Consider the following 57,671-nt stretch of genomic DNA (forward strand, 5'->3'; position numbering starts at 1 on the left):
TAGCCTGGTTGGCGCCTCGCGACAACCGGGTTTTGTAACTTGAGCAGCATGAAAACCCGGTTGTCGCGAGGCGCCAACCAGGCTACTCACTTTGATTCAATAGCAGTGAGGGAGAAGTTGGCTATTAATCCAGGCCCAGCTTTTTCAGGCGGTAACGTAATGTTCTGAAACTAATTCCCAGCAGTTTCGCAGCAGCGGTGCGGTTCCATTTGGTTTTTTCCAGTGCCTTCAATATCATTTCTTTTTGTTGTTCATGCAATGTATTGTCCAAATCCTGATAGCTGGCCGGCGTTTCCTTTTTAACAGGAGGAAGTTCTGCCTGCGGCAAATTTAAATCGCCTACATGAATGGTATCACCTTCGCACAAAGCCATCGCTCTCTCAAGAATGTTCTCAAGCTCTCTGACATTTCCCGGGAATTGATAGGTTTGTAATGCCGTAATTGCCGGTTTGCTTATCTCAATAGGTCGTTGCTTATGGCCAAGGGCAATTTTCTTTAAAATATGGCTGGCTAACAAAGGAATATCATCGAGTCGCTCTCTTAAAGGCGGCACTCTTAATTCGATAACATTCACCCGGTAATAAAGATCCTGGCGAAAGCGACCTGCGTGAATTTCTTCATGGAGACTTTTATGGCTTGCGCTTAAAATACGGACATCAACTGGCACTTCATTGTAATCACCAATAGGTTTAATGGCTTTTTCCTGGATAGCGCGTAATAACTTCACCTGCATTGGCAAAGGCAACTCGGCGATTTCATCCAAAAAGAGAGTTCCTCCATTGGCGGCAACAAACAAGCCGGTTTTATCAGCAATCGCACCCGTAAAGCTTCCTTTTCTGTGCCCAAAAAATTCTGACTCCATCAATTCAGCAGGAATAGCCCCACAATTCACTGCGATAAACGGTTTTTCAGCTCTCGGTCCCTGATGATGAATCAGCTGAGCGACTAATTCCTTCCCGACTCCCGACTCGCCCAAAATAAACACGGGAGCCTGACTGCGAGCCAATTTGTTGATATTTTGCCGTAATTCTTCAATGGCGTCACTTTCACCGATAATCTGATCCCGAGGGAAAATGGCGTTCTCTTTCTGAATACTAAGGGCAGTTTTCACCAGATCCTTTAACATCTGCAGATTAATTGGCTTGGAAATATAATCAAACGCGCCGGCTTTCAATGTGTTGACAGCCCCCTCCACATTTCCGTAAGCCGTAATGACGGCAATAGGAGTATGCGGTTTGTGTTGCTGAACAAAATGAACAATATCAATACCCTCTCCGTCTGGAAGACGCATATCGGAAAGAATCAGTGAATAATCATGCTGTTTGATGCGTGTGATTGCCTCCTCATAACTTCCAGCTGTATCGCAGGATAATTGCATTCGACTCAGAGTGAGGCTCAACAGTTCGCGAATATCGGGTTCATCATCAATTATCAGAATGGTTGTTTTATTCATCATGAAAACCTGCTGTTTGATTCATTGTTATTATAAATATTGCCCCTTTCTCAGCCTGTGAAAGTGTTAATCGGGCATTGTTCATTTCGCAAAGATCCCTGGCCAGATAAAGCCCCATCCCCAGGCCGGTTCTTGTGGTACTAAAAAAGGGTTCAAACACCTCATGCTTTAATGACAGTGGAATACCTACTCCTGTATCGGAAATAATCATCTCTGTGTGACCTGCGTTGATAATGACCTGGATTACAATGTTCACCTGACCTGATTTTTCTTTCCCATGTTTAATTGAGTTATCACAAAGAATAATAAGAATTTGTTCCAATTGGCTTTTGTCAAAATAGATTAAAGCGCCTGGCGTTAAAATTAATGTGATTGAACAAGGATGAGACGCCATAAAATCGTTACGAAACTCTTCTAAAAACTTCTTTAAATCAAATGACTGCGGTTTTGAGGGTTCCCCTCTCGACATTTGCAGCACATTTTTTATTGCCTGATTCATACGATTGCAATTGTTAATAATTAATTGTTTTAACCGACTGTCGTCTTCATTAAGACTGTTCCCTTCCCCCATTAACTGAACCGCATGAGAAATTGCCCCAAGCGGGTTTCGCAGCTCGTGGGCAATACTGGCAGAGAGCCTTCCAAGGGAAGCGAGCTTTAATTGCTGTGCCTGTTGAGTAATCAGGGAGAGATCTTCCAAAAAAATTAAAATGGCTGTTTTAGGATTACAATTCACCGCTAGAAAATTGGCTTTTAACGGCGGTTCTTCCAGCATCGTTTCCCAGGATTTTTTTCCAGCCCCCATCTGCTCTGAAAAAAACATCATCTTGTCATACAACTCGGTAGAAATTTCTGGCAAAAGCAACAAATGGTCCTGTTTATTTTTATTAAAGAACATTCTCGCTGCCGTATTGATTAATTCTATCTCGGAGTTTTCATTAATGTAAATGATTCCTGAATGCAGGCGTTCGACAATGTATTCATTAATTTGCTGAATACTTTCAAGTTTTCTGCCCCGACTCTGGGCAATGGTTTCGGTTAACTGCACGCGATGGGCAAGATACCAGGCCGTTAGTGCGGTGGCAAATAACCCAGCTCCATGTACACCGCTATTGAAGATATCAGTGGTACTGCTATCGAGAAAGATATACTCAAGAATGTGAATACCAAGTAATGTTGTGCTTGCAATTGCCGCGAAAAATATCGCCAGACGTCCTGGAACCATCATGCTTAACATAGCAACATTGACATTGAGCAGGATTCCCAGGCTACTGCCAATCTTGCTAAATGCGTTGATGAGCAGTGATAGCATCACAATATCAATAACGCCGCCGATCAGAACCTGGGTTTTGAATGCAACTCTTTTCTGATGGTGTAGATGAAAAAAACAAATGGCAAAGATAAGATATAGCGCCAGTGTGCTCAAATACAACAACAAGCTGTATTCAAGCCTGGACTTCAGATAAACAGCCAATAATATGAACAGCAGGATGCACACAATCCGAAGACAATTGTAAACTCCAAGTACCTGCCACTGGCGAAAATCCGCTTTGTTTTGCACTCCATTGCCCTCTTATTATGCAGGCTAACTACCCATGATCTCCCCTCCCACCGCCTCTGGGTCCAGGTAGGTTTGAAGGCTCCTCCGGTTGTGCGCTGGAGGGATTTCTACCCCCTCTGGTGAAAAATCCCCCCAAACGCGCCATTACCCCTGTTCGCGCGGGAGCGGCAGCTGCTACAGGTTGCGGAACTTGCCTGTTGGGATTTAAAGCCTGAAATCGTTGAATCCCCAATTCAGCCGCTTTAGCAAATAATTCTTCAACGCCATGATTATCCCGGGCACTGGTTTCGATAAAAGTACAGCCTTTCTCGACAGCAAATTCTGTAATAGGAGTCGAGTTTGCGTTTGGCATGTCACCCATGGTACCGGCAAAAATAACAGGAATGGCAGGATCAAACCACCGCCTTAGGGATGCATATTCATCCTTTGCTTCTTGCAAACTGTTAGGGTCGGTCAGATTTGCCGTTATGATAAAGACTTTGGCATACCTGCCCCATCCAGTATTCGCGTAAAGGCGGCTTCGCATATCCCCCATGTCCTTGAATGTGCTCAAAGCTCTTACGCCTGCATCATTTTGATAAGCCTGGGTATATATGAAAGTCTGATCTTCTACGTGTGCGTCTGAATAACTATTGTTAAAATAACGTTGCAGCAAACTTGTTTTCCCACTATTTCGTGAACCGATTATTATAACAGGTATACGCTCATCGTTATTAGTAATCAGAGAACGATCGATACGGCCAACAGTAATTATATTTTGATTGTTGTTCCGAATTTGATTGTATATTGCTTTTAATTCATCATCAAAACTGGCTTCCGTATTATTTGGAAGCTGATGTATATTTCCTTTCGCCAAATTAATCAGCGCTTCTATCGCGCCACGCTTTGAACTCCATGAGGAACTCGCTGCACTTAATAATTCGAGCCTTGCAATGACTTTCTGATTCTCTATAAGAGAACGCATTTGATCAGCCATTTGCTGAGGAAGCTGCTCTAATTTGTCTTCAAAAGTATCTATAACGTGCTCGGGTGATCTTTCAAGCATTTTTTTGAGACAGTCATTACCCAGATTACCAAGAAAAGCGCCTAGCTTGGTTTTATCAATTAAAGGCCACAATGCTTCCAGAGCACTAAAGTCTGCATCTTCACAGTTCTCAAGTACTGGGCCAATTTTAATAGTATCCCGTTCTCTTCGATCAATATTAATATTACGTATTAATGGGATTAATGGGGCATAGGACTTCTTAATCGTTTCTTTAAAATACGGCTTAGCGAGAAAACTGTTAACGATCGCGACTTTGGCCTTAGTGCTTAAATGATGAGTATCTTCATCCTCCCCACTCAGTAAATTAATTAAAGCGGCAGTGTTGGGAACCAGTTGTGAAAGTTTGGTATCGCCTAATTGCTGCAAATAGACGATTTTATCCGCATCCGCCAATTGCCAAAGTGCAATTCTTAATGCTTTGGCATCCTGAATACTGTCCAATGGCGGGCAAACACTGTCTACAGTTTGATGGAACTCAGGAAATATATTGGCAGGCAGCAAACGATTTTCATTGGCGGCTCTATCTGCGATTCGTAAAGTAATGCCAAGACCTGGATATTTTTCTATCAGGCCACTTATGATTTCGGCTCGGGATTTTGGATTACCATCCAGTTGCGCAAATAGTCGGGCATTCCCTGCAATTCCTGTAGTACTATCCGGTTGATAGAATATTTTTTCCTCCAGGAGCTTTGTAAAACCATCTTCTTTTTCTTTAAGTTTGTCTTCCAGTCTGGTTTTTTGATCATCTGTCGCGCCCTGTTGAATTCGCCTTACAAACTCTGGAGTCCATTCCTTTAACTCCGCTTCCCTCTCCCTTTTAATAGTGCTTAACTCAGTAGCATTCACCTCGACACAATACTCAGTACTCTGAACCTCTCCGTTGGCTCTCACCCCCGGATTTTTCATACGATTCCAGATTGTTCCGACAGTATCCCGATACTGAGGTACCGTCATAGCAAACAATCGGGTTTGCTCGTCATTTGTCAATTTATCCAGAAACTCTGCAAACTCAATAATTCCTTCATTCGCATCAGCCCCGGCAATGTATTCCTGTCCGCCACGGCCCCCATGAGCTCCACCGTAACGCAACTTTTCGATGAAGCGGTTAATGTAGCCATACATTGTCTGATCGGATTTAATATAATCTCGCAGTTCCTGAGCCGCCTCATGAAACGCTGTAGCCGCGGGAGAATGCTTAATAACTCTTTCGCGCTCACTTTCAGTCAGCGGTTTTGATTGTCCCTCTTCCAAAGTAGTATGCTTAAGCACACCGTCCTCTTTTGCAAAAGAGAGACAATCGGCCACCATAATGATACGCGGATTGTTTACATCATCGCTAAGTACAAATTGCCAGGGCTTCAAGTCATATAAATCCTGGCCAGACATTTGCTCTGAAAGGTCAAGATTAGACATCAATAGTTTAACCGCGGGTTGCTTAACAATGGGGGATAGCCTTTCTGCAAGCAGCCAGCATATCTGTTTCATCGGCGAGTGAGGGTTTAAACAATAAGCCAGATCAGTTTGCTGAACACGTTTCCAGCGATTTTCCAGGAAATTGATAAAGGGTTGGCATTCTTCTGTCGTTAACTCTTTATCCGATTTGACCGCCATTTCTATTAATGCATTCAATTCTTCGTAAGATTGCAGTAGCTCAATTCGCTCGAGCTCATTTTTCCAGCCCAGGCGTTCTCGGCTGATCATTTTTTGTAATGCCTGTAGCTCTTGCCCTATCGTTTTCATACCCGCCATAATGAATCCCACGAAATCATTTTATATAAATTATAAACATAAATAATAACTTTACTACTTTTTGTTTTTAAATTGGGAACTTTCTCTATACTCATAGGTATTTACCCCCCCTGGGCCCACTGCCATTAAGTTAAGGAATTATGTCATTCCCGCGAAAGGCGGGAATCCATTCATCAGTCGGCATTGTAGCTAGCTCAGAGATGGAATCCCCGCCTTTCGCGGGGATGACAGTTTTATGAGGATTAGCGGTACGGAGGAAGAATGTTTTTGGCTAGTAGCCAGTATATTATTCTGCGGGTTTGGTTTCTCTGATTGCGGCATAGTCTTTGGCTGCAAGCGCCTGTCGTTGATTGAGCTGTTCTTCGACTTTGGCAGTCCATTCCTTATGGCTGTCATCTGCGTTATTAACACATTCAATCAGCTCGGAACCCATTCCGGAACCATAGGAAAAAAGGAGTAAGCGGCTGTTAGGGGGGGTATGAGCCAAGGCATAGGCAAACATAATCCACAGGCTGGCAGTATAGGCATTGCCACAGCGCTGATTCCAGGCCATGAACGGATTTACACGCTGTTCATAGAGATCGTTGGTTTGCGCAGAATCCAGACCTAAACTCTCTCCTACCGCATTAAATGCCTTATAGACCATTTTTGGAAAAGGAACATGGAAACATAAGGCACTGTATCGATTTAAAAAATCCACGGGACTCTCGTCTTTAACCATTTTTTTATAGCAGGAAACAGCCGCCTGTTTATAACATTCCCTTAGTATATTTTTCTGCTTCAACACCGCGTAACCTGGCTAATTCATTCAGATGCATATAAAAGGGGGGAAAGCTTATTCCCAGACTGGTTATTCCTACACTTGAACTCATTTTGTTATGACCTGCGCATAAACAACGTTGTACAAATATAGCCCATGTTCTTATAAAAAACCTTCCCGGAGCTGGTATTTAATTACAATTTATTCAGAGGCCTTATCCTTCATGACGTCTGCAAGCGAACAATTTTTACTTATCGCTTCTGCCACCCAGCTTCCTACCTGATGATGCGCTTCACGGAAAGGTGTCCCCTGCATCACTAGTGTTTCTAAAACCGCTGTGGCGTTCAGATAACCTGAATGTGCTTTTTCCTGCATTAATTGAATATTGAATTGCAGGCTTTCCAAAAATGGGGTGATGACATCCAGACATGCTATAGCTGTGTTACAGGTATCAAATAGTGCCTCCTTATCCTCCTGCATATCCTTGTTATAACTAAGGGGCAAAGCCTTCATTAGTGTCAGCATTCCCATAAGATGGCCAAAGACACGTCCGGATTTACCGCGAATTAACTCAGGTATGTCCGGATTTTTCTTGTTAGGCATGAGTGATGAACCTGTAGCAAAGGCATCGTCAAGGATTACAAAATTAAATTCCTGGGTTGCCCAAAGAATCAAATCTTCACTCATTCGAGATAAATGCATCATCAAAATACTGACCAGACTACATAACTCAATCACAAAATCACGATCGCTTACTGCATCCAGAGTATTGGCAATCACCCCATCAAAACCCAGCTGGTTCGCCGTCCAGGCTCGATCAAGCGGTAAACTGCTTCCGGCAAGCGCCCCCGCTCCCAGCGGGGAATAGTTCATTCTTGAGCGCCAATCGGATAACCGGGTCAGATCGCGTTCAAACATTCCCTTATAGGCTGCAAAATACTGGCCGAGCTTTACCGGCTGCGCTTGCTGCAAATGGGTATAACCTGGCATCCAGTCGCCATCGTGCTTATCTGCCAACCCCTGCAAACGAGCTATCAGCTTCTCAAGCAGTAATTTGATATGCTGTCCGGCATCCCGTGCGTACAATCTTAAATCCAGGGCTACCTGATCATTACGGCTCCTGCCGGTATGAAGCTTTTTACCCGTTTCCCCAATTTTCTCAATCAGCAAATGCTCTATTAACATATGAATATCTTCATGGTTTTCAGTCAGGGAATGAATTCCCTGCCTGATTTCCTGTCGGATAGTCTGCAGTGCATTGCAAATCGTCTGTGCCTCTTCTTCAGTCAGCAGCCCTTGCCGGGCTAACATGCGCGCATGCACCTGACTGCCGGCGATATCCTGTTCATACAGAATATGGTCAAAATTCAGGGACGCGTTGAATTGGGCAGCCCGCGGATCCAGACTTTTTTTAAAGCGCCCGCCCCAGACCTTACTGGTCATTTTCAGCCTCCTTATGCACCAGGCCGTATACTTTGGCAGATAAAGAAAAGAGATTAATAAAACCTTCGGCATCTTTTTGGTTATAGACACTATCTGCCTCAAATGTCGCCAAAGCCGGGTTATGTAAACTAAAAGGAGACTCCATGCCAGAGGGGATAATATTGCCCTTGTAGAGCTTCAGATTCACTGTGCCGGTGATATGCTTTTGTGTGACCTCAATCAATGCGTCTAACGCTTCGCGGGCTTGTGAGAACCATCGTCCTTCATAGACCAGATTGGCATAGTGTTGTTGCAGGGATTGTTTAAGGTGCAAACAGCTTCGGTCCATACACAAACTTTCAAGCATTTTATGCGCTTTGTATAATACAGCGGCAGCTGGTGATTCATAAATCCCGCGGATTTTCATTCCAACCAGCCTGTTTTCAACCAGATCAGCAACTCCAATCCCATGTTCACCCGCTTTTTCGTTTAACTGCTGAAGCAGCTCCACAGGCTTTAACCGTTCGCCATTTAACCTAACCGGAATTCCATTTTCAAAATTGAGGCTAATCCATTCGGCCTGGTCAGGGGTATGCTCTATCGGAGCGGTCATCAGTAAGACATCATCTGGCATACTCGCAGCAGGATCTTCAAGTACTCCGCCCTCGTGAGAGATATACCAGGCATTATGATCACGGGAATAAGGCGCTTTTGGTGTGACCGGTACTTCAATTCCATGTTTCTGTGCGTATTCAATAGCCTGCTGTCGGGATTTTATTTCCCAATGCCTCCAAGGAGCGATAATTTCAAGATGGGGGGCTAATGCCTTGAAAGTAAACTCGAAGCGCACCTGATCATTTCCTTTACCAGTCGCTCCATGAGCCACTGCATCAGCCTGCTCCTGCAGAGCAACCTCCACCAGCTTTTGAGCGATCAGAGGGCGTGAAATGGTACCAAGAATGTATTGGTCTTCATAAAGCGCTCCGCATTGAACCAGTTTCCAAAGGAATTGAGTGACAAACTCCTCTTTCACATCCATCAGATAGGCTTTGCTCGCACCACTGGACAAGGCTTTTTCTTTTATTGCGCTTAAATTTTCCTGTTGCCCCAGGTCACAAATCACTGCGATGACCTCTGAATCGCGGTAATTTTCTTTTAACCAGGGAATCATAACCGAGGTGTCGAGCCCGCCTGAATAGGCCAGGATGATTTTTTTAATACGCTTTTCCATTTATTCTCCCTGGTAAAATTGCTTTAAAAACAATATTGGATTATCAATTGTGGCAGGCTGAATGTCGGCTTTCAACTCCCCTTCTTTCAGAAGAATAATCCGATCAGCGATGCCGGTTAAAAACTCTAAATCGTGTGAGGCGATTAGCATGCTTCCCTGCAATTGTTTAACGCTGCGTAACAATTGCGATACCTCACCGGTTTTTGCGGTGTCCAGACCCGAGGTCGGTTCATCGCATAATAAAAGATCAGGCTTCATCATCAGACTTCGAGCCAAAGCCACTCGCTGCTGTTGCCCACCTGACAGCTGTCGTGGATACGCATCCATTTTGTCAATAAGGCCTAATGCATTTAATAAATGTTCAGCTTTCGCATAATGATTTATCTTCGGCTGCTTTAAACAAGGGGCATAGACCATATTATTCAACACAGTCATATGCGGGAATAATTGAAAATCCTGAAACATAAACCCGGTTTTTCCACTCAGAGTAATAACGCCGGAATTGACAGGTTCGAGACCCTGAATACAGCGAAGCAAGGTAGATTTACCACTGCCGGATGGCCCGGCTAAACCGACTATCGTATTGGGCTCAATCTTAAAACTAAGCTGATTCAACACCGGCATCGATCCGAATTTTTTGGTGAGATTATGGATGTACAGCATAATGACCTCTTTTTTCCAGAATGCTCCCGGCCAGTTCAATCAACAACACCAATCCATAGTAATAGGCACCGGCAATACAAAGGGGCAGGAAATAAGTGAACTGTTCGGCAGCCACTGTTTGGGAACTCCTCATAAGATCCATTCCGCCAATCGTGGATATCAATGCAGTTTCTTTTAATAAAGCAATCACTTCATTGATCATTGCAGGCAGCGAATTGCGTAGAACCTGCGGTAAAATAATATCCTTCCACAAATAAAAGCCTTTTATCTCCAGGGTACTGGCAGCCTCAAACTGCCCTTTAGGCAAGCTTTCTATGCCAGCACGGAATAATTCGGCGAAATAGGCAGAACTATTTAATCCAAAAGCAATAATCCCTGCGATTAAAATATCAGGATGCAATCCAGTCAGAGCCGGCGTTGCAAAATAAATCAGGCTTAACTGCAAAATTAAAGGAGTTCCCCGCAATATCGAAATCATCCCTTTTACAGGGAAAGAGACAATTGATTGATAACGACAGATGGCCCAGAAAATCCCCAAAGCAAAACCTGTAATCACACCGCCAGCCAATAATTCCAGTGTCAGTGTGAAGCCATGCGCGATGAAAAAAAGCGCCTGATTAATATCTTGCATTATCGCTTCTCCAGCCACTTGGTCTGCAGCCTTGCAATCTCGCCTTTTGCCTCTAATTTACTTAATGCTTTATTGATATCAGCTGTTAATGGAGATCCCTTAGGCAGAGCCACTCCGTACCCCTGCCTGGACTGTCCCAGGGTGTGATAAGCAAGACCGGGATTTTTATTACTGAACACCAGGGCTTGTGCCGCATCCATGACGACCACATCCATGTAACCGCCCTTTAATGCTTCAATCGCCTGATTATTATTATCAAAGGCAGTGATCTCCTGCGATGGAAATTGCTTATGAACCCAGAGATCCATCACACTTCCCAGTTGCACCGCGATTTTCTTATTTTGCAGTTGCTCCGCTTTAATTACCGGCGTATCCACTTTATAAACAGCGGCCATTTCCTGAAAATAATAAGGTGTACTGAAATCAAAATTTTTCTGGCGAACTTTACTGATTGTCAACGTAGATATGGCAGCCTCATCCTTTCCAGAGGTTAAGGCAGGCAAGACCGAGCTAAACTGCATATTATGAATAACCGCTTTTTTTCCTAATTCAGCGGCAATTAAATGGGCCAGATCAATATCAAAGCCCTTAAGTTCGGACTGCTCTGCAAACTCAAAAGGTGGATAGTCAGCAGAGGTTGCAAAATGAATGCTGGAATTATCTTGTGGCTGACAACCTGATAACAGAAGCGCGACAGCAATTAGTTTTACAGGGAGTGTATATTTCATATTGACTACATATTCAAATATTATCCATTTTCGTAATTTATCTTCTTCACTGTTTATTTGTCAAGCAAAAATGGATATGATTTCACAAAATGTGGTTTTAAATTCAAGAGAGGGATTATGACTCATGACAACCAGCTGGATCATTTGATTTTAAGTATTGTTCAAATTCAGCCAATTGCAGAGCAGGCTGACCTGCAGAGCAGTTTGAAAGAGAAAGGATATAATATTCCACAAGCCACTCTATCGAGACGCCTGAAGAAGCTTAAAATTGCAAAAGTGGGTGGTTTTTATCAGCTCATTGAACCGCAGCAAGCATCTGGCTTGCCCATAGTCACGAACATTCAATACTCGGAGTACGGGCTTGTAGTTCTTCAGACGCACCCAGGAAATGCCAGCAGCCTTGCCTATTATCTGGATAGAAAATATGTGGCGTTTAATTCGCTTGAAAAGCCTTCGTCTGGTATTTTGGGAACGATTGCCGGGGATGACACCATTTTGCTGATTATTCGAGGTCCAGCTGATTTGGATGAAGTGAAACACCTGCTCAAAAAAGAATTCCCTTACATCTAGAAACGGCACCTTGTGTGATGGATTACCAGACCTCTGTCATTTTCGCGCGGCATTGTTGTGTCTTTGCGAGCGCCAGCGAAGCAAGCTCGTAACCCTGCTCAAGGTTTGATCTGGATTGCTTCACTTCGTTCGCAAAGACGACAGTTTAGTTGCATGGTTCTATTTCGTAACAATGCCTTTTGCGCTCAGGCTCTAAATCCATCAATCTGTGACGCTGTCCTGTTGAAACAAATCCGCCTATAGGGAATGATACAGTTCATGGGCTACATCAGTTAAAAAACTCACCCCATACGAGGACTGGCATTTTCCTTTGCATCCGCTTTTTGTTCGCTTTTCTCCTCAGCCATTTTACTAATCTCATCAATTAACCTGGCGGTGGTTGTTTTAACGCCAGCCCAGGCAAACATTCGAGTAAAAATACCCTGCCCTTTATTCAACAGTTCATAACGACTGATCATCCCTCCATTTTTATTCAGAGTATTCGTGGTTAAATCCTGATGCGACTTTAGATCGCGCAGAAGAGTCTGAAACGATGCCAGATCCTTGGATTTAGCCAGATTAACCACCAATTCATAGACAGCATCACTTTTATCAACTCTAAATGCGTGTATACGATCATCCTTAAACAGTGTTTCTGCATGCTTAACCAGATCTTTAAAGGCTTGACTATTTTTTATATCGTTCAGTCTGGTGTCAGTATATGAATAGAGAGTGGGCTGTCTGATAGCATTTTTCCAACGAACCGCATCATATTTAACTTGTTTCTCCTCTTTCATAAGAGGCTCTTTTTCAGAAGCCCCGCGCTCTTTCATTTCATTATCTTTCTTATCTTGAACAGCGGGGGTTTTCTCTTCAACTTTACCTTTTTTCTTTTCCTGTTCAGGTGAAGACTCAGGTGAACGATTAGCCGCTTGCTGTCTTAATTCCTGGATTGCTGCTTTCTGATCGGCCTGATGAACAAGACTGGGTTTATATCGCTGCTCAAGCTCTTTACGAGAAGTTAATTCATAAGCAAGAAGGTCTGCATGCGACTGCTTCAAACAAAGCTTGATAAAAACAGCGCCCTGTTTTAGCCCTTTCTCATTATTGGGAAAACTATATTCCCGCTTTCCATAATTTGAATCATAGTACTGCAATTTGATCTGCTTATCTTCATGAGTGATCCGTAAACCCATGGTATGCCCAGTGTGTTCCTTCGGGTGTATCGTAGTGAATTGCAAGCGATCTTTAGCGGGATTGGCCGCAATTTCCTGAATAATTTTTTCAGAAACTGATTTTTCATTCCCTTTAAACGCTTGTCTTTCTCGGCTCATTGCCTGATTTTGCAGCGCCGCATTTCTTTGTAAAGAGGTAATTTGTCCTATTATAGGTTTATCGGCATATTCTGATTTCTGGCCTCGGACTTCATTACGCAAAGTATTGTGAAATTTGTCCGTTGTTAACCACAATCCAGTGATTCCAAAGCACTCTCCTCCCTCATTCAAGGTTTCGCCCGGATCTCTGAAAATAAGTGCTTCTCCCTGATTGAACCATGCAGGGTTGATGATGAGAAAATCGGCAAATTTAGTCAGCATATTTCGTTTATCAGGCGGTTTTTTCAGCAGTGCATATCCCTCTTTGAATTCTATTTTATTATAAATTTCCTGGGCTCTATCCTTATCACGATTCGCTAAAATAGCCATCGATTTTGCCTGAAAGTTATCATTTAAATTACAGAGCATCGCGTAGTTTTTCAGACTGAGGTGGGAAACAAAGTAATAAAGCTCATCATCCGTCAGGTGAATTTGTGGATCGTTCAGATCACCTAGTGACTCAGCAATATCGAGGTAATCATTATCAGTAAAATCGAGCCAATATTTTTTATCAGCAAGGCGAACAAGATTAATGTAACGCCCTACACTAGTGGGCCCAAGCTCTTTCAATTTTTCCAATTCAGCTTCGCGAACCCTTCCATCCCCATCAGAGAAAATTTTGAGGAGCTGGTCTCCCTTTATTCTGTCCAGTGCTGCGACTATGACATGTGGCTTATCTTTATACTGTTGGCACGCAGCGAGGAACGCCGTTGTTGATGAGGCCTTATAAAGTTTCTTAGCTAAATCAGTAACATCGCCTTTATCTTTTTTGAGAGCTCCAGCATGCTTACTTAGCAATAACGAGGTCGAAACATTAGGTTTTTTGGATTTAGGCATCTTCGCTCACAATACAACCATTTAAGATAACTATAGGGCATAAAGATTAATAAATTATTATCTCCTTAGAGTTGTTAGCGCATTATTTAATCACAATGAAACTTTCATTGTGATGCAATCCTAAAGCGTATAATTCCTACTTATCAGGACCGTTTTTTTTGATTAGTATTAGATCGTATTTTTAAAGTTATCGAGCAAACTATGAATACCCTGTTTCATCTGGCATTTCCGGTCCATGATTTTGAATTAGCTAAATGGTTCTATCATCAGATGTTAGAGTTTGAACCCGGCCGCGAATCAGACCATGCGCTGATTTTCAATTTTGCATCGCATCAGATTGTGGCCCATAAAATGGAAGAGATTCAGCCTGAACAGGAAGGCATTTATCCAAGGCACTTCGGTTTGATTTTTCTGGAACTCGAAGAATTCAATCAATTTAAAGACAAGCTTTTGCAAAAAAAACTTCCATTTGCTATTCCAGTTAAAACGAGATTTGCAGGAACCAAAATTGAACATCTTTCATTTTTTCTGAAGGATCCCAGCAATAACCTGCTTGAGTTTAAACATTATATTCATCCATCTGCCATTTTTGCTGAACGTGATTTTCATGAAGTTGGAGAAAAAAATGATGCAATATAATCAAACTTATTGTACAATATGCAATCAGTTTAATTCGTAACGAGTGATAGATGACATTATCCAGAGAAGATAAAGTATGTTTTGAAAGCAAATTAGCTGCTGCCATTCAGGCGAATCCGCAATATTTTCCAGCCGTTAACAAGATGTCGGATAATATTTTACAATTACTAGATAGTCCTGAAAATCGTGCTTATATCCTTGAAAACAAGCTTTTCACAGATGATGTGATGGGTGAGCTGTTTAGCGATACTTATTATGGGACGCTCGATCAGTCTCTCGATTTTTGCCCAAGTCAGGAAGACATGCTGATGGCATTTTCACAGAGGCTATCCGAACGCCCTGTCAGGGATCTTCCAGCAGTGATGCATCTACACCAATTATTTTCCCAGAAATTCTATGACCAACTGCCTGAAAAAGTAGTCAGGCATAATGATGTAATCCGAAATATAGACCGGAGCAAATTGAGTATGTCTCAACGGGTTGCAATTATACTCGACTCCTATCCTCACGAAGTGACCCGTTTAAAGAATAAAGTTGCAAACCGAATTTTTAATAATGACTATTTTAAAATTCCCGCTCGTCAAAAAACGGGAAACACAGGTCAAATGACAGATAGTATTGGTGTTGCAAATCCTGAAAAATGCAGAATTCAGCAAAAAACCAAACCTCACCAGAATATTTTAGGTGTCTTTTTACCCACTAATTCAAAATGGCTTGAAGAAATAAACACACTTGAACAGCCTTTTTTAGCAGGCCCCTCAGGCCATACCGGCTCCTCGCTGTTAATGTCAGTCATGATTGGTAATTTAAGTGCAGATGAACTCAAGGAATATGTAACAGCAGTAATGGGATTACTGGTTGGTGGTGGATACCACCATGTTCATGAAGTCGGGGTTATTGCCAAGCGTATTGGAATCCCTTATCAAGCCAATCAACATTATTCCTATCTGCCTGAACACTTTCTTGAGACCGATGCTATGCGAGAATTAGCAGCCGAATTTCCACAGCTCCTGATTGATCAAAATCCACAGCCTGTCAGCAGCGACCCCTGGTATGAACCTTTAAAAAGCCGCTTGCTGGCCCTGGCAGATAATGTTGCAGATAAATTAGTGTATGGAGCGGCTGCTATTAATGAATTAGGAGGTTCTAAATTAATAGATCCAGGAACAAATCGATATTTTATGTTTAATAGCACTCAAACGGTTGCACTGGCTACAAATAGCACCGCTCAGATAAGTGGACACTCAGTGCCTGCTTTAGGTAAGTAAAATCGAACCTCATACCAGTTATCCGCGCATCGCGGGTAACTAAATTATCACTCTCAAGCGATTCTCTCTGCGATCGTCTAAGCTTATAGCGAAAAGGGATAGACTGCCTAATGGAGCGAATCATGAAATCGTCTGGTCTGCGTAAATTACTAATTATTCTGTTTTTCTGCTGTAGCCTTCCTGCTCATGCAGTAATTAAGGTGGGTACCGTATTTTTTTATCCCCCTTTTGTATTATCACTGAATGAAGGGTTTGATATCGAATTGATGCAATCACTGTGTCAGGGATTGAAAGAACAGTGCCAAATGATTCCAATGGATTTTAATAAATTATATACCTCACTGGATAAGGGCCAGATAGATCTTGCCATCGGCGGGATTGCCATTTCGCCATTAAGAAAAAATGATTATATTTTCAGCCTTCCCTATATGCTCAGCAAGGGACAGTTTCTAGTCATCCAGGGTTCTGGTATTAATAGCATGGAAGATTTAAAGGGTGCCGCCGTGGGAGTAATTAAGGGAGATCCCAAAGGGGGTGTTTTTTATAATTATCTTGAAAGTAATTTTGGAGACTTTTTTCAAATACAAACCTTTGATGACATCGAGGATATCATTACAGCGTTGGGCAATAAAACAATTAAAGCAGCATTTTTACATCATTCTACGGCAGTTTACTGGGAACAAAATGGGGGAAACCAGTTTCAGACATTTGGCAATATCATTCCCATTGGTGAAGGCTATGCCATCATGGCGCTCCCTGCAAATGCCGCTCTCATCCAGAGAATTAATGTGTTATTACAAGGTATGGAAAAAGATAATGCCTATTTAAATCTTTACAAAACTTATTTTGGAAATAATTGAGACAAAAGCAATGCCTGAGTAGAACGTTCGCAAATTACACCCGTTGGTCATTTCCGCTAAGGCGGAAATCTATTCATGATTTGGCACAGTGGCCTGTTTGAAATGGATTTCCGCCTGCGCGGAAATGACAGCTTCAATTCATGAGCAATTTATTTTGTGAAATATTCAATCTCAAAGGTTTAATTCTGAAAAACCAGCTCACACCCCTTCCAGCCAATCCAGAATAATTTGCTGCTCTCTTAAATTCATCAACGCAGGCGCATGCCCCGCATTTTCAACAGTCACCAATTGAATTTCCTGATGATAGCGTTTCATTTTTCTAATATGCTCTGGTAGCAGTAAATCGGAATGGTGCCCTCTGATGACCATCACCGGGCAGCGTACTTTCTCCCACACGCACCACATATCCACATCGAACAGGATCCCCTCAAGTGCTCTATGAGGGTGGTGAAAAAACTCTTTAATAAAATCAGTAAAATGCTTGGCATTTTTTATTTCAGGGTCATTTTTCATAATGTACTGATTATCAGCACGTTGTTTGATGCTACTGGCAGTCAGGCTATCCCAATCCTCTTCGCGATCAATACCAAAATCAGCGTAAATGGTTTTAAAATACGCTTTTGCCTCCCCATGATCTTTGAATACCGGACATTTACCAATGTACTTTGAAAGACGCCATAAAGCTTTTACAGGAACTTGTGGGCCTACATCATTCATAACCAGGCGATTAATTGGGCTGCGTGGCAATGCTGCCATCATCATACCGATAAGTCCTCCCATTGAGGTTCCAATGAGATCCACTTTCTCACAATCAATACGTGCAATCAGTGTATTAACATCACTCATATACTGGTTGAAATTATAATGTTTGGGATTTTTAAACCAGGTGCTGTCTCCTCTTCCTGCAATGTCAATTGAAAATACATGACGCTCATGCTCACTTAAAAAATTGGCCAGGGCTGTAAAATCACGACGGTTTCTGGCAAGACCGTGTATGCAGATAATGGGTGGAAAAGGCGAGCTGGCATTCCCCCACTCAGTATAATGTACTTCGTGAAAGCCTTCCCCAGTAAAGCCTGAAAAATAATGCTCTTTACTGATTGTCATTGCATTTCTCCTTCATTGGATACAGACTATTCACGGACACACCTGACCTTAATATAGCCAATTTTCATAAAAATTAACTAAAATTAAATATAAAGAATATAAAATTCTCAAAAGACCGTGCAATTTAAACTTATTGAGATGGAGTAATTATGGATATAAACAACATTCAGGGATGGCTGCGGCAAATCTTTCTTATTGGTTCACTCTTAGTCACCCAGGCCGTAATAGCTGATAATGAAGAGAAGCTAAATGAATGGGTGCTTACACCTCAAAGTCTTGGACCCGTTAAAATAGGAATGACTTTACAGGAAGCTGAAAAAGCGACTCAGAAAACATTTCTTAATTCAAAGCCCGAGGAAGATATGGGGGAAGACGAGACCTGTTTTAATACCAGTTTAAAAGGACTCGATGATATTTCTTTTATGATTTCAAAACAGAAAATTGTTCGCATTAACATCAATGGCGGCAGTATTAAAACAAATAAGGGAGCCGGTATTGGCGATACAGAAAGTGATGTGATGTCATTATATAAAAACAAAATACTTACTGAGCCGCATCGCTATGATGATAAAGGACATTATCTGACGTTTATTAAACACTCACAGCCTTATGCAATTCGTTTTGAAACTGATGGGCAGAAAGTGGTACGCATGTATGCCGGACAAACTCGTGAAGTGCATTATGTTGAAGATTGTTTGTAGTAATCATTTCATTTATTTATAATCCGCCAGCAAATAATTTGGGAAAGAAGAATGCGATGCATCCAGTTTTAAAGATAATTCAACAAGCAAAAGACGAGCAATGGCCTTTTCCTCAAACACTGAGCAGGCTTCGTGATGCAGGAGTGCTTTATTATCGCGTCACCTGGGAAGACGATTACAAAGCCGTCTTTCAATTAACTGATGATACCCGGATTGAAGAAAATCATCCTGAATTCAATACCGAAGTCGCTTCACATTATTCCGAGCAGGCTGCAAAAATAGCGCTGCATGAGCATCAGCAGGGGAAAACCACGTATCCGGAATGGCTTAATGATATGGCGAAAGCCGGAGTATGCGCTTATCGGGTTGATGCAAACGAGCGAACGGTTACCTATTTCGGCATTAATTCAGAAAACTATTTTGTTGAAGAAGTTCCTGGAGAATAAACCGATGCGCGCTGCGTTTGAAATGCTCAAAAAAGACATTCACCAAAACGCCAATCCTGAAGCAGCCCAAAAAATGGCGGCCTACATGCTGAACCAGTTTTCATTTATTGGATTGGCAGCGCCTTTACGCCGCCAATTGGCTCAGACATTTTTTAGAACCAGCATCAGCCAGCCATTAGATGAGCTCTTCAAGACTGTTGATGAGTTATGGAATTTGCCTCAGCGGGAGTTTCAGTATATTGCCATTGATTTAATGCAAAAAAATATAAAAAGACTTGGCCTTGATTATCTTCCGGTTTTGCTCAATTTAGCTGTCCAGAAATCTTGGTGGGACAGTGTGGATGGCTTGGCCTCTGTCTGTAATAAGATTTTAAGGCAAACAGAACAATCCGCTTACATTGACTGGCTTAAATCAGCAATTTGTTCCGACAATCATTGGATCCGGCGAATTGCTCTGCTCCATCAATTAGGCTGGAAAGAAAAAACGGATACTCATCTGCTTTTTTCATTTGCTTTACAAAATGGAAATGATGATAACTTTTTCATTCAAAAGGCAATTGGCTGGTCTCTTCGCGATTACGCAAAATACAATCCCGAAGCGGTTTATCAGTTTATTGATGATAATAAATTGCGTCTTGCCAAACTCTCCTGCCGAGAAGCATCCAAGCACCGAAAATAGCTGCGATTCTGTCTTTATTAATGTTATTTTGCATTCATCTCTTAACAATTTGTCATCAGAAACATCAAACTGTTTGTTTTGCTGTGCTAAATTTAGCATAATGATCGTTTTCTGAAAAAAGCAGCTATGATAAAAACTACTAGCGTTACGATAGATTTGCTTAAAGGATTAGTGCATGAAGCAGAATTAAACCAGGAAGGAAATACCGCCAATTACATCCCCGAGCTGGCGAACGTCAATAAAGATCTCACCGCCATTGCCGTTTATCCACTGGATGGTGAGCCCTGCTCTTATAGTAATATGGAGCTGGCACCTGTCACTCTGCAGAGTACTTCCAAGTTAATCCCATTGATTGGTCTTCTGGAAGAATTCGGACCCGAGCAATTATTTGACTGGGTAAAAGTGGAACCGTCTGGTGACGATTTCGCCTCAATTACCCGACTGGAACAGTTTGGACCCAAACCATCAAATCCCATGCTAAATGCTGGCGCCATTACGCTTTGCTCACATATTCCCGGGATTGGTGAACAACAATTTGCCTGGCTCGAACACTGGGTTCAGGTTCTGTTTAATCAGAGACTAACCATAAACCCCCTGGTATTTGCTTCAGAAAAACGAACAGGGAATCGCAATCGTTCTTTAGCTTTTCTATTGAAAAGCCGAAATAACCTGGGTTCAGATGTCAATGAAACCCTAGATTTATATTTTGCACTTTGCTCCTACGAGGCTCAATTGGAGCAAATGCTTTATTTACCTAGCATGCTGGCCAATGGCGGGCGAGATCCTATAACTAATGAACAGATTATTTCGGCAGAAACCTGCAAAATCACCCTGGCTATCATGGCCACCTGTGGTTTATATGATGAGACCGGAACGCACATGGTGCGAACCGGTATTCCGGCCAAAAGCGGGGTTTCAGGATATACTATTGCCTCTTTACCCGGGAAAGCGGGTATTGTGGTGCTGAGTCCGCGAGTTAACTCGAAGGGCAATAGCATTCGGGGAGAATTGATGCTCGAGGGTCTATCACGGGCCATGTCCTGGCATTTTGCTTTGGTTGGCTAGATCTCCTTGGAATCGAATCCTGAGGAGGGCTGATTTTTAAAGATAATCCCCTCTCCCAAGTTTGGGAGAGGGCTAGGGTGAGGGTTGGTTTTTAACCCCCTCTCTCTAACTCTCTCCCAGAGGGAGAGAGGATTTTTAAATTGTGCTATTTTAATTTTTCCAAATTCCCTAAAAACTTTCCCTGTCCCCAGCGCAGTTTTAATGATTTCAAAGTTTTCCATTGCTTCTCTGTTTCAATTTGAGTAGCAACTACCTGTATGTTTAGTGTCTTGGCCATTTCATTGAAATAGTAAAAAAAGAATTGCCTGGTTTGATTTTCATCAATATCATGAAACAAGCTGCCGTGTACTTTCAGATAGTCCAAAGGCAGCTGATTCAGATAGTGCATGGGTGAGAAATGAATTCCTACCTGATCCACTCCTAAGTGAATTCCGAGTTTCTGAACCGCTTTAGTAAAATTAATTGCCTCGACAAAGTGATTCAACACCACGGTTTCATTAAACTCAAGCTGAAGATTAGTCTTCTCAGCCGCTGGTATGGATTCCAGCATTTTGAGGTATTTATTCCTGGCTTCTGGCTCAATTACCGTATACGCCGTCAGATTTAAAGCAACCGGTTTATTTCTGAGGAGATGAATGTCTATAATCTTTTTTAAAACCGCTGTATCTATTTCTGCGGCCAGTTCGGAGTTATCGACAACAGGTAAAAAACGCCCTCCTCTAATCTCGATATTATTTACTTTAATTCGTAAAAATAACTCATGGTGAAACACAGTCTCCCCATCAGTGACTTCCTGCAGGTATACATTAAAACTTCCATTCTCAAGCGCAGCTCTAATCGCATCCTTATCCAGTGAAATAACCTCATTCTCCCGAATTGAAGCACTATAAGCAAAATGATTTTCTTTGGTTCTGGCCTGCAGTAAAATTTGATCGACCTCTTCCAGCAACGCTTTGACCGTCTGGTGCAGATAATAGGAAGTTGCCGCTACAAATACCTGACACTCAGGATAGAACTTTAAAGCCTGCTGAAGCCCGTTATTAAACTCTTCGCATTGATTCAGAAATCGCCCAAGTGATACTTCTTTCACAGTCAATGCAAAATTACTTCCATTAATTCGTGCAAGACTCACATTGGACAATCTACTCCAGAAATTGGAACATAGTTTGGCTACAGTCAAAAGAACCTTATCGCCCTCCTGAAACCCTTGTTTTTGGTTGGTCTGTTCAAGGCCTTCGATATTAATCAGCACCACAAAACCGGGGGTGAATTCTTCTTCATTTTCTAACAAAACGGACAGTTGCTGATGAAAATATCGATGGTTTCCAAGATTGGTCAAACCATCCTGAAAGGCCTGATGGCGCAAAATCTCCATCTGCTGCATCTGCTCCTGAAAAAGCATTTTAATGTGATTAACCATCTGATTCATAGCCAAGGTTAGATGCCTTAACTCAGTGGTTTTCGGGATGGTGGTTTCTACTGGAAACTCTCTCTGACAAATTGCCTCTGCCTGTTTTGTGACGCGTTTCAAAGGGCGCAATAGCCATCTCAGGAAAAGTACAGTCACTATCAAGGCAATACCTGCAAACACCAGATATAAGTAAACCAGACTTCGGGCATAACTCCATAGCGCATCTGAGGCATAGCTGCTATCACTGGTCACCAGCACTTCGCCGACCTGATTCCAGCCATTCATGACTAAAGCGGATTGCACCGATGAAGGCCATTGCGTCCATTCAATAAACCATTCCGGAGCGATACTTTGCCGTCTTGGGGCATAGCGGGACACTAATAATTTCCCTCGCATATCACGTACTTCAATCATAGAGAAATAACCGCGATCAAAAACTGCTTCAACCATAGGCAGCATTAAGGCCTTGTCTTTCTTCTGTAACGCATTACTCAGAGATAAACCGAGAGAAGTCGCTGTATCTTGAGCATTGCTATTCATTTGCTCAATAAAAAACTGACGACTGTTATTAATTGTGATGAAATATGTAACAACAAAAACGACGATGAACAGTCCTAAAACCACAGAAACCACTTTTTTTGTCAGGCTCATTGTTTATTACCCTTTATCATTCGCTGCAAGACAGAATGCCATTTACCAAGACGGCTTGAATCACCAACAGGAGTATCATGCCCGCGCTGTTTGGCCAGCCATAATCCCTTACCATTAAAACTGTACACCGGAATTAAATCTTTTCTGGAGGAAGCAGGTAGAATTTTTGCGTTCAGATTATCAAGAACCAGCGGCTCATCTTCAGGATTGGGATAGAACGTCAAAACCATATGGGCCTGATTAAGAGGAATTGATTTAACGTAGGTGATACGCAGGGATTCAACAGGAACCCCCATGGCCAGCAGTGTAAAATACTTGGCTATTGAAAAATCCTCACAGTCGCCGCCACCATCGATAACAAATTCATGCGGGGTTTTCCAATAATCAGCGGCACCCGCGAAGGCATCATCATTAATATAATTGAATTGATTGAAAAAATCGTTGGTTACATTCAGTTTTTTTGAGATAGTGGCGTTTTGATTTTGTATAATCAACTTTTCCCAGGCAATAAAGCGCTTTTTTACACTGCCGCTTGTTTTTTTCTGCTGCTCTTCAATGCTCAGTACAGAAACTAACAGCTTATTATCTATAACTGAGCTTAGCCCACAGACTGGAATACATAACAAAAAAAAGCCGGCTAAACAATTAACCGACTTTTGGAACTTGTTTAAACGTAACCAATCTGCATTGAACATGCGCGATTTCCTTTAGCCTTTCCATAGCGTTGCCCGCATTTTCCTTAAACTCAAAAGGCCCAACCAGAACACAATGACCTGTAGGTGTTGGTTTGATAAAGACATTAAAACCCTGGCTTTTAAGCCGATTATGCAGCGCTATCGCATTGGCCTGAGCAGTAAACTTGCCAGCATTCACATACCATATAGGCGCTGTGGCGGGAGTAGGTCTTGCCGTATTTTTATTAACAATAGCCGGGGTTAAGGGAGTAGTTTCCATATTTTTAACCGGTTGAGCCAATGCCAGCGCTTTTTCGCTGGTATCTGGATAAGGAACCCCATCCATTGATTGATCCAGCAGAATGTGAGTTTGCGCTGAACTAAACACATCATTATTTATCACATTTTGCGGTAATCGCATTTTCAGATAGCAAAGGAGAAGCCCCATTCCATTTAATATGCGGTATCGAGAATACACTTCTTCATTTTGTCCCCTGGCGTATTCAATCTGGGCCTCATAAAATTCATTTTGAGAATCCAGTAAATCCAGCAAAGTCCGCTTACCCACTTTGAACTGCTCTTGGTAGGCACTTCGGGTGCGCCGAGAAGCTACGACATGCTTTCTGAGCGGATTTAGACGAAGGCCTGATGCGGTCCAGGCATTCCAGGACAAACGAACGGATTCTCTCAGATCAATCAGGGCTTTGTTTTTGATCTCATAAGCTTCCTGGATTTCATAGGCGGTTAAGCGCACATTGGCCTCATCCGATCCGCCACGAAATAAGTTGTAATTCATTCTAATCGCAGCCACTCGATCATTATTAGGGCCAATCAGACCATCAAGATTGCGGTTTTTAGATGCGCTTAATACAAAATCAACTCGTGGGTAATAGGCTGCACGCGCTACTTCGTATTGAGATTTCGCCTCTTTGACATCGGCATAGCTTGACCGAATAGTGGGATGATTTTCAAGACCCTGCTCAATCGCCTTACCAAGATTTGGCGGCAAGTCACTGTTTTTGGGAACTCTTGGATAGAGCAGCCTTTCAGGCCACTTGCCTACCACTTTGGCATAATTAATTTTCACTTCACGCAGGTTGGCTTCCGCACTGATCACATTGGCCTCTGCAAGAGCAAGTCTCGCAGAAGCCTGGTCCAGCTCCGCTTCTCTTGAAAGACCAGCGTCGCTGCGTTCCTTGATCATACCAAAGACTGAACGATGCGCACGCAGATTAATTCGGGCATATCCTAACAGCTTTTCATGAAGAAGAACCTGAAGATAGCGATTAACAACATCCAGGGCCAAATCTTCAGCGACACCCTGCGTCTTGAGCTTTTGGGCCTGATAAAGATTCTCGTTACGCTTGACCTCGTTGACAATCCCACCGCCAGCGAAAAGATTCTGCTTCATTTCGATATAGGATTCTGTGCGATTCAAGGTACGCGCTCCGGGGCCGTCAATTGCCGCGGTAGTCGGGTTCTCACTCCACTCACGTCCAAAGCCGGCGTTTAAATCAACAGTTGGATAATAAGCACCTTTGGCTTTATCAATTCCCTGGCGCGCAGAGAGGCTTTTTGCTGTATTATATAAAACATCCGGGTTTGAAATCATTCCATGCTGTACTGCCTCATTAAGCGTGTCCGCCATCACTGGTGTTGTGATACATAATGTTGCTAATACAAGATATAATTTCATATCCCTGCCTTCCACTGGAGCCTTAAATAAAATAAGGTAAATCAAAGTGCTGGCAACATCAATCGCTTTCCATAACAAATTTTCGGAAATAGTATGTATCTGTTAAATAATGAATCTAAAACGATCAATATGAGGAATGATACTACTCCAATTACCGTATCCCACCTAAACAGACAAGTCAGAAACTGGATGGAACATGAATTGGCGGAAGTGCGAGTATTGGGTGAGCTGTCCAATCTGTCCAAACCCTCATCCGGTCATTTTTATTTTACTCTGAAAGATGAAGGCGCCCAGATTCGCTGTGTTTATTTCAGGAATGCCCATAATCACTACAGCAAACAATTTAAAGACGGGCAGCAAGTGGTCGCGTATGGGCGTTTGAGTCTTTATGAGGCCAGAGGTGATTATCAGCTTATCGTTCAGGACTTAGTCGATGCGGGTATTGGTGAGCTGTATCAACAATTTGAACGATTGAAAGCTAAATTGGCTGCCATTGGTCTTTTTGACACCGCAAGAAAACGAATTTTACCCCGCTACCCTGAAGTCATTGCAGTGGTTACTTCTCCAACAGGGGCAGCTCTACGCGATATTGTAAGCACATTAGCAAGGCGCTATCCTTGTGCTACTGTTCTGATCTATCCCACTGAAGTCCAGGGAAAAACAGCAGCGAAGCAAATTATTCAGGCGATTCAGCAGGCTAATTCACATCAAAAAGCGGATGTGCTCATCCTGGCCCGTGGTGGCGGGAGCATTGAGGACCTCTGGTCTTTTAATGATGAGGAATTGGCGCATACTATTCGTTCTAGTCTTATTCCGGTTATTTCAGGAGTCGGACATGAAACGGACTTTACTATTGCTGATTTTGCTGCTGATTTCAGGGCAGCCACCCCAACAGCTGCGGCTGAAGCAGCCACTCCGGATAGGAATGAACTACTGACCTCTTTGCAAATGCTTCGCCGCCATCTTGGTCAATCCATGAGTAAGACCCTCGAGCAGAAAAACCTGCGCCTGGCACATCAGATGAGAGCCCTGGCTTCTCCAAAACAACTTATTTCAAGCCGCTGGCAGTCGCTTGATTTCGCTGAAAAACAACTTGGTCAGTCCTTTGCATATTATCTAGGCAAAAAAGGACATGCGATGGCTATGCTGGAAAATAAACTCAAATTAGCAAACCCGATCACGCAAATTAGCCAGTCGAGCGGAAAGTTAATAACTCTTCAACTGCTGCTGGAAGAAAAGATCAGGTTCCGGCTCGAAAACGCACGCCAGGCATTCATCGCTCAAATCACCAAACTGGATATGATTAGTCCTTTAGCCACCTTAAGTCGTGGTTATTCAATTTCCACTCAAAATGACAAAGTTATTTATAGTAGCCAGGAGGTGGAGGTGGGCGATATGATCAGAATCCAACTGAACCAGGGGCAACTGGATTGCCGCATTACTGAAAAACACAATCTTCAGAGAGCCGAAAATGCTTGATAATTTAAACCAGAGTCTTTTACTTATAGTGAGCCAGACGAAAGCCAATCTGAACATTCTGCTTATTATACTGCTTGTCCTGTGGTCAGTGTTTTTTATCAATATCCTTCTCGGGAAGCGATTATTTTATCTGGGTATTTTTCCCAGAAAAGTTATTGGACTCCCGGGTATTTTCTGCGCTCCCTTTTTGCATGCCAATTTTAATCATCTGTTTTTTAATTCCATTCCTTTAATCGTATTAAGTAATTTTCTGCTGATAAACGGTCTTGAGTATTTTCTGATGGTTACTGTCGCGATTACCATTATCAGCGGCTTCTTAATCTGGGCCTTTGCCAAGCCCGGATTACATATCGGAGCCAGTGCCGTGATTACTGGCTACTGGAGTCTTCTGATAAGCAATATTGCAGAACAGGGTGGTTTGACTGCCATTATTCTGGGCATAATCAGCCTCTATTATTTTGCAGGAATATTCCTGGGTGTATTCCCGGGTAAAAAAGGGGTTTCATGGGAAGGTCATTTATTTGGATTGATTGCCGGGATTATCGTCAGTTTCTGGATGACCGATATGCTAAGAGGCCTGCAGGCTTTACTTTAAAGGCATCTGAATATTCCAATTGATTTCTGCGGGCAAAGACATTATAGTATTTTTTGATAAAAGGTTCACAGAGCCTAACCTAGCTAATAGAGATTCTGGTATGTCAGTTCAAGCTTATTTCAGTTTTCGATTTCTCATTTCCGGTAGAGCATTCCTCCGCTGAGGCGGATAGATTAGCTTTTATACAAAAAAATCCCCCCAACCGAACAGAATCAATAAGTGAGAGTTTTATATGCCTGCTTCACGTGTCATAGCCTGGACAATATGGATTATCAGCTCCATATTTTACGCCTATCAATACATACTAAGAGTCATGCCAAATGTTATGCTAAACGATATTATTCAGCAGTTTCATATCGATGCAGCTGTTTTTGGCCAATACTCAGGAGTGTATTATATCGGTTATTCACTAATGCACTTGCCCATTGGCATTATGCTGGACCGTTTCGGCCCGCGAAAGGTAATGACCGGCTGTATATTAATGACGGTCATAGGTCTCCTCCCTATTCTTCTGACAAAATACTGGGTTTACCCTATCCTTGGCCGTGCGTTGATAGGGATGGGCTCTTCCGCAGCTATTCTGGGAACCTTTAAAATTATCCGCATGGCATTCAGTGAGCAGCGCTTCACCAGAATGTTAAGTTTTTCAGTAACCATTGGACTACTGGGAGCCATTTATGGCGGCGGTCCCCTGACTTATTTATCAGCAAAACTCGGTTATCAGGTAGTAGTCCAAATCTTTATTTATTTTGGATTATTGCTGGCTTTTTTAACCTATTTAATTGTTCCCGAAATGGAATCTACGCACCATGGCAGCATAAGTGATGACATCAAAAGTGTTTTCACCAATCGAAAGGTTCTGCTATTGTGCCTCTCAGCCGGCTTAATGGTTGGGCCGCTTGAAGGATTTACTGATGTATGGGGTTCAGGATTTCTGAGAGAGGTCTATGGCTTTAACAGCGTCGCTGCCAGCTATCTTCCCTCAATGATCTTCGTTGGCATGTGTTTTGGAGGCCCGACTTTAAGCTTTATCGCTGAACGTAAGGGCAGTTACCTGGCTGTTATTATCAGTGCCGGTATTGTCATGGCCCTGAGTTTTATTGCACTGGTAAGCAAAATGCTAAGCATTGACAGTATGGCCATCGTCTTTGTTTTTGTTGGGATCTGCTGCGCCTATCAGATCCTTGCTATTTATAAAGCATCGACTTATGTCCCAGATCACGTAGCCGGCTTAACCACTGCTGTTGCCAATATGATTATCATGAGCTTTGGTTATGCGTTTCATACGACCATCGGATTGGTTATCAATGCCTTTGGCGGTACGAAAACACCTCAGGCTTTTTTATACGGCGTCAGCGTAATTCCCCTCACCCTCTGCGTTGGAATCATCGGTTTCAGTATGATTCAGATTTCAGATAAAAAAGCAAAGTCGAGGGTTTTAAAAGAAATACAGCCTTGATTTCAGGCTGTGTTTTCCCGAGAGTGTTCAACAAACTGTGTCATGTCACGTCATCTCGAACGCAGTGAGAGATCTCCCAAATCCTGGTTTGTGCCAGCATTCGGAGATCTCTCACTGCGTTCGAGATGACGGCGTGCTGTGAGTAATGACACAGTTTAATGAACATTCTCGTTTTCACGGGTCGTAAATTTAAGTTAGACTATCCATTCTAACTGCGAGTTAACAGAAGGAAAAATAATGAAAACAAGATTAATCGCCGGAACTATCGCGCTTGCTTTAACCAGCTTAAGTGCCAATGCCAATTGGGTTTGTAATGTGGCTAACAAACGTGGCGAGCACTGGACTTTCTCAGGTCCTACGCAAGCAGCCGCTCAAGGCATGGCTCAATCTGTTTGTGACGCAAACAGTATTAATCCAGCGAACTGTCAGCCCAGCTGTTATGATAATGGCGTACCTGCGGGTAGATGGCATTGCGTAGTCAGCAATCTGCGCGGACAGCACTGGTCTTATTTTGCGCCTACGCAGGCTCAGGCCGAATCGCTGGCAAAAAATGCCTGCGATGCAGCCAGCATCAATCCTAACAACTGCAACCCCTCCTGCGTTCCTGAGTAGTTGATTTACACAAGATATAAGCGGGGCATTTGCCCAGCTTGTATCTACAATACCGCCAGCAATACTGCCGCCAAATAATTTCCTTCAGGAAAAGCTGGCAGCACAGGGTGACATGAAGCCGGACCAAAAACACCAAGCACCCTCGCCTCTTTACCCACTGCCGAAGCCTGAGCCGCAACCAACCCTGCAAACTCCTGTGCAGAAATTGCTGACGAACAATTACAGGTCATTAATAAACTCCCTGATCTCATCGCTTTAAATACTTCTCTATGCAGGAAACGATAATAGTTTTTGGCGCGCTGTAAATTCTGCTTCGAAGGAATTAACTTGGGTGGGTCCAGCACTACGATATCATAATCTCCCGCTTTGCCAAGATAGCTCCTCGCATCATCTTCAATGAACTCTATTGAATCGAGTTGATTGAGTGCCGCATTACGGGATGCCTGATGAATCGCCTGCTCTGAACTGTCAATCGCGGTGACATGGCTTGCGCCAGCTTTGGCTGCATGCAGGGCGAAACCGCCTGTGTAAGTGTAAAGATCAAGCACTCTCTTTCCTTTTGCCAGAGCCGCCACCCGTTGATGATTCTCTCGCTGGTCGAGAAATAACCCGGTTTTTTGAGGCTGTGAAAAATCGACCTCAAATAACACACCTGCTTCCAGCACTTCAGCCTGTAACTCGATACTTTTGTTTTCAACCTGAGGCCAACCATCCTGTGTCAAAGGCTTGGCCTGAGATAGCCAGATTAGTGACTGACACTGGGTAAATTCCTTTATACACTCAGTGATTAATTCCCGATTTTTTTCTACCCAATACGCAGAACTGGATACCACACACACTCTATTGAAATAATCAATGGTCAAACCCGACAACCCATCTCCTTCGCTATTACAGAAACGAAACGCATTGGTTTCGTTGTTAGGCAGGTTAAGGGCTTTTCTGACTGCCCATGCCTGCTGGAGACGGCGCTTGATGATGTCTGCGAATGAAAGCCTGTTCTCATCAGATTCCTTGTTATAGTCCAGGACTCTGACTCGATACAGAGAGTGCTCATTATAAACACCTGTGCAGATCTTCTCCCCCTGATGGGAAATCACATCAACTAACTCGCCAGTAATCAGTTGTCCTTTGGTTTTAGCAATTGCTTTCGGGAAAATCCAGGGGTGCCCTCGAAGCACACTGGTTTGTTTGGATTCTATTAAATGTACAGAGGGTCTCATGCCTATTCCACTAAATTTCAAAGTGAGCTAATCTACACCAGACTATCTGAATGCTGCAAGAATATTTGAGGTAAGATTATGCGACCAGTTTTTAAGAGTTCTTTAGGTGCTTGTGCGTTTTTATTATTAAGCAGTACTGCAAACGCTGGTCCCTGGTGGACAGGCCCCTTACTTGCTCCCGCCGGACATACAATCCCCAAAGGGCACAGCAATCTTGAACTATATGGTTTTTTTACTGAAAATGACGGAACGTTTGATCAACACTGGAAATTTGTTCATACACCCGCCAACCGAAGTACCGTTTTTAATCCGGTTTTTAGTCACGGATTAACCGATTCACTGGATATTCAGTTCAGCGTACCCTACGCCTATAATCGCAACCAGGGCCAGGCCTACCGTAGAGTTTCAGATACCGGCGTCACTCTGGGTTATCAGTTGCTGGAGCAGAAAGACTCCAAATGGATCCCTGATTTGCGCGTCACAATTGGTGAAATTATTCCCACTGGTAACTTTGAGGATCTGGATCCGGTCAATAATGGTACGGATGCCACCGGAAGCGGAAGTTATCAAACCGCTATGTCTCTCAATTTTCAACATTTGTTGCAAGTATTTGAAAACCACTGGCTACGGACCCGTTTGAGTTTAAGTTATGTTTATAGCGGTGATGTGCAGGTACGTGGCATAAATAGCTATGGTGGTACCCCAAATACTTTTGGAGAGGTTGATCCTGGAAATCAGATTAGTGCTGATCTCGCGGCTGAATTTAATGTCACGCAAAACTGGGTGGCCGTAATGGAGGGCTTTATTGCCAACCGCACTCCGGCTGTATTTAAAGGATTCCCTGGCACAGACAGTAAAGGCCAGCTGGTTAGCGTGGGACATGGAACAGTGGACTCTGTAACCTTAGCACCGGCAATTGAGTATAATTTTAATGCCAATGTCGGGGTTATCGGCGGCTATTGGTACACCATCACAGGCCGGGACACTTCTGATTTTCACTCGGTTGTAGTCGCACTTAATGCGTATTGGTAGTCCTTCAACCCTCCTCCCGCTAAAGCCCGCAGCCCAGGGTCACTACCTGTCATCCCCGCGCCAGGCGGGGATCCATCTCTGAGCTAGCTACAATGCCAACTGAGGTATGGATTCCCGCCTGGCGAGGGAATGACAAACTCCTAACTTAATGGTGTGTTTTCTAAATTTTGGCAAAAACGAAAATTTAAAAAACACACGCTCCAAGATTTACTGTTTTTTTTCATTTCTTTAAACGACATTTTCCAACCCAACTGCCAAACTGTTATACACTTTGTTATATGGCTCATTGGGAAAGGATATGCCGCTTTTTACCTGGGGGACCCTCCATGAAATAGGGGTCGTACTGTCGGGCTGGGAATTAAATAATCTGATAAAACTCAATATTACCCTTGGCAGTCATTTTTTAAATCTGGAAAACAGGCTAATCGCCGCAGAAGACGAGGTACAGTCGCTCATGCAGAGCAATGCACAAACGTCAACACCTGAAGCCCAAAAACGTCTTGAGGAGTTAAAAAGTACTATTAGAAATATTGACAATGAAAAAAAGCGCTGCCTTCCAGAGCTCAATTTGATTAGTCGACTAATAGAAACCAAAAAAACTCAGGAACAATACTGGGAAAATCTGAATCTGAAAAAAGAGTCGGAGTGTAATCCAGGCACTGGAGGATAATTGAAATAGTCGCTTAAACCAGCTCAACATGATAGCATCAATTTTTTTTTGAAGGATGCTTTTATGTGGTTTAATAATGCACTCGTATATCAATACGAACTAAAAGAAGAAATCGATTTTGCCAGTCTGTTAGCAGAAGACATATTAAAACCCTGCCCTCCTCATGCCCGTTTTGTTTATGGCTGGTTACCAACCAATGCAGATGAATTAGTGCATGAAGTCGCCGGCTGCATATATATATGCCTTGGCAAAGAAGAACGTATTTTACCCCGTGGCGTGATTAATCGTATGCTGGCTGAGCGTATCCAGGCATTGGAGACTCAGCAGGGTCGAGTAGTTAAACGCAGCGAGAAAGCGCAGATTGCCGAAGATCTTGAGTTTGAATTACTTCCCAAATCATTCTGTGTCCAAAAACGTTTGCCAGCCTTTTTTGACACGGTCAGCAAGCGGCTTATTATCAACACATCCAGTGATAATCAGGCTTCCCAGCTTCTCGGGCTTTTACGCAAATCCATTCCAGGAATTCAATTTGAACCGCTGTTTTTCCCGGAAAACCTGGCATCACGCTTTTCAGAGTGGATTAATGATCCCTCAACTCTGCCCGCGCCTTTTCAACTAGCCTCTGACTGCCTGCTCTTTGCGCCGGACGATGAGAAAAAACGCGTTAATTGTAAAGGTTACGAATTACCCGCAGAGGAAATAGTTACCCTGCTGGCCCAGGGTTTAACAACAGCCGAAATTTCTTTAGTATGGAATGAACGGATTCAGTTGACCTTAACTCATGATCTGAGCTTCAAGCGCCTGAAAAGTCTGGAGTATTTAATTGATGAGTTCAACGAAATAAAAGATCTGGAAGAAGATTTTCAACAACGCGATGCTGCACTAACCCTGTTATGTGGTGAGTTGCGAAGCATGGTTGATGATCTGACAAAAGGCCTAAGCTCAACTACGGTATCTGAAAGCTCGGAAAATGAGACAATTACAGCGGAAGTCGCACAACCCCAGGAAATGGAAGCAGAGGTTCCCTGGTAGATTAGCGCCAGATATCCCTTAGACTGCTTACAGCAGGTAGGTTGGGCCCTTGGCCAAACAATGAGTTCTGGAGTGGTGCAACCCTTTTGTGGCCAAGGGCCCAACCTACAATAACTGCTTACCCTTATGGACAGTGAGCCTAGTAGACTCCTGTCAAGGTTAGTTTGCGACCTTCAACGCAGTACCCATATGATATTGCACATCGTTGTAAATCCTCCGCTTCAACATCAAAACAAAAGCGGATAATCATAATCTTCCTTCTCTTAGGTGTTGCATTGACTAGTTATCGCCTAAACCTCTTTGGGGTCAATACTAATTATGCATTACTTAATAGACAATTGATTTTTATACTCTTGAAGTACAACTTAAGTGATAGCCAACTCAATCAAAGATAAAAATTTATTAGCAATTTTTTCATTTAAGCCTATTCTCTTAGAAATACACTTTTAAATTCAACCGGATTGAAAAAAATAATAAGGATATTTAATGACCAAGAAAACTAATGACTCAAAAAAAGAAACAATTAAACTTCATGATGAAACAATGCTTATGGGGGTTGGTGGGGATTGCCATCAGGAGGCTACGGGACAGGAGCCTCTATTAACCACACAAGCAGGCGCTCCGATTTCAGATGATCAGAATACCTTAAGAGCGGGAGCAAGAGGCCCTTCTCTTCTTGAAGACTTTATTTTTCGTGAAAAAATGTTCCATTTTGATCATGAGCGCATTCCCGAGCGTGTCGTCCATGCCAGAGGGTTTGGTGCTCATGGTTTTTTTGAAACCTATGAGTCACTGGCTCATCTGACAACCGCCCATCTTTTTCAAAAGAAAGGCGAGATTACTCCCGCTTTTGTTCGTTTTTCAACAGTTGCTGGCAACAAAGGTTCTGTAGACCTGGCGCGGGATGTTCGGGGATTTGCAGTAAAACTCTACACCCAGCAAGGAAACTGGGATATTGTGGGAAATAATATTCCCGTATTTTTTATACAGGACCCTATTAAGTTTCCAGATATAATTCACGCCGCGAAAGATGAGCCGGATCGCGGTTTCCCACAAGCGCAAACAGCGCATGATAACTTTTGGGACTTCATTTCTTTAACGCCTGAAAGTATGAATATGGTCATGTGGATAATGTCCGATAGAACTATCCCTCGCTCATTTCGTTTCATGGAAGGCTTCGGTGTCCACACCTTTCGGATGATCGACAAAAATGGTAAATCCTCCTTCGTCAAGTTTCATTGGAAACCTAAATTAGGCTTGCAATCAGTTACCTGGGATGAGGCAGTTAAAATAAACGGCGCAGATCCAGACTATCACCGCCGGGATTTATGGAATGCTATACAAAATGGTAATTTTCCTGAATGGGAGTTAGGACTACAGGTTTTTGACGAGGAATTAGCTGAACAATTTCCCTTCGATGTTTTAGATGCGACAAAGCTTATACCGGAAGAAGAAGTTCCTGTGATAATTGTTGGCCGTTTGGTGCTCAATAAATGTGTTGATAATTTTTTTGCTGAAACAGAACAGGTGGCATTTTGTACACAGAATATTGTACCAGGAATTGATTTCACCGATGATCCCTTATTGCAGGGACGAAATTTTTCATATTTAGATACGCAATTGAAGCGTTTGGGAGGGCCCAATTTCACGCATCTGCCCATTAATGCGCCCAAGTGTCCTTTTGCGAACTTCCAACAAGATGGCCATATGGCTTTTCACAATCCTAAAGGGCGTGCTAATTATAATCCCAATTCCTGGCATGAAGGACCCCGGGAATCACCCGCAGGGTTTCACTCTTATCCAGAGGAAATCCACGCTACGAAATTAAGAGCTCGTCCTGAAAAATTTGCTGATCACTATAGTCAGGCGCGCCAATTTTATATTAGCCAAGAGAGCATTGAGCAAAAACATATTGCGGATGCCTTAATTTTTGAATTAAGCAAAGTGGAAAATGAATCAATCCGAATCCGGATAGTTGCTCATCTTTTAAATATCCATACAGAACTAGCCCAAAATGTCGGGCTTGGACTTGGGCTTTCAGTTTTACCCAAAGCTTGTGATGCGGCTAAACCTGCTTTGGATTTAGCGCCGTCTGCGAAATTAAGTATTTTAAAAAATAATATAAACACTCTCCAGGGAAGGCGAATTGGAATATTAGTGGGTAAGGGAGCCGATGCGAAAGTGCTTAATGCTTTGATAGGAAAGCTCGGCGAAGAGATGGCAGATTACACAATAATTTGCTCAGCTATCAGCGGTGCATTACTTAATGATAACACCCAGGTTGTTGCCAATGAAAAATTAGGCGGCGCTCCCGCTGTTTTATTTGATGCCGTGGTGGTCTTGCTTGGAAGTGAGACTCAATTAAAGCAAAATCCTAAATTACATGAGTTTCTTTTAGATGCCTACACTAATTTTAAATATATTGGTTTCGATTCGGAAATTGAAACTCTTCTGAAAAGTAACCCGTTAATTAAATTGGATAAGGGGTGTATTAAGCTAGATCCATCCTCCATTAGCAGTTTTATTCAAAACGCTCGTTCAATTCGCTTTTGGAATAGATAACTACAGTTCACCGTACATCATGATTATGATGTACGGTGAACTTGCTTATTAAGGCGTTGGGCCGCCTGTTTTCTTAAATCAATCAATGACAATCCTCGTACTTCATTTTCTTTAACAAAAAAATTAACGACCGAGCTGATACCTGCGGTATTAATAACCAACTGATAATGTCCCTGACTTAATCCAGTGGTGTAAAATTCTCCATGATTAGTTACTGTCAAAGGCAGTGCCGGATACTTCCAGGCCTGGCTATTGTCCAGATGCGCATTATCGGCAAAGGCGCGTAAGATAATATTGCTTTTATCAACCTCATTCCAGGGTAATACTCTACCAATTACACCCGTTCGCGGACTTTTAGGTAAACTCTCAAGGACAACAGGATAAATGGATTGCACCTCTCGCTCCGCGGCAATTGGAATGGAAATGGTTTTGTAACCGGGTAGAGAGAACGAAAGCATAGAGCCTTTGACTTGTGCGACAAAATAGCCCCCAGGCAGGATTGACACCTCACTGCTAACCATTTCTGGTGATTCCACTCCACGAACAATAACCTGGCCGTAAACTATAGGATACGCTTTGGCCTTAAAAAGCTTATAAGCCCGCTGATCCAAATCAAGTACAGTCTCTCTTAAACCCTTCGCATCCAGCCATTCCATCCATTTATGAAAATTACTGCTGATTTCCCTGGGGGCAACAGACTCATCCGATACACTCCATGTGCTGGACTCATCACGTAAAATATACGCCTGGCTTAGTTCAACCTCGGTCAAGGCTGTATTACCAAGGTTATATTGTTCTGCATATTGCTTTGAGAGACTTTCTGCCTGCTGGATTTGTTCGGAACTCAGATGCGATTGAAAGGCTGCAAGCATATCGTTTTTTTTTGGATACGCCGCCGGTAACAAATTGAGATATATTTTTTCCCAGGCCAAGGCTTTAACCGGATCGGATTTAACAGTAGTACCAAAACGATAGTTTCGAGCCAGACTCCAGGCCTGATACAGCTGAAAATCTCTTTTAACAAGCTTTGCATCCTCAGAAGTAAAAGCAAAAACTGGCTGTAGAGCCAGGAGGCCGCAAAAGCTGGTTTGCAAGATAAGACGGTGGATGCAGATTTTCAATTGTTCAATCCCCGGATTCGCTCGTTTTCTCCTGCTTACAGGCAGCCCTCAATCGTCCAGGCTGCCGAAAGAATCAGGCATCGAGATTGGGTTGGCTATGATAGGTAGCCTGGTAGACTGCCAAAGCATCCTCCGCTGCCTTCTTTAAACCCATTTGAGAATTAGCACGATACAAAACGACTAAAGCCTCTTTTGCGCTGGGCGCCTGTGGGTAGTTCTTTACCAGATAACTGGCACGTTCTGCAGCAGCTACATACATTTTTCTTTCATAATAGAATTGTGCAACATTCAGTTCGTGTTGAGCAAACATATTTCTAAGATAAATCATACGCTGTAAAGCATTCGCCTTATAACGGCTATTGGGGAAGCGCTCCACTAAAGTCGCAAAGTCGGAATAAGATTGAAGCTGAGTTCCCGGATCCCGCCAGGATTCATCCAGGGGCAGCTGGCTGGCAAACGTTCCACGATTTTGCTGGAAATTGGCCAGGCCCTTCATGTAATAAGCATAATCTACATGACGAGCGCGCGGATAAAGATGAATGAAACGCTCTGCCGTAGCCGCAGCAGAAGGATAATCCTCTTTTTTATAATAGGCATAGATGAGATTCATCTGTGCTTCCTCAGCATAATCACTGAAGGGATACATAGACTCCAGGGCTTCAAGGCGCTTGGCCGCAGTGGCGTATTCCTCTTTGGCCATCGCAGATTTGGCTCCACTATATAATTGTTCAGCAGACATCCCCTTGAAAGGATTATTACTGTCATCGTCGTCCTTACTCCACCAGCTTGTGCAGGCTGTCAGGGTAATTACCAAAGAGATGAGGATAAAACATTGAAATCTTTTCATGAATACACCTGTTAACAATACTATGCGGAAACATTCACCGCAGCCATTTTTAAATGCAGGTCATTATACCCATCCTGAATTATTTTGCGAACTTTATGTTTTTTTAAGATAAAAATTTTGATTTTCTCGAAAAAAATGTTTGCATTCGATAAGTCGTTGTAATAGTATTCTTCCCCGGAGAGGTGGCTGAGCGGTCGAAAGCGGCGGTCTTGAAAACCGTTGAAGGGAAACCTTCCCAGGGTTCGAATCCCTGTCTCTCCGCCAAATATCAATATAAAATATTTGTGCGAATTCAACCCATCCGCTATTCAAATTAAAATCTTTCTTAAAAGCCGAAGGCCGGCAGATGAAAATAAGTCAAACATCAGCCCCTACGTTCACCGCTTTATGCCTGAGGGCTTTTACATAGTCAGCGGATGACTTAACAATTGCTCAAACAGGTCTATTATCGTGTCGTTCCCGCGAAGGCGGGAATCTATTTCTCAAGGTAATTCCTAACTTTGTTTGCAAGATGGATTTCCGCCTTCGCGGAAACGACAGTATTTAAAATCAGTTTGACCTGATAAGCTACGTATTTCTTGAATGAAAAATGAGGGAATGCCTCAGGCTTTATGCGGCGAATCCAGTTGATCCCTTACCCTTGAGTCTCCCGAACAAGTCGGGAGACGTAGAGTGAGCAGACAGGCATGGCACTACTACACATGAATAAAGCCAATATTTACTGCTTGCCGTTATGCAGATGTGAGCAAAAGATTTGATTGGGATCCACTTCCTCTTTTAATTTGATCCAACTCTCATATTTTTCTCCAAAATGCTGTTGCCAATAGTGAGAAGGAATGTTTTCACCCAAATAGCCTGAAAGATAGCGTTTCCCCCCGCCCGGGAGAAATCGGCGATCCAGTAACTGGATGGTTTCAAGGCAGCCTGGTATCAAAAATCCAGGCAAACCAGGATTCAGGATCATCACAGCGTAGATGTCGTCACTGGTATCAGGCAACATAAAAAAGCCGGTAGGTTCTATTTTGCGGATAGGTACTATTTGTAAAACCGTTGCATAATAGACGGGAAGCATCGCCAGCAAGTCCTGTAACTCAGAAAAAAGTGACTCTCCCGATAAAAAACATTCAAACCAGGGATGTTGTAACCCCCATTGTCCTGATAACTTCATCGATTGAAAACGTGAATCATGTCGATGTAAAAAGGATGATATATCTTCCTCCTGCACATGGCTTACTTTCCAGGGTGATATTTTTGAGACAAGATTCTCCAGAGCAGGCGCTTCATTTTCATATTCGATTGCTATGTGAAGTCCATATAACCATTCCGCAAATGGCAAGCGCCCCTTTGATGTCAGTCGAGCGCCCTGAATAGCTGGCGTACAGAAAAACTCGAGGTAATCAACCTCTTCCTGTAGATTTTTCATATCTCGAAGCCAGTTTTCTTTGTCGAGATACGACAAAAAGAAAGTCCGCACCTGTTTTTTGCAAATCCGTAACCGGATTTCTGCTTTAGTTATAATCCCAAAACGTCCCTGTCCACCAAGACATGCATGGAATAAGGGGGAGTTGCCATCGACAATCTGCTTTTCTCCGTTAGCAGTCACCACTTCCAGGGCATTCACATGAGCGGTCGCGCTACCAAAGCGAAAAGAAGACGCGCCAACACCTCCTGCCGATAGCACACCGCCAACTGACAGATGGGCGTTATAAGGAACCACATAAGGAATTTCAAAAGTTTTAAGTGATCTTTTTATGAGATCAGACCAGGTCGCATTCGCTTCAACCCAGATAGAATGCTCCCGCTTGTCCAATACATTATTGAGTTCCTGCAAGTGAACAACCACGCCGCCTGATATGCTAAGGGCCTGCCCACCCTGACTTAAACCATTTCCGCGTATAGTCAAAGGGAGTTTATTCTGATTGGCATAGCGAACGATATCCTGCAATCTGTCTACGTTAGCTGGAACTACCGCTGCGGCAGGTAGTTGCTGTTTCAAGCGGCCAAAATCCTCTCCAAAAAAGACGCGAGAACGCTCGTCGCTAAGCAAGCTTTGTCCACCTGTTTTTGCGCACTGCCTGATTTGTGTGCTGCTCCATTCCCTTGGCTGCATAATTCTGCTTCCTTTGTCTACCCGGTTAACTTCAATTATATGCAATAATTAATCCACAAGCAGTGGGTTATGTTTTTGATATATATAAAAAGGACAAGGAGGCGCCCATCGCTGAGCACCCCCTTGTCCAAACTCTTTTATACAGCCTGGTCGCTGACGTATTCTACTGCATTCGCGGCATTCTCCTGGTTTCTTTGTCTTGCAAGTTCCAAACGTTTGTTGCAAGCGATAATCAGTCCATCGAACATCTTATTGAATGCGTCGTAGCATCGATCAATCATTTTCAAGGCTTCACGTCGTACATTTATAGGAATTTGAATCGCAAACAGTTTCTTTTCCATTTCTTCTTCAAACAAGGCATGAGCCATTTCAACATCAAGATGAGAGCTGGAAAAGTATTTCAGATTATGGTCCTCTCCTGCTTTCTTGACTTGTCTTACTACTTTCTCAAAGAATACATGCCCTGATGATTCCAGAGTCAGCAATAAAGCGATATTCAGAATCTCATCATCAGCTTTATATATCTCTGACATGATGGAATAAGCTGCATCACGAGTTAATTGAGTTTCTTTGCTGTAAAGCCAGGCAACATCATCTTTGCTGCAGTATTTATCATGGCTTAAAGTACCCATGTATTTTTTGTCATGCAGGAACCATTTTTCATGCCCAGCATCTTCAAGTCTGTGGTGACGAGCAATCTTTCGTAAATAGGGATCTTGAACTCGTTCTTCGTTAAGTCTCAGTATGTCCTGGAATGTCATAGCCCAGAAAGTCAGTTCAGGCACGAAATAGCTGATTTCCTCTAAACTTTCTAATTTTTCCAGGACTTCAAAAAATGGATGATTCATAAATTCTTGTTGTTTAGAATCAATATAAGCTTGAATTGTTTTCATGGCTGCCTCCGAGGCATTAAAATTTTGATGGACATTTGTTACGTTGCAGGCATCGTGCCAATTTTTAACGAAGCGTACAAATTATCACCAAAGCCATTTTTTTATATTTTTCATATAAATCATGTAGTTATTTTTGTATCGCAAATTTAATAGAAAAAATTATCTGCTTAAAATTCTTCTGTACAGTAATTTCAGACGTAACCAATCCTCGAGAAGCGACAGAAAAATGTCCTCGACTGCATCCTTTGTGACGACTTCTTGACCTTTTAATCGCTCTTTTTTCTATATTTTTTTAACTTAGCCGCAAGTTCGCCAATTTTTTGTCATACTGTTCCATCAGTTGATTAATTTCATTCCACTTAATACTGTTAATCTCCTTTGTACTTGCGCATATTTCGTCTAACAACTCTTTTTGCAATACGCCTATTGCCTGCGCTTGTGCGTAAGGCGTATTGGTGAACATCACCAGAACATGCTTGGAAATATATACATCGGGATAATGATGCATAAGTTCCTGCTCAAGCCTTTTTTTCAAGTTAAAATGCTCATCACGAATATCAGTTTGTATTTCATGGTAGTTATCCATTGACATCATAGATACAGCATCGGTATTCGGCTTACGTGTTTTAAAAAAAGCAGGCATCACTTTCGACCAGTCATCCTGATATTGATTCAGCAGATGATCAAGCATCCTGCAATCCTCAAAGCCGCAGTTCATCCCCTGACCAAAGAAAGGAACAATCCCGTGAGCCGCATCACCAATTAACAGACAGTGATCCTGATAATGCCAGGGCTCACATTGTATAGTGCTCATATTACCGGTTGGATGACCAAAAAACTCTCCAATCAAATCCGGCATTGCGGTAAAGGCATCAGGAAAGGCAGCTTTAAAAAATTGATTCACTTTCAACTCATTATCCAGCTCGCTGAAGCTGTTTTTTCCTTGCTGTGGTAAGAATAGTGAACCTGTAATGGAATCATCTGTATTGGGATTGCCCAGAAGCAAGTAAGAGTCTCTGGGCCAGAGATGCAGATGCTCAGGCGCAAACTGCTGACTGCTTTGATTACTAAGTGATAACTCTTTATACCCATAGGGCAGGAAGCTGCGCGTTGCGCTTATCTTTTTTTGTTCAGCCATCGTTTGTCGTACAAATGAAGCGGCGCCATCTGCACCAATTAATAACTCATATTGATGAGGCTCAGTCTCACCCCCCTGATGCTGAAAATACAGGATTTTTTTATCCAGATCCAAATCGATAATTTTAATATCGAAATATTGATGAATCTGCGGATGCCTGGACGCTTCGTCCAGCAACAGATTATTGAGATCGTTACGTTGCACGGCATTAATATATTCATCCCGATGACGACCAAAGGATTGATATTTAATATCACCATTTTGCTCATGAATAGCTCGAGCACGCATTGGAACCAGCAACTTTTTGACTGTATTATATAAACCCACTTCCGTTAGCCCGGTAAGTCCACGGCAAGACATCGCCAGATTGATTGAGCGCCCCTTATCTGCCATGGCAATTCTGGGGTCAGACCGAGCCTCATATATATGAACCTCATATCCTCGCCTTGCCATATAAATGGATAAGAGAGTGCCTACCAGGCCTGACCCGATTATACTTATTTTTCTCATACTAATCTCCTGAACAGCGCCAGTGACATTGATCCATACCTCTACATCCAGGAAACTGTAAACCAATCCCAATCCATCATTTGATTGGACAATACAATTTTGCAGCCCGGGGGTTATCCAGGGCTAATAAATTGTATCTGCAAAAGATATACCAGATTACGTTCCCCACCTAGTTGGGGAACCAGAGGTCTGATAGACTAACTGGATTCTCTCCATAAAGCGGGTAACGTAGCGGTGTGAGGGAACGCAGCTGGGTCAGGTAAATTACTCTCAACCCTTGAACGAATCGAAAAATTCGCGCAGATCTTCAGGTTTTTGTGGAGGTTTGAATAAATAGCCCTGGGCATAATCGCAGCCATGCTTAATAATAAAGTTTTTCTGCAAATCGGTTTCAACACCTTCGGCCAACACTTCAAGATTTAAGCTATGTCCCAGATTAATAATTGCTCTGGCGATTGCCGCATCATTTTGATCATTGACCAGCTCACTAATGAACGAACGATCTATTTTTAGTTTATCAACAGGGAATTGCTTGAGATAAGACAAGCTGGAATACCCGGTACCAAAGTCGTCAATAACTAATTTCGCACCCATGTCTTTCAACTGGTACATGGTTTCGACCGCATGTTCCACATCATCAACCAACAGGCTTTCTGTCAGTTCAAGCTCAAGATATTTCGCGGACAACTGAGTTTTAGCGAGAATTTCGGCAATTGTTTCGGGGAGGCGGGTCTGGCGAAATTGTCTGCCTGAGATATTAACGGCGACGCTGATGTCATAGCCTTGCGCATGCCATTTTTTTATCTGGGTACAGGCTTCTTCCAATACCCATTTACCAATGTCAATGATAAGACCATTCTCCTCAGCCATGCCTATAAAATCGATAGGAGAAACCGCGCCCAACAAATGACTGTTCCAGCGAATCAGGGCCTCAACACCGACCGTTTTCTGAGTCCTCAGATCAATCAGCGGCTGATACATTAAATTGAATTCACCTCGTTTCAGGGCATCGCGCAATGCATTATCGAGCTGCATGCGATTAATAACCCGCCGGTTCATCTCAGGCTCAAAAATGCGGAAACTGTTTCTGCCGCTGTCTTTAGCATGGTACATGGATAAGTCGGCATTTTTCATTAACGACTCATAATCAAGTCCATCTTTAGGATAAAAGCTGATACCAATACTGCCAGTGATTTTTAGACTGTGCTGATCGACCTGAAAAGGCTTTTCAATCATGTGCAGCAGTTCCTGCGCCATCTGCTGGGCTTGAGTTTCACTGGCTATATCTTGAAGCAGAATAACAAATTCATCGCCTCCCAGGCGGGCTACGGTGTCGAAATCATTCGTTGCAATCAACAGACGGTTGGAAACGGCCTGCAGTAACTTGTCACCAACACTATGCCCCAATGTGTCATTGGTCATCTTAAACCGATCCAGGTCTAAAAAGAGAAAAGCCAGGATGCTGCTTTTTTTACGAGCCTGCAATATAGCCTGTTCAACCCTGTCCATAAGCAATACCCGATTAGGCAGCTCGGTCAGAGAGTCATGGGTAGCCTGCCTTACCAATTGTCTTTCCATTTCACGGCGCTGGGTAATATCATTAAGAATACAGACATAATGACGCACTTTTCCAAAGGAATCGCTGACCGGAGCCACGCTAAGCTCACACCAGAATAACTCGCCTCCACGGCGATAGCTTTCAAGCTCGACGGTTTCCTCGCGCAATTCACGAATAGCCAGTTCAATTCGTTTTTGATTGACGTGATCAGTTTTAGTGCCCTGGAGATGCGCGAGATTTTGCCCCAGAGTCTGCTTCTCTGAATAGCCCATGATGCGTTCAAATGCTTTGTTGACATAAATGATCGGCTGATGAGGTTTGGTAATGTCAATAATCGCAACACCGTGTGTGCTAGCCTCTATAGCGCGCTCACGGATCCTTAATTCTTCATCCGCCATTCTTTTCTGAGTCACATCGCGGAAACTGTAAACACGACCCACTATTTCGGAACCTATTCGTTGCGGCTGCGTGTAACGTTCAAAAATTCGCCCATCTTTGAAATGTAAAACAGGCAGCTCCCCTTCCCAGTCAGGGTTTTCATATAAATACTGTACATCAGCGATAACCGATGCGGGGTTACTCAATTGTTGTAAAATATATTCAAAGCCAATGCTCTCAGTACCTGACTCAAGCATATGCGAGGGAATTCGCCACATCTCAACGAACTTCTGATTCCAGTCGACCACCTGCCCCTTTCCATTAACCATCATAATGCCATCTGCTGTACACTCCAGGGTCGCACGCAGCAATGAAAGGGATTTTTCCAGTTCAATATTTTTTTCGACAATATCAGATGGGGTAGTAATTTTGATATTATCCGATAAAGGCGCTTGAATAGAGCGTTGAAACTCGGGTTGATTGTGGTACCATTTTTCTAAAAGTGAAGAAAGATTCGTCGTTAGGCTGGGAATTCCCAATTCCTCGCAAACATTGGTCAGAGATGGCTCTCTCCCCTTTTTCTTAACTTTTTCTGCAGCTAAGGCAACTTTTTGATAATCTATTTCTTGCCTGCGCATGGATCCCTCACTAGAATGACTCTTTTTCAATTAGCGTCTTTCTTCGGAGACTTTTTAAGAAAGGCAGCCTGTCATATTTAAGTAAATTATATACACGGTTAGCAGATTTTGCATAACCTAACAGATCAGAAGGAATTTCATTATGGAATGCAAACATTTTAATACGCGTGCAATTCATGCAGGCCAACATCCTGATCCGTCAACCGGTGCTGTGATGACCCCTATTTATACCACATCAACCTACAAACAATCAGCCCCCGGGGTTCATCAGGGCTATGAATATTCAAGAACTCACAACCCAACCCGGACCGCCTATGAAGCCTGTATCGCCAGCCTGGAATCGGGTGAAAGAGGCTTTGCTTTCGCATCAGGAATGGCTGCAATTAACAGCATTATTGATATGCTGAATTGTGGCGATCATGTGATTGCCATGAATGATCTTTATGGAGGTACCTTCAGACTCTTCGACAAAGTTAAAACAAGAACTTCGAATCTGAGCTTCTCTTTTGTAGACATGACCAATTTCGCAGCAGTTGAAGCTGCAATTAAACCTGAAACACGTATGATTTGGCTGGAGACCCCTTCAAACCCCATGCTTATGCTGGCAAATCTTCGTCAAATTGCGGCATTGGCTAAAAAACATCAGCTGATAGCGGTGGCCGATAACACCTTTGCGACACCCTGGATTCAACGGCCTTTGGAATGCGGTTTCGATATCGTAATTCATTCAGCCACCAAGTATTTAAATGGTCATTCAGACATAGTCAGTGGTGTTGTGGTAGTTGGCGACAATCACGAGCTGATTGAAAAAATGGCCTTTTTACAAAACTCCTGTGGAGGAATTGCCAGCCCCTTTGATAGCTTTATGGTTTTACGAAGCCTTAAAACCCTGCCTTTGCGTATGGAGCGTCACTGTGAGAATGCACGGCATCTGGCGCAATGGCTTGAAAAGCATCCCAAGGTCGAGAAAGTAATTTATCCTGGACTGGAAAGTCATCCCCAGCATAGCCTGGCCAAGGAACAAATGCAGGATTTTGGGGGCATGATCTCGATTGTACTCAAAGGGAATCTCGATTACGCCACTCGGTTTCTTTCACGCTGTGAGCTTTTTACACTGGCCGAAAGTCTTGGAGGTGTTGAGAGTCTGATTGAACATCCCGCAATCATGACGCATGCGTCTATACCCTATGAAACACGTCAGCAACTCGGAATTGTCGATGGCTTTGTTCGTCTCTCGGTTGGGGTTGAGCACATCGATGATCTGGTTTCTGATCTTGCCTATGCACTGGATTAATGGAAATTGATTATGAAAATAAACTCGAGGTCTAATCCATTGCGAGCGTCGCTCGCAATTTTTACTCTCATACTATCAACCTGTATCTGTTTTATGCCGATATTTATTTTCGGCCTGTTGAAACTCATTCCTAGTCAGCGCTGGAGGCTTTACTGCGGTCAGCGTATTGATGGCTTTGTTATGTACTGGTGTGATCTCAATAATGCTTACATTAGTCATCTGATTCCCCATGAATGGGAGGCGACTGGTTTAAAGGAGCTGGATAGACAGCAATCCTATTTGCTTATTGCCAATCATCAGAGCTGGCTTGATATCGTACTTATGCACAGGCTGTTTAACCGCAGAATTCCTGTAATCAAGTTTTTTATTAAAGATCAATTGAAGTGGGTTCCCCTTTTGGGCTTCGCCTGGTGGGCAATGGGCTGTCCGTTTATGAAACGATACAGCAAGGCATACCTCGCTAAGAATCCTCATAAACAAGGGAAAGATCTGGAGGCTACCAGAAAGGCAATCCATTCCTTCAAAGGTCAACCGGTGACTATTGCCAACTTTGTGGAAGGCACACGCTTTAATCTGTCTAAAAAAACGCTGCAAGGATCGGAATACCGTCATTTGCTTCGGCCTCGTGCAGGAGGAGTCAGTTTTGTAATCGGTTCCATGGGTTCACAGATTCATAAATTGCTGGATTTAACTATCGTATACGCCGAAGAGAAGCACTCTCTCTGGGATTTTTTATGCGGCAGAATTAGTAAAATCCGTGTTCATCTGCGGGAAATTGAGATTCCAGAACAGTTTATAAGTAATGACTTGACTAAGTCATCTTTGCAGGATGAATTTAAAACCTGGATTAACCAGCAATGGCATATTAAAGATCAGCTAATAGAGAATATAAAAACCCAATGGGCAACTCAGGACGCTGCTGCTGCCCATGTTCAGGCCGTCAGGATTAACCCTGATAGAAATGTAAATACCAGTCAACGAATCGGCGGATCCCCTCCTGATAATTGATGGAGGGTTTATAAGCCAGCTCGGATTCCAGGCGGGTGGTGTCTGCATTAGTGGAAACGACATCACCTGGCTGCATGGGCAGAAAATTTTTAATCGCTTTTTTCTTTAAAGCAGCTTCCAGTGCTTCCACATAATCCAGCAAATTAACCGGATTACCACATCCAATATTATAAATTCTATACGGCGCCATACTGCTTGACGGATCAGGAGAAAGGCCAGACCACTCGGGATTGGGTCTGGCAACATGATCAACAGCTCTGGATACACCCTCTATAATGTCGTCAATATAGGTAAAATCACGCTGTAATTGGCCATTATTGTAGATATTTATCGGTTTGCCAGCGAGAATATCGCGAGTAAAAGAGAAAAAGGCCATGTCGGGCCTTCCCCAGGGTCCGTATACGGTGAAAAACCGTAAACCGGTGGTCGGCAAATTAAATAAATGCGAGTAAGAATGGGCGATTAACTCATTGGCTTTTTTACTGGCCGCATAGATAGTTAAGGGATGATTGGCAGAATCCTCCTCGTTAAAGGGTTGCGACAAATTTGCCCCATACACAGAGCTCGTTGAGGCATACACCAGATGCTCTACAGCCCCCTGCCGGCATGCTTCGACAATATTGGTAAATCCAATCATATTCGATTGTGCATAGAGAAGAGGATTGGTCAGTGAATAACGTACTCCTGCCTGTGCGGCCAGATTGACTACTCTTTGCGGCTGGCTCGTTTTAAATACCCTTTCCACAGCATCCGCATCACTGATGTCCCCTTTATGGAAACTGAAGCGGGGATATTTTTGTAAAAGCTCCAGTCGGGCCAATTTAAGCCGGACATCGTAATAATCATTCAGATTATCAAGACCAATAATTGTATCTCCCTTTTCCAGACGATACTTGGCTAAATGAAAACCAATAAATCCGGCAACTCCTGTTATTAAAATACGCACATTCAATCCAGAAATAAAAAATGACAGTATACTCTCAAGCCAGTCCAGACTGTAAGCCTGCGAAGAAAATTTCATTATCTGCGAATCAGCTTCGCCAGGCTCGGTGATATGTGGAGAAAAAGTCCCTTGAAAAAAAATGCGCGCGTGGATACTCTACAATAAAAATCAGTTAAGAGATCGATACCATGAACTCCCTGCAGCAAACGATTGAAGACGCTTTTGAGCAACGCCACAGTTTATCTTCCCAAACAGCTCCCAGTAATATTATCGAAGCAGTTCATGAAGTATTTAACGGGCTTGATACCGGTCAATTGCGTGTTGCAGAAAAATCTGGCTCAGAATGGGTTGTTCATCAATGGATAAAAAAAGCAGTTTTGCTGTCGTTTAAATTATATGATAATCAAGCTATTGATGCAGGATTTTGTCAATTCTATGACAAAATGCCATTAAAATTTACTCATTACAGTGACGAGGATTTTAAAAATACCGGCGTGCGAGTAGTTCCTCATGCAATGGTTCGTCAAGGTGCATTTATCGGTAAAAATACCATCCTGATGCCCTCCTATGTCAATATCGGAGCTTATATCGATGAGGGTACGATGATCGATACCTGGGCCACAGTAGGCTCCTGTGCGCAAATTGGTAAGAATGTTCACTTATCCGGTGGTGCAGGTATAGGGGGGGTTCTTGAGCCCTTGCAAGCCAACCCGACAATCATTGAAGATGATTGCTTCATCGGAGCCCGCTCTGAAGTCGTCGAAGGCGTTATTGTCGAGCGCGGCTCTGTCATATCGATGGGCGTCTATCTTGGTCAGAGCACCAGAATTTACAACAGAATGACTGGCACTATTACCTACGGACGCATTCCGGCCGGTTCTGTTGTAGTCTCGGGTAATCTGCCGAGTGAAGATGGCAGTCACAGCCTATATTGTGCGGTTATCGTCAAACAAGTTGACGAAAAAACCCGGTCAAAAGTCAGCGTTAATGAATTGCTTCGAGATCTCTGATGAATTCGCTCTATGAAATTCTTGCAGATTTGATTGAACGTGAATCAATCACTCCGTTCGATGCCGGCTGCCAGGAATCAATGCTTAATTTTCTAAGCCATTTGGGATTCACCTGCCATCCCTTCAATAATAGCCCGGTCGATAATTTTTTTGCCCGCTACGGGGTTTCCTCGCCGCTTCTTGTTTTTGCTGGACATACCGATGTGGTTCCAATTGGCGATAGTGATCAGTGGAAGACGCCTCCTTTCAAGCTAACGCTTATTGGCGATGAGCTTTACGGACGCGGCACTGCTGATATGAAAGGCAGTTTGGCCGCTATGCTGCTTGCTGCCAAGCGCTTCATTGACAAACACCCTTCTTTTCCTGGCAGTCTTGGATTTTTAATTACCAGTGGAGAAGAAGGAGACTTGTTTCAGCTTGGAACGCCCCATGTTATGGAAGAAATCGTTAAGAGCGGGATTAAGATAGACTATTGCATAGTCGGAGAACCATCCAGCACTGAACGAATTGCAGATGTAATTAAAATTGGCCGTCGTGGTTCTCTTTCTGGTAATCTGACATACAATGGCAAACAGGGGCATGTGGCCTATCCTCATCTTGCAGAGAATCCGATTCACAAACTGAGTCCTGCATTGACAGAACTGGTCTTAAAAGAATGGGATAAAGGCAATGAGTACTTTCCTCCCACTTCATTTCAGATCACCAACCTCCAGTCAGGCGGTATTGCCTCAAATATCATTCCTGGCAATTTGTTTATGCAATTTAATTTCCGTTATTCTACCGAACAAACAGCACTGGGACTGGAGCAGCAAGTAAGAGATATATTTCACTCCCACCACTTAAATCCCGAAATTAAATGGCGTATCAATGGAGAGCCTTTTCTAACCGATCAGGGCAAACTTCTGGAGACAACGATACAGGTGATTCAAAAAGTAACGGGGTATTCCCCTGAGCTATCGACTACCGGCGGCACCTCGGATGGGCGTTTTATCGCACCTTATGGGGTGGAGGTTATCGAATTGGGACCTGTGAATGCTACCATTCATCAGGTTAATGAATGTGTCAGTTTGCAGGATTTGGAAAAACTCAGCGATATTTATTACGGGATTTGTGAGCAGCTGTTAAAGTAAATCTTGGGATAAGTTCAATGTATTAAACTGTCCTCCACGCGAAGCGAGCCTAAAAATCCTCTCTCCCCTCAGGGGAGAGAGTTAGAGAGAGGGGTTAAAATCAACCCTCACCCTGGCCCTCTCCCAAACTTGGGAGAGGGGATTTTCTCTTAAACATCTGCACCTCAGATCGAATGACCAGTTGGAACACCCTCCGGTACAAAATCTCTGGCATTATCCTCTAATTTTTCATTTACCACTCTCGCCACACAGGAATCGGACCAGACATTGAGCGAGGTTTCCAGCATATCAATCAGACTATAGAAAGGTAAAATAAGCCACATCAGCGTGATAGGCACATTCATGCTTGCCAAAAGACTGGCACTAAGAAAAAAACAACCCATTGGTACACCGGCATTACCGATGGCTGCAATGGTTGAAATAAACACCCATAGCGCCATCATTGGTAAGCTTATTTCCATCCCATGGTTTTGCATTAAATAAATGACCGTAGTAAAAATAAACGCAGCGCAGCCATTCATGTTCAAACTAGTGCAAAGCGGCAATACAAATCGGCTGACTTCTGGTCTGACATTCAGATTTTTTTCAGCGGTTTCCATCGTGACTGGCAAAGTTCCAACCGATGACTTTGAGAAAAAAGCGACAGACAGTGCCGGCAGCATGCCGCGAAGAGCCGCAAATGGTTTTATTCCCTGGCTCTTTAACCACAGAGGCAAAACCACCAGGCCCTGGATTAAATTAGCCAGCACGATGATTAACAGATAGCCGCCAAGTCCGCGAATCGATTCCCCTTCGCGCAACTGAACTACAGTACTGGTAATAAAACCATATAAGCCTAAAGGAATGATTTTAATCACCCAGCCGGTAATTACCATGAAAAGTCCGTGTGCGCCACGGAAAAAGGCTGTAATCGTCTGACGCGGCTCTTGCTCAGGAATATAGCGAATGGCAATGCCAGTCACTATCCCCAGTAATAAAACACCCATGACCTGATGTTGGAGAAACGGCTCGAAAATTGTCGAGGGAATCAGGCTGCTGATATGTTCAAAATAAGAAGACTGAGAAGCCACTGGTCCTGCAATTTTAGCTGCAGTCAGACTCGCCATTCCCGGCTGAATCAGAAGATATAACAAACAACTGATTGCTGCCGCTATAACCGTAGTAATCAAAGTATAGGTCATGGCACGCTGCCACACTCTCTTCATTGCGCCGTCAGCGCGATAATTAGTCAGAGTGACAATAATTGATAATGCGATTATGGGAAGACTAATGCATTTGAAGATACGAATGAACACATCTGCAATAAATAAGCCCAAGGGCTTTAATCCCGGAATATCTGAAAACCCGCTTAAAATTCCGAGAAGAATCATTATAGTATAAAGAAAGGGTGTGCTGAGCCAGAATTTGCTTGAAGTCTTTTGGGTGGAAGGCATGTGAACCTCTGATTTTAATGACACTTAACAATAAAAAGGAATTACAGACTGTGGCAGCAACAACAGCGACAACAATAGATAGTCTTGCTGTAAGAAACCTTAAAATTCCTGATTATCTGAAAATCGTTCATATCCACCATTGCGTATTTTTTGCACATTGAGAGCACATTTTAACACGACCAGCTCGAAAAACAAAGCCTCTTGTCTCTGATTAGGAAAACACGCCCTAGGCAGGGCAAATCTGCCTCTGTTTCAAATCAGCAATTCGTTGAAAGGCCTGCTCGATACGGGCGGCAGCAATTGTACCCTCGGATACCAAACGCTCAATGCGATCCATCACTTCAGGCGCTGAAACAGTGCCCAGCTGGTTGGCTACAATAATCATATCGGCACCTGCATTTATAGTTAAAGCCAATGCTTCATCCATACTAAAATGCTGACTAATCGCATGCATCTGCAAATCATCACTGATGATGATCCCTTCATAACCTAACTGTTCACGTAATAAATTGCTGAGAATTGGCTTTGAAAGCGTCGCAGGTAAACCGGAGGGATCCAATTGCCGATTGATAACATGCGCGGTCATAATCATAGCCGGCATCACGCGGGATTGCTTCAATAGCTGATAAGGTTTTAGCTCTTCGGGTAAAAAACTATTGGATACATCGACAAATCCTTTATGCGTATCAGCAGCGGCACTGCCGTGTCCAGGAAAGTGCTTATAGCAGCAGTGAATTCCGTATTCTGAAAAGATCTCTGTAAATTCCTGGGCAAAGCAATCCACTTTGTCTGCATTGGCAGAAAAACAGCGTCCCAAAGGACCTATTATTCCCTCCAGAGGATTGATATTCAGATCAACGACCGGCGCAAAATTTAAATTAAATCCGAGATGATGGAGCATTTTCGCCATTTTAGTTATGATGCTTTTGCGCTCTTCATTATCCAACTGAACCAGTTGTTCCGGGCTGACAGTGTGAGTTGAACCGGGAATTGATTTGAAGCGATCAACAGCCCCACCTTCATAATCGACAGCAATAATTAAATCCATCCCCTGTTGCCCAGCGAATGACTGGCTGGAACAGGTTTTGAGCTGTTGAGTCAATTTTTTGATTTGCTCAAAATGAAGCAGATTTTTTCCTGCTTTTTTCTGGATGAGATCATAATCAAACAATAACACACCGCCTAAACCGTCTTTGAGGAGCCATGAATGAACAGGGTGGTGTTCATTTATCTCAGTGCCTGAAAAGCCCATAATGAGCATTTGAGCAATTTTCTTCCGTAAATCAAACAATTGTCACTCCAGGAATTTTCTTTTTTTTGGATATTACACAATAGCCAAGTCTAAGGCCAGAAACTTTGAGTGGATTTGCCCCTTGTTAAACGAGCTTTACACCAGGTTCTAATTCAACAGAAGGATTATTTATTACCCAAATATGATATTATCCAATCAATTAAAATTTCAACACTTAATCACCATGAATCTTTTTGAACAGCCATCCTATGCTCTGGCCAGAATCTATATGTGGAATATGTCATTCAAAGAATTGGCAAGATATTGTTCGGTTAGCCGCAATAGCCGGCTGGCTGCAGAACTGGTGTTATTTTCACGACAAGACTCCCCCTCCCTTCGCATACAGGAAAAGCTTCTCGAACAATGGGCCTTCCAGCCCCCTGAATCTTTGAGGAAGTGGATGAAAAATAATCTTATAGCCTATCTGAAACGCCATATCTGCTCTGCTTATGTCAGTTTCCGCTATCGTTTTCTAGGAATGATTGTGCTTGCCGCTTATCATGATATGGCACTTGAAATTGATGATAATTTATTTGCCCAGCTTAAAAAGTGCCTGTTTGCGGGAGCATTTCAACCTAAAAAGCTTCACCATCTCCACATTCTTTTTTCCTGCTTAAACCCTGGTCAGATCTCAGAACTCAGCCAATTATTTCAGCAGTCGCTGCAAGACATCACTGACTATGATTATGAAACCGCGTTGTTTCATCTGAGTGCTTTAGCCCCCAGGCTAGACGAAAAATCTCTTAATGCATTTATTCCCCTGCTCATAAAAGCGCTCTCTTTGCAATCTGAAAAAAAACGGGAATACGCAATCGGATGTCTGCGATCATTTGCCTTAAAAATGACCTCCAAACAACAGATGAGGTTATGCAACACCCTATTGGGCTCGAGAATGTTACCTGCGGCTATTTATCGAAGTCTCAGCAGTCTTTCAGGCTTGCTATCAGCTTCCGTCCGGCAGACCATCCTTTCATGGCTTCTGGAGAAAATGAGGCAATCCAGAAACACCTGCCCGCCTCAATTAATACAATGCATGCTAAGCTGGTCAGCCGATCTCAATGATACAGAACAGGACGAGTTATTTCTTTTCATATTAGCCAATTTAAAAAACACAGACATAAATGTTCGTATCAAAACAATGGAGGAATTGAATAGTCTGGCGAATATACCCCATCGATTTCTTTCGCGCCTGATTTCTGCCGTAAGTCATGTACTGCTCGACAAGGGGATGCTATGCCGGGTGTCAGCTAGAACCTTCCTATTAAACCATATCTCAGGCCTTGAGAGGAAATCCTGTAACAAGCTCATTCTTCGCCTTCTGACTACACTGGATGATGATAAATTTGAGTTAATAGAGACGATTGATTGCCTCATTAACCTGATTCCAGTAATGTCTGAGGAGTCAGTTCATTTAATGGCTGGAAAACTCTACCCGAGGATTATCTCTGCCAACCCATTAAACCGCGTATCCATTCGCGAGTTTATAGCACTTTCGCCCAGACTAAATGAGCTGGATTTTGTTCTTGTCTCGCATAATTTTTGCAACCGACTTGTGCCTGACAATTCTCAGCTGGCACCACTTCTTGGTTTTGTTAAGGTATGTGCTGAACGCATACGGTCTACAGGTCAGGAGCTTGAATTTAAAAATTGTTTGAAGAATCTGTGGCAATCCGAGACCTATTTTACCCGAATGAATAAACCCCTGATTTTAGATTGCCTGACCGCTTTTTTTCCTGTTTTTGACGAGCAGGAAGTTTCACAATTAACCGAAGAAATAATTGCAATTCTTGATGATGAACGACAGCTGGAATCAGCCCCAAGTGCTGTTCGCTGGCTCGTTGCCGCCAAAGACAAACTGGACAAGAGGACACTTAAACTGCTTCCCCTGAAAATGGCTCAAAATTTACAGACAATATGGTCTGCAGATAACACAGAAAACTCTGAAGATATATTTATCCTGCATAAGAGTGTTTGGCAATGGATAATTCTCGAACATACAGCCCTATTCCCCTCTAATATAATAGATAGTTATTCAGCGCAGGAACTGGATGACTTATTTTCGGCGCTTGCAAAACGAATAACTGCGGAGGACGCGCATAAGCTATTACAAACAATTATGGAAAACTCACGAGAGCAGCGGAGTTATACTGATTTAAAATCACCCATTTGCCTAAAACGATTACTACCGCTTCTGACTGATAGCCAGCGGGAGCGAGTTATTACCGAGATTATTATAAAATCGCAAAGCAAACTCCACTATCACCGCTTTCAGGCAGTCAATTATTTTAGCGTGATTTTACCCCTGCTTAGTCGAGAAAAGATTGAAGAGTTGCTTCCTCATATCTATGAGGGATTAAGTGATACAAAAGCACCTATATATATCCACACATTGAAAACACTGGAATGGATTGTAAATAATACAAATATTAAATTAAATGCCGATCTGACTCAGGGATTTAACCACATATTACCCAAACTAAATAGTGAACCCGAAATTGGAGCACTACCTGGTCCGGTCAGTACACTGTTACTCAACAATCTGTCGGGTGAAATTGATGCGAGAGAAACACTTAACTCCCTCGGGCTTTTGATAAAGTGTTTCATTGATACTTTTTCAAAATTAAAAGTAGAGTTGACATCAGGATGTACTCAAAAAAAAGAGGTAGCTTCTGAATCCTTTACCCCCTCGATTTAATCCTTTTTATAAGCAACTTCCACGCCCCCGCTTTATGGGGGGAATCCAGGTAATCTCTTACTCCTGGATCTCCCGCATAAAGCCTGAGAGCCCCCCTCAAATACGTGCCTTATCAGGTCAAAAGGACTTTAAATAGTGTCGTTTCCGCGTAGGCGGAAATCCATCTTGCAAACAAAGTTAGGAATTATCTTGAGAAATAGATTCCCGCCTGCGCGGGAACGACACGATAACAGACATGTTTGAGCAACTTTTAAGTCATCCGCTCACTATATAAATAATGAGGGGATTCCTCAGACATAAAGCCGTGGACGTAGGAGTAATAGCGGGAAGTAAGTTTGCGAGAAAGCAAATAAAACTAACACATTCTTAACATATTGAATCAACTTAAGTCACTTCGCATTAATATTGATTTAATCAATAAAGCCTATACTAGTATAAAGTCCTTAACCTGATTGTCCGAATATGTCCCAGATAGTTCCCACAACTTCTGAAGCGATAGCTAAGAATGCCTGCGCTTATGCAAGACATTTTATCAAGATGGGCTCTACACAACTGGTAAATAATGAATACACTATTCTGCAAAAACACGAGCTGCAAAAATACATCGCTTTATTACGTAAAGCTTGTAGAGCTTTTCCTGATTATACGCTTGAACTGGATAAGGAGATTCAGCATTTCTATCAAACCATTGAGCTTTGTAAAAAATTGTCCCTAGGCAATTGCCATGAACTCGCATTAATGGCGCTTGATTACGTCGTCAATTACACTCCGCCACAAACTAATGCGGAGGTATATCACATCAAAGGCGGCGATCATGTATTTCTGGTTATAGGCCGCAAGAAAGATAGTATAGCGAGCCAGCCTGAAACCTGGGGTGATCAAGCCTATATTTGTGATCCCTGGGCAAATGAGGTGTATCCTGCAAGTGACTATTTAAGCAGGACAAAAAATTATTATCGTGTAACTGATAAAACAACAGGAAACTTCACTAATCATATTGAAGATTTTAATCCTTCAAAACATAGTTTAAATCCTATAAAAGACTCCAATGCAAGTTACATTCGAGAAGCGCATTCAGAAAAACACATTGAACAAGTGATGCAAATTTTTGAGAGTAAGACCAAATTAATCCTCAAAGCAATGGACCAACTTGAAAAAAACCTGGTTAAAATTGCAGATAAAATTGAGAAAAAGCATGGAGAGTATGATGATAAAAGAGCTGTTATTCTCAAGCTAATCTCCAATATTCAGGCCGCAAGAATTGATATACAGGACAATTTAAACAACAGGGATAATAAAGCAGAGTATCTTGAATTACGAAGCCTGCTGGAAAATAAGCTAAAAGGCTCTTTAAGCAATTATTCTCAGGCAGTTCAAATGTCAAAAGAAGACAAAACCATTCTATCTCGATATCGTGATGGAGATTCGCTTAAGTCAAGAATGCAAAGCTTTTTAAAAATAGCACCAGAAACTGCTTCTAAAACAACTGATGCGCTTGAAGAATCACAAAACGAAATCACAAATGCCATCAATTTAGGACGTTAATCATATTGCCGGGTACTGCTGCGAGCAAGATACCCGGTTACTTCGTCAAATAGTACTGCGCGACTGATAGCCTGATTGCCGGTTCAGAATTTGCTCCTGACGCTCAGCCTGGCTTACCCAATGAGTTTCAGGGGGCAGCATCGACGGCAAATCCGCAATTTTCACCCGTTCGGTAGTGATGGCTGGACCCTGACCTTCCGTGTTAGCTGGAAGATTCTGCCAGCGAAGCATCATGGTTCCCTCATGCAGACCGGAAGTGCTAATCCAGT

47 protein-coding genes and 1 tRNA gene (1 of these 48 running past the window's edge) are annotated in these 57,671 nt (G+C 42.9%); 23 read left to right on the forward strand and 25 right to left on the reverse strand.

Annotated features, from left to right (window positions below):
* Positions 1-124: 124 nt before the first annotated feature.
* From E1O89_RS03855 to E1O89_RS03895, 9 genes are all read right to left on the reverse strand, one after another.
* Positions 125-1,453: a sigma-54-dependent transcriptional regulator gene (locus E1O89_RS03855; RefSeq protein ID WP_133139215.1), complete on the reverse strand. Its 1,329-nt coding sequence runs from the start codon at positions 1,451-1,453 to the stop codon at positions 125-127.
* On the reverse strand, positions 1,446-3,014 hold the full coding sequence (locus E1O89_RS03860; RefSeq protein ID WP_133139030.1) for a sensor histidine kinase: 1,569 nt from the start codon (positions 3,012-3,014) through the stop codon (positions 1,446-1,448). Before E1O89_RS03860 ends, E1O89_RS03855 begins: the two co-directional genes overlap by 8 nt.
* Before the next feature lie 28 nt (positions 3,015-3,042).
* On the reverse strand, positions 3,043-5,808 hold the full coding sequence (locus E1O89_RS03865) for a hypothetical protein (RefSeq protein ID WP_133139031.1): 2,766 nt from the start codon (positions 5,806-5,808) through the stop codon (positions 3,043-3,045).
* Positions 5,809-6,094: 286 nt separating this feature from the next.
* Entirely contained in the window at positions 6,095-6,595 is a 501-nt protein-coding gene (locus E1O89_RS03870; RefSeq protein WP_133139032.1) for a hydroxymethylglutaryl-CoA synthase, read from the reverse strand.
* Positions 6,596-6,769: 174 nt separating this feature from the next.
* The gene (gene argH, locus E1O89_RS03875; protein ID WP_133139033.1) at positions 6,770-8,011 is read right to left on the reverse strand and encodes an argininosuccinate lyase; all 1,242 of its coding nucleotides are present in this window, start codon (positions 8,009-8,011) and stop codon (positions 6,770-6,772) included.
* A complete protein-coding gene (locus tag E1O89_RS03880; RefSeq protein ID WP_133139034.1) occupies positions 8,001-9,221 on the reverse strand; it encodes an argininosuccinate synthase in 1,221 nt (406 codons plus the stop codon). The genes argH and E1O89_RS03880 overlap by 11 nt, the downstream gene beginning before the upstream one ends.
* Entirely contained in the window at positions 9,222-9,884 is a 663-nt protein-coding gene (locus E1O89_RS03885) for an amino acid ABC transporter ATP-binding protein (RefSeq protein WP_133139035.1), read from the reverse strand.
* Positions 9,868-10,515, reverse strand: a complete 648-nt coding sequence (locus tag E1O89_RS03890) for an amino acid ABC transporter permease (RefSeq protein ID WP_133139036.1) — start codon at positions 10,513-10,515, stop codon at positions 9,868-9,870. The genes E1O89_RS03885 and E1O89_RS03890 overlap by 17 nt, the downstream gene beginning before the upstream one ends.
* Positions 10,515-11,243, reverse strand: coding sequence for a substrate-binding periplasmic protein (locus E1O89_RS03895; protein ID WP_133139037.1), 729 nt, complete (start codon positions 11,241-11,243; stop codon positions 10,515-10,517). The genes E1O89_RS03890 and E1O89_RS03895 overlap by 1 nt, the downstream gene beginning before the upstream one ends.
* A gap of 117 nt (positions 11,244-11,360) precedes the next feature.
* Here E1O89_RS03895 and E1O89_RS03900 point away from each other — a divergent pair, with 117 nt between their 5' ends.
* Complete coding sequence (locus E1O89_RS03900; RefSeq protein ID WP_133139038.1) at positions 11,361-11,813, forward strand: arginine repressor; 453 nt, start codon at positions 11,361-11,363, stop codon at positions 11,811-11,813.
* 281 nt (positions 11,814-12,094) lie between these two features.
* Here the strand turns inward: E1O89_RS03900 and E1O89_RS03905 are convergent, their stop codons facing one another.
* On the reverse strand, positions 12,095-14,002 hold the full coding sequence (locus tag E1O89_RS03905; protein WP_133139039.1) for a hypothetical protein: 1,908 nt from the start codon (positions 14,000-14,002) through the stop codon (positions 12,095-12,097).
* Positions 14,003-14,203: 201 nt separating this feature from the next.
* Here E1O89_RS03905 and E1O89_RS03910 point away from each other — a divergent pair, with 201 nt between their 5' ends.
* From E1O89_RS03910 to E1O89_RS03920, 3 genes are all read left to right on the forward strand, one after another.
* Positions 14,204-14,641 carry a VOC family protein gene (locus E1O89_RS03910; RefSeq protein ID WP_133139040.1) on the forward strand — a complete coding sequence of 146 codons (438 nt, stop codon included), beginning with the start codon at positions 14,204-14,206 and terminating at the stop codon, positions 14,639-14,641.
* Positions 14,642-14,691: 50 nt separating this feature from the next.
* Positions 14,692-15,909, forward strand: coding sequence for a hypothetical protein (locus tag E1O89_RS03915; RefSeq protein WP_133139041.1), 1,218 nt, complete (start codon positions 14,692-14,694; stop codon positions 15,907-15,909).
* Positions 15,910-16,031: 122 nt separating this feature from the next.
* A complete protein-coding gene (locus tag E1O89_RS03920) occupies positions 16,032-16,769 on the forward strand; it encodes a transporter substrate-binding domain-containing protein (protein WP_165483055.1) in 738 nt (245 codons plus the stop codon).
* A gap of 198 nt (positions 16,770-16,967) precedes the next feature.
* On the opposite strand, the gene E1O89_RS03925 is transcribed toward E1O89_RS03920, so the two are convergent.
* Positions 16,968-17,876 carry an alpha/beta fold hydrolase gene (locus E1O89_RS03925; RefSeq protein WP_133139043.1) on the reverse strand — a complete coding sequence of 303 codons (909 nt, stop codon included), beginning with the start codon at positions 17,874-17,876 and terminating at the stop codon, positions 16,968-16,970.
* 149 nt (positions 17,877-18,025) lie between these two features.
* On the opposite strand from E1O89_RS03925, the gene E1O89_RS03930 reads away from it, so the two are divergent.
* The 4 genes from E1O89_RS03930 (at position 18,026) to glsA (ending at position 20,767) form a co-directional block, all read left to right on the forward strand.
* Positions 18,026-18,577: a hypothetical protein gene (locus tag E1O89_RS03930; protein WP_133139044.1), complete on the forward strand. Its 552-nt coding sequence runs from the start codon at positions 18,026-18,028 to the stop codon at positions 18,575-18,577.
* 56 nt (positions 18,578-18,633) lie between these two features.
* Positions 18,634-19,023, forward strand: coding sequence for a DUF1398 family protein (locus E1O89_RS03935; RefSeq protein WP_133139045.1), 390 nt, complete (start codon positions 18,634-18,636; stop codon positions 19,021-19,023).
* Positions 19,024-19,027: 4 nt separating this feature from the next.
* Positions 19,028-19,702 carry a DNA alkylation repair protein gene (locus tag E1O89_RS03940; protein WP_165483056.1) on the forward strand — a complete coding sequence of 225 codons (675 nt, stop codon included), beginning with the start codon at positions 19,028-19,030 and terminating at the stop codon, positions 19,700-19,702.
* Between the two features lie 126 nt (positions 19,703-19,828).
* Entirely contained in the window at positions 19,829-20,767 is a 939-nt protein-coding gene (glsA, locus tag E1O89_RS03945) for a glutaminase A (protein ID WP_410054756.1), read from the forward strand.
* Positions 20,768-20,912: 145 nt separating this feature from the next.
* Here glsA and E1O89_RS03955 read toward each other — a convergent pair whose 3' ends face one another.
* Genes E1O89_RS03955 through E1O89_RS03965 form a run of 3 tightly spaced genes read right to left on the reverse strand, consistent with a single transcriptional unit; the run spans position 20,913 to position 25,199 of the window.
* On the reverse strand, positions 20,913-22,829 hold the full coding sequence (locus E1O89_RS03955) for an EAL domain-containing protein (RefSeq protein WP_133139048.1): 1,917 nt from the start codon (positions 22,827-22,829) through the stop codon (positions 20,913-20,915).
* Entirely contained in the window at positions 22,826-23,524 is a 699-nt protein-coding gene (locus tag E1O89_RS03960; protein WP_133139049.1) for a transglutaminase-like cysteine peptidase, read from the reverse strand. The genes E1O89_RS03955 and E1O89_RS03960 overlap by 4 nt, the downstream gene beginning before the upstream one ends.
* Positions 23,475-25,199, reverse strand: a complete 1,725-nt coding sequence (locus E1O89_RS03965; RefSeq protein ID WP_112219802.1) for a TolC family outer membrane protein — start codon at positions 25,197-25,199, stop codon at positions 23,475-23,477. The genes E1O89_RS03960 and E1O89_RS03965 overlap by 50 nt, the downstream gene beginning before the upstream one ends.
* Positions 25,200-25,292: 93 nt before the next feature.
* Between E1O89_RS03965 and xseA the strand changes: the two genes are divergently transcribed.
* The 4 genes from xseA (at position 25,293) to E1O89_RS03985 (ending at position 29,344) form a co-directional block, all read left to right on the forward strand.
* Complete coding sequence (xseA, locus tag E1O89_RS03970; RefSeq protein WP_262337395.1) at positions 25,293-26,678, forward strand: exodeoxyribonuclease VII large subunit; 1,386 nt, start codon at positions 25,293-25,295, stop codon at positions 26,676-26,678.
* A complete protein-coding gene (locus tag E1O89_RS03975; protein ID WP_133139050.1) occupies positions 26,671-27,273 on the forward strand; it encodes a rhomboid family intramembrane serine protease in 603 nt (200 codons plus the stop codon). The genes xseA and E1O89_RS03975 overlap by 8 nt, the downstream gene beginning before the upstream one ends.
* Before the next feature lie 232 nt (positions 27,274-27,505).
* Positions 27,506-28,732, forward strand: coding sequence for an MFS transporter (locus tag E1O89_RS03980; RefSeq protein WP_133139051.1), 1,227 nt, complete (start codon positions 27,506-27,508; stop codon positions 28,730-28,732).
* Positions 28,733-28,969: 237 nt separating this feature from the next.
* Positions 28,970-29,344, forward strand: a complete 375-nt coding sequence (locus E1O89_RS03985; RefSeq protein ID WP_112219704.1) for a hypothetical protein — start codon at positions 28,970-28,972, stop codon at positions 29,342-29,344.
* 44 nt (positions 29,345-29,388) lie between these two features.
* Here the strand turns inward: E1O89_RS03985 and E1O89_RS03990 are convergent, their stop codons facing one another.
* Positions 29,389-30,564, reverse strand: coding sequence for a class I SAM-dependent rRNA methyltransferase (locus E1O89_RS03990; RefSeq protein WP_133139052.1), 1,176 nt, complete (start codon positions 30,562-30,564; stop codon positions 29,389-29,391).
* A gap of 78 nt (positions 30,565-30,642) precedes the next feature.
* On the opposite strand from E1O89_RS03990, the gene E1O89_RS03995 reads away from it, so the two are divergent.
* The 4 genes from E1O89_RS03995 (at position 30,643) to E1O89_RS04010 (ending at position 35,860) form a co-directional block, all read left to right on the forward strand.
* On the forward strand, positions 30,643-31,596 hold the full coding sequence (locus tag E1O89_RS03995) for a hypothetical protein (RefSeq protein ID WP_133139053.1): 954 nt from the start codon (positions 30,643-30,645) through the stop codon (positions 31,594-31,596).
* 298 nt (positions 31,597-31,894) lie between these two features.
* Positions 31,895-32,266, forward strand: a complete 372-nt coding sequence (locus tag E1O89_RS04000) for a hypothetical protein (protein ID WP_133139054.1) — start codon at positions 31,895-31,897, stop codon at positions 32,264-32,266.
* 63 nt (positions 32,267-32,329) lie between these two features.
* Positions 32,330-33,298 (forward strand): recombination-associated protein RdgC, encoded by a 969-nt coding sequence (locus E1O89_RS04005; RefSeq protein ID WP_133139055.1) that lies wholly within the window; start codon positions 32,330-32,332, stop codon positions 33,296-33,298.
* A gap of 486 nt (positions 33,299-33,784) precedes the next feature.
* Complete coding sequence (locus E1O89_RS04010; RefSeq protein ID WP_133139056.1) at positions 33,785-35,860, forward strand: catalase; 2,076 nt, start codon at positions 33,785-33,787, stop codon at positions 35,858-35,860.
* A gap of 23 nt (positions 35,861-35,883) precedes the next feature.
* On the opposite strand, the gene E1O89_RS04015 is transcribed toward E1O89_RS04010, so the two are convergent.
* Complete coding sequence (locus E1O89_RS04015; protein WP_133139057.1) at positions 35,884-36,981, reverse strand: hypothetical protein; 1,098 nt, start codon at positions 36,979-36,981, stop codon at positions 35,884-35,886.
* Positions 36,982-37,054: 73 nt separating this feature from the next.
* Positions 37,055-37,828, reverse strand: coding sequence for an outer membrane protein assembly factor BamD (locus tag E1O89_RS04020; protein WP_058506613.1), 774 nt, complete (start codon positions 37,826-37,828; stop codon positions 37,055-37,057).
* Positions 37,829-38,004: 176 nt separating this feature from the next.
* On the opposite strand from E1O89_RS04020, the gene E1O89_RS04025 reads away from it, so the two are divergent.
* Positions 38,005-38,092: transfer RNA gene (locus E1O89_RS04025), tRNA-Ser, on the forward strand.
* Between the two features lie 454 nt (positions 38,093-38,546).
* Here E1O89_RS04025 and E1O89_RS04030 read toward each other — a convergent pair.
* The 4 genes from E1O89_RS04030 to E1O89_RS04045 all read right to left on the reverse strand — a co-directional run bounded on the left by E1O89_RS04030 (position 38,547) and on the right by E1O89_RS04045 (position 45,053).
* Positions 38,547-39,938 carry an FAD-binding protein gene (locus tag E1O89_RS04030; RefSeq protein ID WP_133139058.1) on the reverse strand — a complete coding sequence of 464 codons (1,392 nt, stop codon included), beginning with the start codon at positions 39,936-39,938 and terminating at the stop codon, positions 38,547-38,549.
* 137 nt (positions 39,939-40,075) lie between these two features.
* Entirely contained in the window at positions 40,076-40,831 is a 756-nt protein-coding gene (locus tag E1O89_RS04035) for a hypothetical protein (RefSeq protein ID WP_133139059.1), read from the reverse strand.
* Between the two features lie 292 nt (positions 40,832-41,123).
* Entirely contained in the window at positions 41,124-42,479 is a 1,356-nt protein-coding gene (locus tag E1O89_RS04040; protein WP_133139060.1) for an FAD-dependent oxidoreductase, read from the reverse strand.
* Positions 42,480-42,749: 270 nt separating this feature from the next.
* Positions 42,750-45,053 carry an EAL domain-containing protein gene (locus E1O89_RS04045; RefSeq protein WP_133139061.1) on the reverse strand — a complete coding sequence of 768 codons (2,304 nt, stop codon included), beginning with the start codon at positions 45,051-45,053 and terminating at the stop codon, positions 42,750-42,752.
* A gap of 142 nt (positions 45,054-45,195) precedes the next feature.
* Between E1O89_RS04045 and E1O89_RS04050 the strand changes: the two genes are divergently transcribed.
* Entirely contained in the window at positions 45,196-46,347 is a 1,152-nt protein-coding gene (locus tag E1O89_RS04050; protein WP_133139062.1) for a trans-sulfuration enzyme family protein, read from the forward strand.
* A 12-nt stretch (positions 46,348-46,359) separates the two neighbouring features.
* Positions 46,360-47,355, forward strand: coding sequence for an acyltransferase (locus E1O89_RS04055; RefSeq protein ID WP_133139063.1), 996 nt, complete (start codon positions 46,360-46,362; stop codon positions 47,353-47,355).
* On the opposite strand, the gene E1O89_RS04060 is transcribed toward E1O89_RS04055, so the two are convergent.
* Complete coding sequence (locus tag E1O89_RS04060; RefSeq protein WP_262337407.1) at positions 47,294-48,316, reverse strand: NAD-dependent epimerase; 1,023 nt, start codon at positions 48,314-48,316, stop codon at positions 47,294-47,296. The two genes, E1O89_RS04055 and E1O89_RS04060, sit on opposite strands and share 62 nt — an antisense overlap.
* 170 nt (positions 48,317-48,486) lie before the next feature.
* Here E1O89_RS04060 and dapD point away from each other — a divergent pair, with 170 nt between their 5' ends.
* Together dapD and dapE are read left to right on the forward strand one after the other, a co-directional pair.
* Entirely contained in the window at positions 48,487-49,308 is an 822-nt protein-coding gene (gene dapD / locus E1O89_RS04065; protein ID WP_112219717.1) for a 2,3,4,5-tetrahydropyridine-2,6-dicarboxylate N-succinyltransferase, read from the forward strand.
* Entirely contained in the window at positions 49,308-50,438 is a 1,131-nt protein-coding gene (dapE, locus tag E1O89_RS04070; RefSeq protein ID WP_133139064.1) for a succinyl-diaminopimelate desuccinylase, read from the forward strand. The genes dapD and dapE overlap by 1 nt, the downstream gene beginning before the upstream one ends.
* Before the next feature lie 164 nt (positions 50,439-50,602).
* Here dapE and E1O89_RS04075 read toward each other — a convergent pair whose 3' ends face one another.
* Positions 50,603-51,871 (reverse strand): dicarboxylate/amino acid:cation symporter, encoded by a 1,269-nt coding sequence (locus E1O89_RS04075; RefSeq protein ID WP_133139065.1) that lies wholly within the window; start codon positions 51,869-51,871, stop codon positions 50,603-50,605.
* A gap of 226 nt (positions 51,872-52,097) precedes the next feature.
* Positions 52,098-53,162 carry a glycoside hydrolase family 3 N-terminal domain-containing protein gene (locus tag E1O89_RS04080; RefSeq protein ID WP_133139066.1) on the reverse strand — a complete coding sequence of 355 codons (1,065 nt, stop codon included), beginning with the start codon at positions 53,160-53,162 and terminating at the stop codon, positions 52,098-52,100.
* A 184-nt stretch (positions 53,163-53,346) separates the two neighbouring features.
* Here E1O89_RS04080 and E1O89_RS04085 point away from each other — a divergent pair, with 184 nt between their 5' ends.
* Positions 53,347-55,857, forward strand: coding sequence for a hypothetical protein (locus E1O89_RS04085; protein ID WP_133139067.1), 2,511 nt, complete (start codon positions 53,347-53,349; stop codon positions 55,855-55,857).
* Positions 55,858-56,319: 462 nt separating this feature from the next.
* Positions 56,320-57,402 (forward strand): hypothetical protein, encoded by a 1,083-nt coding sequence (locus E1O89_RS04090; RefSeq protein WP_133139068.1) that lies wholly within the window; start codon positions 56,320-56,322, stop codon positions 57,400-57,402.
* A gap of 45 nt (positions 57,403-57,447) precedes the next feature.
* On the opposite strand, the gene E1O89_RS04095 is transcribed toward E1O89_RS04090, so the two are convergent.
* A protein-coding gene (locus E1O89_RS04095) for a hypothetical protein (RefSeq protein ID WP_133139069.1) crosses the window boundary here: on the reverse strand, positions 57,448-57,671 show its 3' end. It continues 1,102 nt past the right edge of the window; only the last 224 of its 1,326 coding nucleotides appear in the window; its start codon lies off the right edge, out of view; it ends in the stop codon at positions 57,448-57,450.

The organism is Legionella genomosp. 1 (genome assembly GCF_900640215.1).
Classification (GTDB): domain Bacteria; phylum Pseudomonadota; class Gammaproteobacteria; order Legionellales; family Legionellaceae; genus Legionella_C; species Legionella_C quinlivanii_A.

What these genes read in the sequence shown, in the direction of transcription:
- E1O89_RS04010 (WP_133139056.1), top strand. Translation starts at nt 33,785, where the DNA reads ATGACCAAGAAAACTAATGACTCAAAAAAAGAAACAATTAAACTTCAT.
- E1O89_RS04040 (WP_133139060.1), bottom strand. Translation starts at nt 42,479, where the DNA reads ATGAGAAAAATAAGTATAATCGGGTCAGGCCTGGTAGGCACTCTCTTA.
- E1O89_RS03940 (WP_165483056.1), top strand. Translation starts at nt 19,028, where the DNA reads ATGCGCGCTGCGTTTGAAATGCTCAAAAAAGACATTCACCAAAACGCC.
- E1O89_RS03890 (WP_133139036.1), bottom strand. Translation starts at nt 10,515, where the DNA reads ATGCAAGATATTAATCAGGCGCTTTTTTTCATCGCGCATGGCTTCACA.
- dapD (WP_112219717.1), top strand. Translation starts at nt 48,487, where the DNA reads ATGAACTCCCTGCAGCAAACGATTGAAGACGCTTTTGAGCAACGCCAC.
- E1O89_RS03955 (WP_133139048.1), bottom strand. Translation starts at nt 22,829, where the DNA reads ATGAGCCTGACAAAAAAAGTGGTTTCTGTGGTTTTAGGACTGTTCATC.
- E1O89_RS04005 (WP_133139055.1), top strand. Translation starts at nt 32,330, where the DNA reads ATGTGGTTTAATAATGCACTCGTATATCAATACGAACTAAAAGAAGAA.
- E1O89_RS03900 (WP_133139038.1), top strand. Translation starts at nt 11,361, where the DNA reads ATGACTCATGACAACCAGCTGGATCATTTGATTTTAAGTATTGTTCAA.
- E1O89_RS04000 (WP_133139054.1), top strand. Translation starts at nt 31,895, where the DNA reads ATGCCGCTTTTTACCTGGGGGACCCTCCATGAAATAGGGGTCGTACTG.
- E1O89_RS03910 (WP_133139040.1), top strand. Translation starts at nt 14,204, where the DNA reads ATGAATACCCTGTTTCATCTGGCATTTCCGGTCCATGATTTTGAATTA.
- E1O89_RS04090 (WP_133139068.1), top strand. Translation starts at nt 56,320, where the DNA reads ATGTCCCAGATAGTTCCCACAACTTCTGAAGCGATAGCTAAGAATGCC.
- E1O89_RS04050 (WP_133139062.1), top strand. Translation starts at nt 45,196, where the DNA reads ATGGAATGCAAACATTTTAATACGCGTGCAATTCATGCAGGCCAACAT.
- dapE (WP_133139064.1), top strand. Translation starts at nt 49,308, where the DNA reads ATGAATTCGCTCTATGAAATTCTTGCAGATTTGATTGAACGTGAATCA.
- E1O89_RS04035 (WP_133139059.1), bottom strand. Translation starts at nt 40,831, where the DNA reads ATGAAAACAATTCAAGCTTATATTGATTCTAAACAACAAGAATTTATG.
- E1O89_RS04055 (WP_133139063.1), top strand. Translation starts at nt 46,360, where the DNA reads ATGAAAATAAACTCGAGGTCTAATCCATTGCGAGCGTCGCTCGCAATT.
- E1O89_RS04030 (WP_133139058.1), bottom strand. Translation starts at nt 39,938, where the DNA reads ATGCAGCCAAGGGAATGGAGCAGCACACAAATCAGGCAGTGCGCAAAA.
- E1O89_RS03865 (WP_133139031.1), bottom strand. Translation starts at nt 5,808, where the DNA reads ATGGCGGGTATGAAAACGATAGGGCAAGAGCTACAGGCATTACAAAAA.
- E1O89_RS03915 (WP_133139041.1), top strand. Translation starts at nt 14,692, where the DNA reads ATGACATTATCCAGAGAAGATAAAGTATGTTTTGAAAGCAAATTAGCT.
- E1O89_RS03965 (WP_112219802.1), bottom strand. Translation starts at nt 25,199, where the DNA reads ATGAAATTATATCTTGTATTAGCAACATTATGTATCACAACACCAGTG.
- E1O89_RS03985 (WP_112219704.1), top strand. Translation starts at nt 28,970, where the DNA reads ATGAAAACAAGATTAATCGCCGGAACTATCGCGCTTGCTTTAACCAGC.
- E1O89_RS04020 (WP_058506613.1), bottom strand. Translation starts at nt 37,828, where the DNA reads ATGAAAAGATTTCAATGTTTTATCCTCATCTCTTTGGTAATTACCCTG.
- E1O89_RS03885 (WP_133139035.1), bottom strand. Translation starts at nt 9,884, where the DNA reads ATGCTGTACATCCATAATCTCACCAAAAAATTCGGATCGATGCCGGTG.
- E1O89_RS03920 (WP_165483055.1), top strand. Translation starts at nt 16,032, where the DNA reads ATGAAATCGTCTGGTCTGCGTAAATTACTAATTATTCTGTTTTTCTGC.
- E1O89_RS03895 (WP_133139037.1), bottom strand. Translation starts at nt 11,243, where the DNA reads ATGAAATATACACTCCCTGTAAAACTAATTGCTGTCGCGCTTCTGTTA.
- E1O89_RS04075 (WP_133139065.1), bottom strand. Translation starts at nt 51,871, where the DNA reads ATGCCTTCCACCCAAAAGACTTCAAGCAAATTCTGGCTCAGCACACCC.
- E1O89_RS04085 (WP_133139067.1), top strand. Translation starts at nt 53,347, where the DNA reads ATGAATCTTTTTGAACAGCCATCCTATGCTCTGGCCAGAATCTATATG.
- E1O89_RS03905 (WP_133139039.1), bottom strand. Translation starts at nt 14,002, where the DNA reads ATGCCTAAATCCAAAAAACCTAATGTTTCGACCTCGTTATTGCTAAGT.
- E1O89_RS03980 (WP_133139051.1), top strand. Translation starts at nt 27,506, where the DNA reads ATGCCTGCTTCACGTGTCATAGCCTGGACAATATGGATTATCAGCTCC.
- E1O89_RS03880 (WP_133139034.1), bottom strand. Translation starts at nt 9,221, where the DNA reads ATGGAAAAGCGTATTAAAAAAATCATCCTGGCCTATTCAGGCGGGCTC.
- E1O89_RS03995 (WP_133139053.1), top strand. Translation starts at nt 30,643, where the DNA reads ATGCGACCAGTTTTTAAGAGTTCTTTAGGTGCTTGTGCGTTTTTATTA.
- E1O89_RS04045 (WP_133139061.1), bottom strand. Translation starts at nt 45,053, where the DNA reads ATGCGCAGGCAAGAAATAGATTATCAAAAAGTTGCCTTAGCTGCAGAA.
- argH (WP_133139033.1), bottom strand. Translation starts at nt 8,011, where the DNA reads ATGACCAGTAAGGTCTGGGGCGGGCGCTTTAAAAAAAGTCTGGATCCG.
- E1O89_RS03960 (WP_133139049.1), bottom strand. Translation starts at nt 23,524, where the DNA reads ATGTTCAATGCAGATTGGTTACGTTTAAACAAGTTCCAAAAGTCGGTT.
- E1O89_RS03935 (WP_133139045.1), top strand. Translation starts at nt 18,634, where the DNA reads ATGCATCCAGTTTTAAAGATAATTCAACAAGCAAAAGACGAGCAATGG.
- E1O89_RS03930 (WP_133139044.1), top strand. Translation starts at nt 18,026, where the DNA reads ATGGATATAAACAACATTCAGGGATGGCTGCGGCAAATCTTTCTTATT.
- E1O89_RS03925 (WP_133139043.1), bottom strand. Translation starts at nt 17,876, where the DNA reads ATGACAATCAGTAAAGAGCATTATTTTTCAGGCTTTACTGGGGAAGGC.
- E1O89_RS03990 (WP_133139052.1), bottom strand. Translation starts at nt 30,564, where the DNA reads ATGAGACCCTCTGTACATTTAATAGAATCCAAACAAACCAGTGTGCTT.
- glsA (WP_410054756.1), top strand. Translation starts at nt 19,829, where the DNA reads ATGATAAAAACTACTAGCGTTACGATAGATTTGCTTAAAGGATTAGTG.
- E1O89_RS03975 (WP_133139050.1), top strand. Translation starts at nt 26,671, where the DNA reads ATGCTTGATAATTTAAACCAGAGTCTTTTACTTATAGTGAGCCAGACG.
- xseA (WP_262337395.1), top strand. Translation starts at nt 25,293, where the DNA reads ATGTATCTGTTAAATAATGAATCTAAAACGATCAATATGAGGAATGAT.
- E1O89_RS03855 (WP_133139215.1), bottom strand. Translation starts at nt 1,453, where the DNA reads ATGAATAAAACAACCATTCTGATAATTGATGATGAACCCGATATTCGC.